Consider the following 43,997-nt stretch of genomic DNA (forward strand, 5'->3'; position numbering starts at 1 on the left):
CTTTCAAATGGTTCAATTCATCTATTATAGAACTTATTCATTATCCCTAAAGAGTTTATTACTATTATATTTCCATCCTGATCTCGAAACGTATCTGAAATTGTAGTGTATATTCCAACAATTGTTACATTCCTTGATAAGCGGTCAATTTTTTGATTGTCATCTATTAACTTACAATCACTAAGTATATACGTATTTGTACAAGAAATGGAATGTTCTTCAAGTAAGTAACCAATTGATGTACTTCTTTTCACCTGGAATGGTGACATTAGAGACTATAACCACAAAAACAAATACAATAATACCTATCAAGATTATCTTTTTTTTCATAATTCCCCTTTCTTTACAGCAGCTATTCGTTGTTTATTATCAGCCCCTGAACAGCTCTGTGTAACTAATGATGCTAATACTAGAGCAACTAATAAATAATACCCTTTCACTTCGTCACTTCACTTTCCACGCTTAGCTTTTTAGAAATAGTTTATCTTTATAAAGAAGCCGAGTGCGACAAACACTCGGCTAATCGATTATCTCCAATCTTTTTCTTATCATTCTAATTTGACCCCTATGATTAATTTCATCTTCGAAAACGTGAAACCACATGAAGTAATAATTTGCTTGTTTTTTATACCAGAACTCTTCCTGATTATATAGCCAATCATCATTAACCGATTTAAATAATTCGAAAGTTCGATTTCTGACTTCATTTAATTTATCCATATAATATTTCAGATCATTTCCTCTAATTTCTTTTCGTCCTTTTTCACCAAGCTCCAAAGCTGCACCCCAAATGGATATTTCTTCATCATTTAACTCTCTTAATTCAAAGGTTTGCAGCTGATATGCATATTCTACCGCCGCAAAATGCAGCAGCAAAGCGCCAATGGAATTACTCTCTTCATCTAGTAAAAAATCCAGTTGATCTATAGTTAAATTTTTAACGGCTTCTAATGTTGTAAACCTTGCATAATTCATCATCGACAGCAACCGGCTAATTTGAGGAGAATAACCAGGTATGTCGGAAATGAGATAGATATTATTCATGTTTAACATGTTTTCCCTCCAGTCTCCTATAAACTTGTATACGATCGAAAGTCAAATATTATGTTTCTGTTATTACTTTAACTTCCAGAAAATTTACCCCTCGAAATGTCTGGTCAATTGTTATTTCCCTCTTTTAATAACAAATGCATTATCGGCCTGAGTAAATCCAACCTTCGGATAATAGTTGATTGCTCCTGGGGCGGACAATAAGACTAAAGAGCACTCTTCCCCTATTTTTCCCCTGACTCTCAGTATGAGTTGCTCCCCAATACCACATTTTTGATATTGCTTATCAACAGCCAAATCCGATAAATAACAACAGTATGCGTAATCAGTTACCGCACGTGCTATTCCAATTAATTTTTCATCTTCCCATGCTGTAATTATGATGTCAGCATTGTTAATCATTCGTTGTAATCGTTCTAGATCCTCATAAGGTCTCTTAATCCCTGAAGCCAGAAATACTTTTGAAAGATCCTCGGCTTTAATGTCCATACTGTCCTTGTAGGTTATCCTCATCTTTAAGCTCTCCTTGTTACAATTTCAAATTCAGCAGTTCTTCTCTTGCCTTTATCAACCATGGATGAACTAATTTCATCTTATCTCTCTGTTCCCAAATATGATTTAAGTATGTCAAGATTCCCTCATCAAGTTTATGATCGTTGACCTTTTCTCTGATATCTATCAGATATTGATGATCACCCTGCAGTTCCCACGATATCTTATCCGAGATAAATAGCACTTTATCAAGCAGACTTGATTTCGGTTTTAACGTTGTATGACATTCGATAGCGTCTAATATTTCCTCGTCATGAATTTTAAATATTTCCACAGCCATTGCTTTTGATAATTTCTGATGTACTATTCGTCCGTATTTGTACTCATCATCCAATAATTCAATTGAAAGTTGTTTAGCAACTGCTAACATTTCACTAGCAGGAATGACATTGCTAACATCATGCAGTAAACCAGCCTGTTTAGCCTTGTGTGGGTCTGCACCGTATAGCCTGGCTACACGCTCAGCCTCATTTGCCACTGTAATTGTATGATTGAGGGTTTCGAGGTCATTATGGGATAAAAAGAATAATCGGATATTATTCTCCAATTCACCTGAAAGTTGTAAATCTTTTACGTAAGGCTCTAGAATGTATTTCATTATTAGCCTCCTTATCTATATCCGCCGGATAGGACAACAGCTATTTACTACCAATTCTATTAAATTTCCCTTAAAAATGGAAGAGCTGTTCCATATATCATCTTAATGACATACGAAACAGCCCTATCTCCTTTATTTTGCACTCACCCTATTCGTTTTCTTCAATAAATAAAGCAAGTATGGAGCGCCGATCAAAGAAACGATAATACCTGCCGGAATCTCCTTCGGCGCTAAGATTACCCGCCCAAAGAAATCTGCACTAATTAATAAAATTCCTCCTACACAAAGCGTTAGCGGCAGCAGTCGCAGCATTTTGGGACCAACCAGCTGTCTGGCAATATGAGGAGCGAGCAGACCAATAAACCCGATTGCTCCAACTACGGAGACGCTGATAGCTGACAATGCAACAACTAAAATAATAATGAGCAGCCGCGACTTTCGCGTATTGACACCAACGCCTGTGGACACTTCATCTCCAAAGGATAAAACATCGATTGCTCTAGCAAAGTAGAGCACTATGGGAAGAATAAGAAGGAACGTACAAATTACGATCCACATATGATGCCAGCTTGTGCCGTAAGTGCTGCCTGCCAGCCAAGTCAGCGCTTGAGAAGCGTGCAAGTTGGATTTCACAATGAAAATCTGAATAAGCGCGGCACCAACTGCCGAAAAGGCTATACCCATTAACAACAAAATCATCGGTTGAAATCCGCTTTTTGCACTAATACTCAGCACAATGATCATCGTCACAAATGCACCAATTAATGCGCCAATCGGTACAAATATAAACGGAGCTTGCGGAAATACAAGCAAAAACAGCATCGCCATCACATTCGCGCCCGACGTAATACCAAGCACAGAAGAGTCTGCCAGCGGATTGCGCAATACATTTTGCAGGATCAATCCACTCATCGCCATCATCATGCCAATAATAAAGCTGACTATTACACGCGGTACCCGGAAATCCCATACATAACGGTTATGCATCAATTGCTGCGGCAAGTCAGCTAAAGATGTAAAACGCGTTCCTCCAAACGACAAGCTTACAATGACTAATAAAAGAACAAACAATATAACAACAGGATAAAAACGAGTTAATGATCGGATGCGTACTTGGCCATCCAGCGATCCTGCTTTTGTACGTGTTGAAACGCCCATTTTAAAAGCCAAGTAAACAAGCCATGGACCTCCGATAATTGCCGTCATTGCTCCAACCGGAAGCTCGGATGTTGTGGAAACGATACGTACCAAAATATCAGCACCAATTAACAAAGCTGCCCCTACAACGATATTTCCAATAATCATGGTGCGATGCATCCGGAACCCCATCAGCCTGACCAGATGCGGTGCAATGATTCCTACAAATCCAATCGGTCCTACTGCGGACACGGTTACGGCTGCAAGCAAAATCGCAATAAGCCATCCTAGAGACTTGCTAAGTGTGACATTTTGCCCTAGCCCGGATGCTACCTCATCACCAAGCAGCAGTATATCAAAACGCCGGCTGACTAACAAAGCAAACAACAGAGCTCCCGTAATCCAAGGCCATGCAAATTGTACCCCGCTCCAATCCAGCTGAAGCAAAGTACCCGAGCCCCAGAGAAACAATCCGGAAACTTCATTCTCGAACAACAATTGCAACGCACTGGTAAAGGATGAAAATAACATCGTGACAATCATCCCTGTAAGCGCAATGCGGACAGGATCCAGTGATTTGCCAACTAGAAAGCTTACGATTAAGGCAGCTGCAATTCCGCCTGACATTGTGATCAGAATCGGAAATTTACCGCTTATCGAAGGCAAAAAAATCGTAAATAGCACTACGAAAAAATAAGCCCCTGCATGAATCCCCAGCGTACTCGCACTTGCGAGCGGATTTCTAGTCATGGATTGCAGCAGCATGCCAGCAACAGCAAGCGCGGCTCCCGCTAAACAGCCAATCACAAATCGCGGAAGCCTGCTGTACAGCAAAAAGTTCATTTGCTGCTCATCGTGCCAAACCTCTTGCCAAAAGGCGATTAAACCATGCGAGGCTTGCCCTTGGCTTACATGGATAGCTCCAAGTACTGCAAAAAGGACAATAAAACCTGCTAATAAAGATAAAGATTTTTTCATTGCACTCACTTCACTAGCGCTTGCTTAACATGTTCAACTAATGTTTCCATCGATAGCACGCTGCCAAACGTCCATACGCCAGCGCCTACATCATACATTTCATTTTCTTTTACGAAGTAAAGGCCTTTCCAAGCTGCATTATTTTCAAGGTTATTGAACAAAGGATCATCTTTTTGAACCGTATGAAGCAGCATCGCTTCTTGATATTTGGATAAGCCCTCAACGTTTGTTTCAATAAGGCCGCTTGCCGACTGTGCCTCATCTAGAATTTTATTGACCAGCCCTAAATTTTCAAGCACATGGCTAACAATTGAGTTTTTTGTAAAAATACGGAATGTGGGAGCCTGATTAACGGAAAACGCCTGAGTAAACACAAATTCATTTGTTGTTAATTTAGCGTCTTCAATTGCTTTTTTAGCTTCTGCATACTGGCCCTCCAGCCGCTGAATTGCTGCATCCGCTTCTTTCTCTTTGCCCACCAGCTTAGCTGTCTGTTTTAACGTTTTCATCATATGAGCGTACAGATCAGCTTGCGCTTCTGCTGTTGCATTGTCATACATAATGACAGGAGCGATTTTCTCGAGCTCGGCTTTTATTTTTTCATGACGCCCTTTTATCCCGATAATCACATCAGGGTTCAATTGCGAAATAACTTCCAAATTCGGTTCAATCCGGCCGCCTACATCAACGACATCTTTGGATAGCTCTGCGTCAATCGTTACCCATTTATTGAAGTTTTCTATGTCTGCGACGCCAACAGGCTGAACGCCTGTAATAAGCATTTCCTCCGTGACGCTCCATTCTAGCGTAACCACCCGAGACTTAACACCATCAAAGGTTTGTGTACCATAGCCATCTTCGATTTCAATGGTTTGATTTCCAGAAGAATTATCATTATTGTTTTGTTCCTTTGGCGAATTATCTGTTTTCTCCATACACCCCGTTAAAATAAACGCAAATACGATAACGACTGCCATATATTTTTTTAACATTTTCTCCATGTGCCCCCTATGTACTTATCAACTTAACTGATAATGATTATCATTATTATATTCGATTTGAGAACTATTCGCAATAGGTTTACTAAAAAAAACACACCGCACCTCATAAATGGGTACAGTGTTTTTCATGTTCCTTTATTATATGAGGCTATGCTGACAAGCTCGCGGCCGCTTTCTTTTTCACTGATAATAAAGTGACCATCATAATAAACACAACAGCTGCTACAAAAAGAATTGGAAGATGCTTATCCCGTTGATAAAGACTTGTGCTTAAAATGGGAGCGATTACGGCAGAAATGCCCTGCACCGAAGCCACAAGACCGGCCACGCCTCCTTGCTGCTCACGAGCAACAGAAAGGGAGGAGCCTGCCATAAAGCCAGGCATCATGAGGCCCGCTCCAATACCGAACATGAAGAAAGCAGCATAAAAAGCAACTAAGTTAACTACTAATAAAAAAAGCGCCATACTGATCATCACAAGTAAAGATCCTGCTACAATGACAGACTTTGGCTGCCAATGCTTTTTCATTTGTACCCCTTGTGTAACAATCATCGCCACTCCACTGAACATTAGCCCTAGAGAAATCATTCGTGCAGTTTCCTTCGTAGTTAAAGCCAGCTGGTCTTGAAAATAAAAACCTCCTATTACTTGCAAAGAAACAATACTAAGCATGGTTGCGAATCCTGCAAACAAGTAAAGGCGCAGCCCTTTTTGAAACGGGTTTACCTTCGGCGGCTTTTCGTGAATAACTGGCTTTTGATTGGGAATGAGCATTAGCACAACGACAAATGCAACAAGAGGTAATATTGCACCGATATAAAGCGGCCAGATAAGTCCGATAAGTGCAAATCCACCGGCAATCGCAGGACCAAGCACAAGCCCCATTCCATTAGCCGCACCAATTAATGCCATTCCTGCTGATCTGCCTTTTTCATCTGTAACGTCAGCCATATATGCCTGGGCCGAAGCTGGAACGGCTGGAATGCACAAACCGACCAAACTGCGAGCAGCAATTAACAATACAAGCAGTAGTCCGCCACTAATAAGCTTCGATAATCCAGCATACATCGTAAGAGTGAAAAGAACATAACTGACAAACATTCCTAAGAATCCTATTAAAACAATAAACTTTCTTCCTTTTAAATCACTCCATCTCCCCCACACTGGAGCCATTATGGCCATCGCAACAGAGCCCAAAGAAATAATTAAGCCAGAATGAGTTTCACTTAGCCCCAATTCACGTATTAGTGGAGGCATAACAGGAGCGATAATCATCAAGCCAACCATTGCAACAAATACACTAAAAAAAATGCCGAATCTTACTCGTACCATCCTTGCATCTATCTCCTTTCGCAGCATTGACCTTTTTGATCGTAATCCCTAATTTCTCAGCCCGAGATTACTCTGGCGAGATTTCAAGAGATTACCATTCATTATCAACGAATACGAAAAGATTATCTGCCAACAAACGGATTATCCTTAACGCTTAACGGATTATTTGATTTTTCAAATTAACTTACTTGTGAAAATAACCCTTTTCAACCTCGCTTGGATTATAGCCATAAGTTTTACGAAATAAATTAGCAAAATGGCTTAAATTGTGATAGCCAACTATGCTGGCGACTTCGCTCACATTGCCTTCTCCTTGCTCTAGCATTTTTCGAGCTTCATGCATTCTCAAGCCCCGTACATAGCCAAAGACAGTCGTGCCGAACAATTCCTTGAACCCAAGCTTGAGCTTGTAGTCGTTCAGGCCAACCATTCTGGCAAGCTCGAGCAGACTAGGAGGCTGCTGCCACATATGAGACAGAAAATTTTTGGCTTCATGCAGACTTTGAATATCGCCGGCTTTTAGCTTTGATATTGCCTCGGCTTTTAACTTTTCCCTCGCCGCTCCATCCAAATGATAAGCTAGCAGTTCAAACGCTTTTCCTTCCAAATAGAGCTTCTGAAGAACACCGCTGTATGGACATTCTTTCATTTGCTCCACAATTAAAGAAATATGAGGAGACCCTGCTACTTGTCTGCAGAAGAACGTTTCATTCGACATGCGCGCCAATTCAGGAAGCAGCTCATTCAAATGCCTAATATCGATTCGAAGCTCCATATGAAGCATTCGCTCATAAGGGGAAAGCTCTGCATGAACGTTTTCATTGCGAACGTAGAGCAGCGTAGAAATACCCGTGGACAAATCATAGCTTCTTGCTTGGCCAGCCTTCTTCCAGTTGCCTTGCCCTCTTAGCGTATAGGAGATTTCCAAATGTGGATATTGAACACCTACATCTAATTTAATCGTTTCATCAAACTTCGCGTCAAACCAATTCATTTCCATCCCATTGCGCAAACGAATTCGTTGTACATGCCCTTTCCCGCTTTGCAGCGGAAGCGAATATTTCTGATGATATTGCTCAAGTTGAGGTGATGACAACGAAACATGATCTAGTTTATTAAATAAACATCCTAGGTTATGGGTATTCATTTGCAGCTTCAAATCGTTTCCCTCCTTTGTCTATAAATTAACACTCTTTTATTGACATTGATTATTATTATCATTATGAGTATAGACAAATCCCTCTATTTATTCAAATGATCAGCTCTTAATCTCTTCAATTATTGAATGCCCTCTAGAATGGTCTTTACATGTCCATTGCCATTGTTCATGCATTCTGATAAGGCCATCCTCTAATCTCTCTGGAGTTATCTCTTATTATTATCACATAAAAGTAACTATAGGTTTTAAATTCAATATCCCCAAGTCAACGGATGTCTCTATATAACCAACTATCTGATCGAATATAAACATTGTTCATCCTATGAATATCTATCCTTTATTATTTTTTTGAATACATGAATAGGTTTTTCATAATTAATTGGTTTATAAATTTTCATATTTAACCAAGCACTTAAATCAAAATTATGATGAAACTCAATATTATTACAATAAAGTGACATTTCATTCAACGTCCCCAAAACACTCTTATCGTTTGTCTTACCTATACTTATTTCCCCTGCTTCCAAAAAATATTGTTCCACTACACTGTTTCTCAATCCCTCGAACAATAAATATTGTTTAAGATCTGTTTTGAATTTTTCTTGTAATTTATCCAACTGAGAAGTCCTAATACCATCAAGTATTAAACATAATCGACTCGAATCATTAACAAATATTATGTATTTCCTTTTTAATTGCAGTATATTAGCATGCCAACTAAATAAAGGATCTGCCGAATCCAATTCAACAGGTGTTGCTTTCATATCTTTTAACAATTTTTGAGTAAAGTTAAGAGCTAGCAATATATTCACTCCTCTGTATTATTTGCCGAGGTAGGTTTTTTCAATACTAAATTCCCTTTCCCGCAATTTTACCATGGTATTCCACACACTGAAATCTTTTTCTAGCCTTGAATATCTACAATTTTTTATAAAATACTAAATCATCATCTTGGACATATTGAGACCGTGAATAGGTCTTTATTGCTTCGTGATTATCACCGCCTGTTAAAACTTTAATGTCTCTTACTCCACGATTATGAAGCTCTTTCTCAACGAAGGAAATTAACTTAGCAGCAATTCCTCTCCCCCGGTAAGCTTCTCTAACATATAGTTCCGTTATTTCCCCTTGAAAATTGCAATAACAAAACGACTTAAAATACTGGGCACAAATAAATCCAACATAAACCTCATTCATTAATGCTACTGCGATTACTTCATTCGAAGTCTTTATGCTTTCTTGTATTTCATCTACAGATGTTAATTCTGGTCCATTAAATTCACAATTCAGTTTTTGTAATTGTTCTGCATCAAATTCTACTGCCAATCGAATGGTTATACTTGGTGTCTTCATAAGGTCCTCCAATATTACTAGATTCTCATCAATTTCTCATAGTATGAAAATATTCTTCCCTCAAAAGACCGTAATACAAAAGATCTTCGTGTTGTCCCCATTTTGTAACATGCTGCCTTAACAGACCTTCGTATTGCATACCTATTTTCTTCATGACCTTTCCCGAAGCAGGGTTCTTCCCTAGATGTCGTGAAAATATACGGTTTAACTTCATTTCCTCAAATACATATTTTACAATTCCTTTAGCAGCCTCAGTACAATAACCATTATTCATGTACTTTTTACCGACCCAATAAGCAAGCTCCCCATGATTATAATTTTTATTAATTCCTATACTTATTGCGCCAATTAAATAGTTATCCTCTTTATGCACGATTGCTAATTCAAGTAATCGGTCTTCATTAAAGTTTTTGTTATGTGTTTCTATCCATTTCTCTGCAACGCCATCCTCATATGGGTGAGGAATATTTAGTGTCATTTCAGCAATGTACCTATCTCCCGCTAATTGCTGAACTACTTTGGCATCTTCCAATCTAAAGGGACGCAATAATAATCTATCCAGATGTAATGTAGGCAGTTTTTTCATTTGGTTATTTCCAGCTATATTCTTATCTATAATTTCAATATGAAACTTCCCGAGCTTATACCATTTAAAAATTCTTAATGAGCCTATCACCCATATAACACTGAATACAATCCAAAAAAATAACCATCGTCCCAATTCATTGATTTCCCTAAGGCCTTCCATGTTAACAGATATAAATATAAGAACACGAATGTTTAAAAATAGTAAAAATACTTGTAGAATGATCCAAGCCGTTAATAATCCTTTTCTTAGCTTCATGGAGTTATCCCCCTACAATAGCTATTCTTGCGTATTTTCAAAAAATACTTCTTTCGTTATTTCAATTATTTTGTCCGTTGCTTCTTGACTAGAAGGATCCTGCACCAGTAAATGGAATATATCTCTTAGTTCGTCTACTCGTAATAAAACTAAATCTTTAGACTTCTCTTCTCTCAATGAAATATACAAATAATTTAAACTAATATCTAAATTGTCATTAATCCTCCCGTATGAAGTCAGCTCCGACATTGCAGATACATTTGACACTGTGGATATCATTGATCTATACGTATAATCATTTACTTCCATACTAAAACTTCCAAGGACACCTCCTAATTGTTGCCTAAATGAATTATCAATTGTGCTTTGAAGCTCTTTTCTTGCACTTTGGGATTCTATATATTTAAAACCGATTACTATTAAACCAAGTGATAAAAAAATTATTATAACGCTGTTTAAATTCTTCTTCATTACTTTACCTTCACTTGTTTTTGTGACTTTATATATATTTCTACCACCATTTCACGAGAAGACTTTGCCATCTGCAGCACTCCTTTAATTTATAATGACTCCAATACGAGTAGCCTTCCAAATACCAACTCCACATTATTATCCTGATGATATATCTTTTTCAATATAATTCTTCAATGTTCTTTCATTAATTCCACTCTGTACAAACTGGAATCTTTCTCCTGTAACTCTCTGAGCCCTATCTACAACTTGCCCTAAGTGATATCCGGTATGCTCAACTAAGTGGTAAATATTATACATATCAATGGCTTCAGCTTTGCTGATAGCGTATTCGAATTCTAAAAATGTTTGTTTAAGATCAGCTTGTAATGACTTCTTATCATTTTTCAAATCTGTAAACGTATTTTCAATTCCAAATTTATAGGTGATCCCTGGTTCCATGATTCTTTGAGTATTTCTTTGGATGTGTTCAATAATATGTACAATTATGCCGCCTATACTATTCGAATCATCCGATTCTTTAAACCAAATTTGATCGTTATTCAATGATTCTAAACATCTTTCAATTTCAAATAATAATGACTAACCATCCTATGTTTCGAAATGACCTTAAATTCAAATAATGAATCCATCATTCCTACATCACCCTAATTAATTTTTATTCTAGCCCGAATTATCTGGCATTAATTAGCCTTTAGTCCACTTTCTCAAATAGTATTTCCATATTATTATTCGAAATAGTTAACTTATTTTTACTAATTTCTACTTTGTACACTTTCTTATTAATTACTATTTCGGCTTTTGAATCCCACGTATATTCATATTTCTTCCTGTTTTCATTATTAAACTTTTTCGTCTCTATTCCATTCTCTTTCGTTAAATAATAATTTGAAAATGAAATTTCTTTGTCCCTAACTTCCCAGTAGTTATAATGTGATAATTCTTCGTTTGCTCCTTCTTTTTGTGACGCTTGAAGAGCTGACCAGTTGCCAATAAATAATTCCTTTGTCGATGAACAACCAGAAATCATTAGTATAGTAATGAAAAATACTGAGATGTACCCTACTTTTCTCAAATTCACGATCTCCTTTCTTCTCTCGAGTATTTCACCTTTCCTTATAGCATTTCTCGTTTATCGTCGTTCTTTCATCCTTCAATTTCTATATATCTGATTGCCCGGCTTGCCATCCAATTTCCTGAGACCAATGATGGGCCTTTTGAATAATATCCCATATAATCGGTTCTTTACCTTCTACATATCTTGATCTTTCTTGCTTATAAAGGTTCATTAATCTGTGTTTTTCTTCTACATATCTTATACAGTCTTCAGGATGAGTTCTTAAGTAGTCCCTAAATAGTAGTGATAGTTGTTCTGAATAACTGCCTGCTTGCCTTACATGTATATGTGTTCTTCTAGTGCCAGGTACTTCCCTAAAATAACCTTTAGTTTTATCAGGATTTTCTTCCCTAAAAACAAATCCAACTGCTTCAATTTTAGATCGATATTCTTGCAAATTATTTATACTAGATACTGAAATTTGTATATCAATAATCGGTTTTGCTGCTAACCTATTAACTGAAGTTGAACCAATATGATCAATTCTTAAGGCGATTTCTTTTAACGAATTCCTTAATCTTTTTCCAACTTCCTCAAACAATAAGGGCCAAGAAGGATCATATTCAGAAATTCTCCATTGATCTTCCATAATAGTATCCCACTTTCTTTTTTCGGGTCTTTTCTCCAAAACCCCCTTCTATGCAAGCTTTATCCAAAATCTGTTTATAATGTTTCCGTCTTCCTCAATAAAGTCTTTGTCCTGCACCCCACCATTGTTTATTATGGTTTTTCTAGATGCAACATTAACATAATCACACACTACAAGAGCGTTACTGATTCCTATCTCTTTACTTTTTTCAAGTGCCATTGCCAATAATTTAGTTGCGTATCCTTTTTTTCTTTCGGAAGGGCGTATTCCATATCCAATATGTCCGCCACTATTGAAGAGTTTCTCAGTTAATGCATGCCTTATATTGACGGCGCCTACGACTTTTCGATCTTCATTCACTAACCAAAATGTACTGCTCGGTACCCATCCATCTGCAATATATTGCTTATCTTCATTCTTAAAGAGAAATTCAAGCATGTCCTCATAATTTGTTGGATCTTTAGAAATCACCCAAGGTACCATATCTTCACCAGACTCTTGCCAATCTTGAAAAAACTCCATATATTCTTCTCTTAATTCTACCGTCGGTCTAACTAGAAATATTTGAGCCATTGACTCTCTATACTTTGAATCTTCCATATTATATACCTCGTTTTGTTATTGAATTCAGTCTGTCAAATATCGTATTTACAACACAACCCAGCCCTAGATAGCTCCTATCTTAGGCCGGGTCGTGTGTTGTTTGAGCTACTTCCATAATTAAACTCCTTAAAACCAAGGAGGGATATCCCGCTCCATGATCATCAACGATTAATTCCAAAAAATATCGTTACTTAGTTTCTTCAAGCACTAATACTTCAAGCTTGTCTATGGCATCAGTTCCTTTACAACTATTTGCCTCTAAAATTCTTCTCCCCTTACCTTCATCAGTTTTTTCATTTACTATTGCAATTTCTTTGCACGTAAACTCATGATTTTTACGATCTGAATAAAAATCCCTTGATGAATCAATCCTTATCTTTATTTCTTTACCATCTGTAAACAAGTCATAAATCCAGTAACCGCCATCAATTATTGGAGGGACTACAAGTAGGTAATCTGCTTTGCCATCATTAAAGCTGGAAACAAAATATTCAATCCTTTTGAAATCCTCTTCATTATAATTAACTATAATATCATTTGTCACGTTCATAGCATATGGTTTTTCATTTTTACTGCATGCACTTATTATACAAAATAATACAGCTACTATTATCGACCTATTTACAACATTAATCTTGTACATTCATTTCACTCTCACTTATAATTCACCTTGAAATCAACCAGTTACCTTTACTCGATTCATTAATTCTTTCACTTGTTTTCTTGTCTCTACAATTATAATTTCTTTTTGACCCTTAACTGATTCCAACATTTTTATAACTCTCATTCTACTTCTTTTCTTATAGTTCCAAACCCAAATAAAAAATGCCCAGTCAAGTTTTTCAGGACATTCTTCATTCAAATCCGGTCTTGTTTTTCCGTGATATCTAATCCTTCGTTTAATAATTCGGTATATACATAACAATCTAGGCATATCTAAAAAAATAATTACATCTGCCCGTTTTATTCGCGAATCCAATGTTCTTGAGTAATTGCCATCCATAATCCACTGTTCCTGGCTGGTTGCATCTGCAATAAATTGATCCCATTCCTCATCCGGGGTTGCAATCCAGTTTGGTTTCCAATAGTACTTATCCAAATGTATGATTGGGAGTTGTAATCGCTCACTAAGCTGTTGAGATAGCGTAGACTTTCCAGATCCGGCAGATCCTATTACTAAAATGCGATTCATTTAATCCCCCTTTTGTTAAACATGAATTCTTCTAACACTCTGTCAGTAAGCAAGCTTCTCTCAGTCTTATTGAGTTGGCTCACTAGGGAACCTTAATATTAAACTTTTCCTCTCATTATCTTCAATCCAATCTAATGTAAAACTCGATTTTTCTATAAACTCATTCAGGCTTTCCATATTTTTGAATATGTAATACCCGGTAATTTCATAATTATCTTTTCGTAATAATTCACCCTTATTTATTCCTTGATTCAAAGAACCACTAAGATACGTCAAAGGAATGGCTTCATTAAATACAGCTTGAAAATCTTTAGCGGTATTTTCTCCTCTATTTTCAAGTCTAAAATAAAAATGCAGCATAAAAGAATTGGCCGTTGCTTCAGGTTCAATTAACGTTATAGAGCTCATGTCAGTAATAATTTCATATTGTAAAGAATGCCAAATATCCACTTTATCTGTTGGCTTCAGTCGGTCTGAATGCAAGTCACTTTTTTCATTTGAAGAACATCCTATTAAAGAAACTAAAATAAGAAAGGCACATACGATCTTTATATTTACTTTCATGGATTCTCCTTTTGCTTCTATTTATACTTCATTTTATATTCTTCTGTAATTCGCAGCTTTAATTGGTAATTCCGATGCTCGAAACAAATTTCTATTGGTGCTTTAATAAGCACTTCCGTTTCAACTGTAACCAAACGCATATCACCCCGTTTATAGATTAATATACAAGCTCTGCTATAAAGTCGGATGTATAACGCGACCCAGCCTGAGATAACTCTTATCCTAGGCTGGGTCATTTGTTGCTCTGAGCTTATCGGTATTATTTGATTTTTTATAATTATTCAAATTCTCGTACATCTTCTTTACAAAAAAGACCAGAAAATATTATTACCATCTACTTCCTTTAATTGCTTTTCAAATTGTTCATCTGGTTGAATGTCCTCTACAAAATGCCATTTTTTTCTACTATCTTGCCAATACACCTTCCAAAGAGTATCTTCTAATCTTAATTGTGCAATAGGATACTCATAACGCTCTTCCATATACCCTGGTCTTTCCAGGAATAATGTGACTGTATTCCCCCGAGCTTTATAATACATTTTTATTTCATTTTTAAGATGTTCGGGAACCTTTTGTTCAAAATAGTTATCCAGTATTTTGGTTATTCTCTTTTTTGTAAAGTCATCTAGCAATATTATCACTCCGTTTTGATGGATTTGTAACATTTGAGCTCCTTCCATGATTATATATCCTAACAGGCATAGGATGCCAGTACCGCAGTATGAGTCAGGCATTGGGTTACCTCATATGCAAATAACCTCCACCCATACCAAAAGGCACGTCGGTCTTGCCATGTTGTACTAATCCGTTCAACTCAATCTGAGGATCATTAAAATCTAATAATTTGGAGTCACCAAATACCTCTTTTATTGGTACAAAAAAAGTATAATTAATTGATTTCCCTGGTTTAAGTATTACGGGATGACTAATATCTGTTTTTCCTTCAATTTTAAATGGGTTTCCCTTAGATCCATTCGGCATAATAATTGGATAATATAAATAAAAATGCAAGTACTTAATCTCCAGTTCCCCTGAATTTTTAACCTCTATTGAATATTTTCTGTAATTTTCATTTATTTCTTGGTTTATTAAGCTGATCTCAATATCATTATCATCGAATCGAATATCTGTAGCGGCGGTACAAGCAGTCAAAACAAATATGAATATTATCAGGAACGCCAGTATTGAATGCTTCATTAATTCCTAGCTCCTATCCACTTACGTTTTCTTTTAATAATGTTTACAGTTATACATTTCTAACATCGCTTATTGCATTTCTCCATCTTCTTTTTGTTTTGCGATAAATTCCTCTTTCGTTAACCCAAACAAAATAAAGTCTAAATATTTCCCGTTTGTATATACTACCTGGCGCCTCCATATATATTTTTATATTTCCGTACTACTTAATTCGCTTCTTCGAAGGCTTAATTAAAAGAATTGATAGAGTCCGTTTTCGAAATACTCAAATTCTTCATATGAAATACTTCTTAAGCCATATGCTTCAAAAAACCATTGCTTATCAGTTTCTTCCTTAAATGCATTTTGTTTTGGTCTAATAGCCAAGGCCAAATCGTATCTAGGGTCCCCAAATGCGGCTCCTCCCCAATCGATCACACCTACAATTTTATTGTCATTCACCATCACATTATCAATGGTAAAGTCACCATGAATTAAAGTATTCGGTATTTCTTTGGGAGTAGACGATTTTAATTTATGTAATAATTCCTTCGTTCCATCCACTTTATAGTTCCTAAGATTATATTCCGCCTCTTCTAGCTTTGACATTAACCACGACTCACGGGTCGTGATCAATGGCTCCGGACACAAAGTCGAATGGATCTCCCTTAAAATTTCTCCAAAATGACTAATGACCTTTTTTCTTTTCGCTACATCATGTTCGAAGTAAAAATTCCCGCATGCGAATTCCATGAAACTGACTCATTAATAACCAGCAATGTTTCTCCTCTTCCACAAGCAAATACGCTTTGGGGATCGGTAACAAACGATTCTCAAGTTGCGTTAATATTTCAAATTCCTGCTTTAGCCAGGCACTGTATAACGGTTCGGTTGTTTTCTTTAAAATAAAATTCCCGCTCATTGTAGTCAAGCTTACAACCACAGAAGTATGTCCTTGCGCAGGGAAATGAATTTGTTGGATTTCACCTATAAAATTTAAGATAGAATTTGGAATTTCCCTTGTGTTCATTGTTTCGCTCCTTGAGATCGCTCATATTTATTTGGATATTTTTGACTAAACGACCGACGAAATCCTTGATATCACAGTATCTCCTCACATATCTGCTCAGCGATTAAATTAACCGGTAATGAACCATCAATAATGAAATTTGAATTTGGTTTTACTGTGTCCAACATATTTAGATATGCCATTCTCCCCCTGGACAAATATAAAGAAAGTTCATTTATTACTTTTTCAATAGAAGAAGAGTCCTCGAAATCTCTTATCAATCTCCTAGCCATTGCAATATCAAGAGGGGTGTCGATAAAAACACTAAAATCAATATATTCTGCCAACTCCTTATGTAAATATGCAAATGGATAGTCTAGAATAATAAAATCAATTTCACTGGCCCTGTTATTAATAACATATTTCAAATCTGACACCAAAGGCATCAAGTTCCATTCTTGATAATCTGCCCCTCTCTCTACCCAATCACAAATATCATTAGGACCATCAAAATCATATTCATCAAATGATAATATAAATGATTTAGGTAATCTCACAGATAAATGCTTTGATAGAGTAGTTTTTCCACCGCCTGAAACTGCTGATATTGAAATGACATAAGGTTTCTGATTCAAATTAATCCTCCAGATTATATTGTTTTAAATCCCCTTCAATTCCTGCCCAGACCGGGGGAACCAATGCCCCGATATGAAAATGGTGTTCACCGAACTACCTTTGATTTACCCGCAAAGTCTCTCCAAAATCATTGCCACTCCGTCATTATTATTAGTTTCTGTAATCTCTTTAGATCTCAATTTCAATTCATCTATCGCATTTCCCATTGCCACAGGCCAACCACAAGTATTAAATAATCCTATATCATTAGAATCATCACCAAATACCATAACGTTTTCGAGAGAAACGTTCATCTCCTTACACAAAGCTGCTACTGCACTTACTTTAGAAGCCTTCAGTGATGAAACTTGAACAAGATTTCCATTGTCTGTTATCAAAATGTTTAGTTTCATTTTAAATTTCTCCTGGAATGAAATCATATCCATTTTTCCTGTAAACAAGATTTTTGATGCCTCAAGACATTTAAGTTCTTCCAACGGCCTTACAATAGGAGTGTCTTTAACTTGTATGACAGTTGAGTAGTCATATTCTCTTAAAGTCACCCATTCATCTTTCACTTCTAAACTTAAGTCAAGATCCGGGTTACATTTGAGACAATAATCTAAAAGTTCTGCTGTAACTTCAGCTTCAATGGATATATGTTTGTTCATTCCTGTATGTTTGCAATCAATGTAGGCTCCATTGTAATAAATAAATGAACCCAATTTAAGCATTTCCTCGTTCATAAACGACCTCACAGCCCTTGGAGGGCGTGCTGTTGCAAAAATAAATTTCATCCCCCTATTCGAGCAATCCATAATAGCCTTATAGTTCCGATTCGATATTTCTTTTTTGGAATTCAGGAGTGTACCATCTAAATCTAAAACTATTATTGGAAATTTCATTGAGATCTCCTTTCTGGCTGAACAATTGGCTTGGACGGCTAATCACTTCCATGTTAAAGGTACAAAAACCCACCTTTGGTGCTAACCTTGAGGTGGGTTCTTTATCTTTTACTATTTTACCATGATATACCAACAAAATGGAACGACATTGTTACCAAATATCCGTGGAACTAGGGGATCCACTGCCATAATAATATTTCGTGCTGTTCTTATCACTGTGAAAAGAAAAAAAGGAATATGCCAGTTCTTGTCGAATGATAGCATGGAACTATATTCCAAAGTCTTGACCCAGGACTAAAGACATATCCGATAGACGGAAAGGAAGGAACATTTATTGATTACATTTAAAAAGAGATTTGCTGTTTTACTCACGTCGGTAATACTCGCTGCAAACGTGAATGCGGCAGCAGTTCATGCGGCGGATGCCGGCAACATTACATTTCCCGACGCTAATTTGAAAAAGGCACTGATTGCCAACGGCGTCGATTTGAACAAAGACGGTCAAATCTCGCGTGAGGAGATGGCCAGCCGTGCTGATATCGGCGGTATGGGCAACGGCCTTTCGCATCTTGATTTGCGCGGTTACGGTATTACGAATCTCTCCGGTATTGAACATGCCGTTCATATTAAATCTATATCTCTGAACCAGAATCCATTATCCGACATCGGTCCATTGAAGTCGTTGACCTCTTTGGATTCGCTTATGCTCACCCAAACCCAAGTAACGGATCTTTCGCCGCTTGCTGGAATGGAAAACATTCGTATGCTCGGGATCGCGGACTCAAAAGTTCGTAATCTGGGCCCTGTCGCAACGCTGACCGGATTATCCATGCTGGATATCACCCACAATCAAATTACAGATATTTCGCCGCTGGCGTCATTGAGCGATTTGACGGTCTTTTATGGGGCGCTTAATCAGATTCGTGATATTAGTGCCTTGTCCTCTCTCAAATATTTGCGTCATGTCGACCTGAGCGTCAATCAAATCAAGGATATTTCGCCGCTATCCGCATCTGTCAGCTTGGAGCGTCTACTTGCGAATTATAATCAAATTTCCGATATCAGTGGACTTGCTCCCTTAAAAGCCTTAAAATCACTGTATTTGTCAAATAACCAAATATCGGATCTATCGCCGCTGTCCGATAAGAAAGACCTGCAAATTCTGGATGCCGCTGCTAATCGGATCATAAATCTGTCTTCATTATCTCAGCTCAAAAGCCTTAAATTATTGGATTTGTCTTTTAATCAAATTCAAGATCTCGGGCCGCTCCAAGGATTGAACCATTTGAAATTGCTAGGTCTAGGGAGCAATGACATTGAAAAAGTAGATGCGCTCTCTGGCCTGCATGCCTTGACCCAATTGATTTTGGCTGATAATCAGATTACGGATATTAGCCCGCTTTCGTCGCTGACTCAACTTGATACGCTCCTTTTGTCCAATAATCGGATCAGTAATGTGGAGGCGCTGGCGCGAATGACCGGCATGAAAGAGCTGCATTTGGAAAACAACTCCATCTCTAATATAGCTGCGCTGTCGAATATGACAAAATTATCCGGATTGATTATAAGAGGCAATCCAATCAAGGATCTAAGCCCTCTGCAATCATTGACCGGCCTGCAAAATTTAATTGTCGAGCTTGAACTGCGAAAGCAGCTTAAACTGCCGGTGGAGGGTATCGTTTCCGGGGGCTCTTACCAAAACCCGGTCACCATTACCTTTCAAGAAGGATCAGGCAAACTGAACGGAAAAAGTGTACCAAGCGGAATCGTCGTCAGCGAGGAAGGCAACCATACCTTTAACTTGAGCGGCGTCGGCGGCGCTACGACACAGGTTTATTTTGCAATCGACCGTACGGCGCCGATTGTTACCGGAGTTGCGGATGGCGGACTTTATCACGAAGCTGTAACGATTCTATTTAACGAAGGGGAAGCGTTCGTGAACGGCCAATCGGCAGCAACCGATTATTGGTACGACCAGTCCGAAAGAACAGACAACTACCGGGTAAGAATCAAAGAGCAGGGTGTGCATTCGCTCTTGGTGAGGGACGCGGCGGGCAATGAAACGGCCATGCAGTTTACTATTCAGCCTCGCGCCACAGTCATTCATGGCGTATCCAATCAAAGCGTTTATAACACAGAACGAACGATTACTTTCAACGATGCGACAGCTTTGCTTAACGGTGAACCTTTTAAAAGCGGCCAAAAAGTGAGCCAAGCAGGGAAATACCAGCTTGAAGTAAGAGGCGACAACGGAACGGTAACGTCCGTAAAGTTTACCATTACTGCGGAGGGTGCCAATACCGGAGCTTCACTGGCAGGCGTATCGGCATGGGCCGCGGTGGATATCTCGTACGCGCAGTTTATTGGGCTGACCCATCCTGTCGCCCAATTGCATTTCGGCACGATTATTACACGCGAGAAGTTCAGCGAGGTTGCCGTCAAGCTATACGAAGCTATAACCGGGACCACTACATCCGTAACAGTCTCCAATCCGTTTAAGGACACTGCGAACGCTGAAATTATAAAAGCTTATCAACTGGGCATCGTAACCGGAACATCAAAGGATCGTTTTTCACCTAATTCTTTAATTACGCGCGAGCAACTGGCAGCCATGCTGATGCGCGTGATCAAATTAGCCAATGTAGACATCCCGGCGGGGACGAGCAAAATGTTTCAGGATCGCAGCCAGTTTTCCCCTTACGCGGTGGAAGCAATCGGTTATTTGTCATCCATCGACGTTGTAAAGGGATTGGACGACAAGCATTTCGGGCCAAGGAAAAACGCCAGCATTGAACAAGCTGTCGTTATGGCCAAACGCATTTATGAGCTGGCACAACAGGGAGCCAAGAAAGGCGACTCAGACTCAACCGAAACCAATGATGGTCTGTTTGGCCGCGGCGATATGTTTGCCGCCTATGTGAAAAAGCCAGCGGCAAATGCCATTTCCGCTGAATATGCGCTTACGAATGAGCGAGGTTTCACTTTGCCCGCTTACAGCGCTATTTATGTTCATTCCATGATCAATCAGACTCCAGATGAAAACTCAACTTTCGGTACGTTGGTGATCGCCAACAATACGGATAAGCCGAAGCAAATTCCGGCGCGGAGCGTTGATTTGTCACTCGATGACATTTACCGCGACAAATGGGGTGAGATGATCTCTCCTGATGGAACAACGGTCGCTATGAAGTCCACGGGACCGTTTATTCGTCTCGTCGTATTTGACGGCACATTCGACCCTCAAAAGCCATATTCCGAATATGTCGCCTCCAACAATGTCATTGATCTCGGAAGCTGGAACATGGTGCGGCATACCAAATCTTAATCATACTCTTGAAAGGCTGCCCGATCCGCGCTACGGCGGAGGATGGGCAGCCTTTCCGTTTCCTTTTCATCTGTAACGTACAGTAATGTGCTTTTAAGGATTAAGAATACTCTGGATAAGCTCATCAGTAAGAATGATGTTATAGTGCTGTTCATAATAAGTCTTCATGCGGGAGAGGAAAACCGATTCGTTTATAGTATCTGGGTAGCTAGTCATGACCAGCCATTCCAATGTAAGTGGCGAATCACTGGAAGGAGTCCCCCAATTTATAATTCCTACAGGCATATCGTATATGGTTTTGTTTTCAAATGCTTTTGTCTTAGACCAATCCTGTCCACTTATTGAGTTAGAAAGATACGCCTCATTATCTAAATTGCCTTGAAAGAGATAAATAATATCTGGATTCCACTCGTAAATCTGTTCCATTGTAACCTGATTATAATCGCCGCCTGTCAAGGTTTCTGCCGCATTTTTAAGCCCGCTCTTCTGAAGCCAGTCATCGCCGTGTGTACCTCCGCCACGAACGGTGATTGTATCACCTGTATTGTTCATTATCATGATCGCCGTTTTCTTTTTACTCTCATCGATCTTTGTAAGCGCGGCAGAAACAATCTCATTTGTAATATTCCATTCATCCTGTAGTGTTTTCCCGGAATCCATTTGGAAAATATCACGCATTAGCCTATCGATATTGACGCTCCATTCCTCATTTTCATGACTTGGTTGATAAAAGTCTACAATGGGAATTTTAATATTTTCTAACCCTTCTTTTTGAGCAGCTCCCCAGACAAGTATAATGTTAGGATCGAGCTTAAGTAATTCCTCTGCATTTGAAGAAAAACCCGTTAGAAATGTTGTGTTGATTTGTTGCCAATTCGGAAGAAGTTTACTTAAAACCTGTTCATTAGCAAGAACAAATGCCATCTGATGTGTACCAACAAGTTTTCCGTTATCATGTACTATACTTAAATAAGTTGACACTATTGGAGGAGCAATAATGACTACTTTTTCAATGTTTTTTGCAACAGGTATTGTAACTTCAGCTCCGGTAAGATCTGTAATAGTACGGATTTCCTCCTTGACTGGCTGTGCTTGTGGAGAAGATGTATTTGCAGGGGGTCCCTCGTTCTTCTTGTCACTTGAGCCAGAACAGCCCGAAAGTATGAGGAGCCCCGCGAAAACAGCGGCTATGCAGAGTAGAATAAGCGGCTTATGGTAATTTTGACTCATTTCGTTTTCTCCCTTTTATAGTTAAATAAATACAAATGCTTTTTTGTCAATATTCCTATCACTTAAGTCAATAATTCGCGAATCAATGTGAAAAAATCGTCTTACATTATCCTCGCTCATTATAGTTGACGTCTTTCCGAAAACGTACTCTTTCTGCCCTAGAATGAGGGTAAGATCAGAAAACTCAAGAGCAGATTCGGGATGATGGGTATTAATTATGCAGGAAATTTCGCCGCTTTGGGCCAATTCTGCTATGAGGCACATAATATGTCGTTGATTCTTAAAATCAAGATGCGCCTCGGGCTCGTCCAGCAGCAAAAGCTTTGGTTTTGATGCCAAGGCTCGTGCAATGTACACAAGCTGGAGTTGACCGCCGCTTAGTTCAGTACACAGCCGATTTTCAAGTCCTTTTAGACCAAGCCGCTCCAAGCACTGCATAGAAATATCCCAATCTTTGTCCGAGGGCATAGAGTAGAAATGAAGCATCTTAGTACGCCCCATACAAACTATATCCAACACTGTAAATGGAAATGCGTTTCCTTTCGCTTGAGGAACATAGGCAATATCTTTGAACTGCAATTTGCCCGAAGCCACCTTACCGTCTATACGAATTTGACCGCTGCTCCATGGAAGAATTCCAGTCAAGCATTTCAACAGGGTAGTTTTGCCGATTCCGTTTTGTCCTAAAATAGATAAAACCTGCCCCTTGCCAAGAGCGAAATTGATTTCCTTAAAAACCATCTTGTTTTTAGTGTAAGAAAAAGAACCATTTTCAACCTCTAATTTCATCTGGCAGCTCCCTCTTTCGACTTTTGATAAACGATTAGAAACAGAGGCGCACCAACTAACGCAATTAATATACCTATCGGAATTTCTGCTGGAGTAACTGTTCGTGCAATAATATCTACGATCAAAATAAAATTTGCGCCATAAATACAGGTAAGCGGTATGAGATAACGATTATTTGCCCCGATAAGTGATCGAAAAATGTTCGGTATAATCAATCCAACCCAGCCAATCATTCCCGTTACCGAAACACAGGCTGCCGTAACCAGCGTACATGCTGCAATAATGACTAGCCGCATTTTTTGAGGACGAATTCCTTGCGCTATCGCTTCTTCATCCCCAAGGGAAAGAATATTAATTTGCCAGCGAAGCACAAAAAGAACAATAGTCCCAATACCAATCGGTATTGCTGCCAAAAAGACATCTGACATCGTAGTATTCGAAAAACTCCCCATAAGCCAGTATGTAATTGCAGGCAAAATGGAGTCTGTATCGGCGACTAGTTTTATAAGAGACAGGAGAGCATTAAAGATGGAGCCCACAATGATTCCGGAAAGCACCAATGTCAAAACAGAGTGATCTTTTTTTAAGCGAAAAAAAGAGTAAGTAATACATATGCTCAAGATCCCGCCTAAAAACGAGAACGGAACAATGAAACCAGTACTTCCCCCTGAAATAAGTAATGCAAGAGCCGCTCCAAATCCAGCCCCGTTGCTCACACCCAAAATCTCCGGACTAACAAGGCGGTTTTGAAAGATTCCTTGAAACGCTGTTCCTGCTGCAGCAAGAGCGCTGCCAACCAAAATGTTTAATAATACACGAGACAAACGTATATCAATGACAACAGTAGTTCCCGTAGTATCAAGCCCCAAATAAAACTTGTCGTAGAATGCCGTGATAACCTGTGTTGGGGACAATATATAGCGTCCCAGAAACAAAGCGAGAAAGGAAAAAAACAGAAGGCCGATGATTCCAATCATCATCGCCAGATTTGCCTTACGCCTTTCCGGGAAGAACTTATCACTTGCCATGATTATTCCTTTCCGAAAAGATAGTAGGATGCATCTTCTTGATTACATACGTGTTTAATAAACCCTGCCTTTTCTATGGCAGTTAAAATTTGATTGTTCGTTTTTAAAATATTAAGTCCGTCCATATGTGTAGCCAAAAATCCGATGATACTTTGACTAGGGGCAGTAAAAGAATCATTGATACGATGAGTATCTACATAGAGATACCCTCCAGCATTCATAGCGTTGTAAATTTTTCCTAGCATTTGATCAAGGTCTCCGCAGAAATCCAAAATTCCCGAAGCAATGACCAAGTCGTAATGACTTCCAAAATCGTCCTTGATAAAGTTGCCTGCTCTGGTTTCAACTTGCTGTTCCAGATGGTTTTCTTTTATCCCATCGTTTGCAATGGGAATGACCTTGGGTTGATCAAATATAATTGATTTCGAAGCAGGAAAAAGTTTAGCAAGCTCAATGGCCAAGACACCTGAACCGCCGCCAAGATCAATCGCACGTATAGGTGCGTCTTTTTCAAAAATCTCCTGCATTGCTGTAATAAATGTTTGCGCTCTGCCGGTGTACATATGAATCTTGGAAACCTCCCCCATTTTTTGAAAATCATATGAATCAGAACCAAGAGGGTCATGAAATGAACGGTGCGTCGGGCCGAAACATACGAGCTCTTCTACACGTGATAGATCCTTAACTTTATACCAATATAGAAGGTATTCACCCAGGTAGAGTTCACTAGATTTATTCAAATATAATTCCGTATCGGGACAATTCGAAAAATGCTCATCTTCTTTAGTAATAAAGCTTGTCGAAGCTAATGCATTTAATAAAAGTTCGGAATTTCTTTTGTGATATCCAGTTTCATTAGAAAATTCTAAAGCAGTCTTCGGGGAAGTAAGATGGGAAAACACATCCAAACGGATTGCTGAATAAATGAGTTGTGCTTGCAAAAGTTGATGAGTTACTCCCAACACACGAGAAGCACTGTAATCAGGCATTTTTGTTGCGTCTTTCAATATAGTAGCCCCCATTTCTCTAAATTTCTTTTCTCTATCCAAAATAAATATCTCCTTTCGTGTATAATACAATTAAGAATCATTCTCAATTATAAAGATTTATCCATATAGCGGTATCCCATAAACGAGGGGGAAAGGATTTAATGAAATCTAAAGGGATGGATTATTGGAGATTACGGTCAGATGAACTCAGAAGTAAATCTAACGATTCTTATACGTACCGGAAAAATATGCTTTTACTTCTAAAAGAACAAATTCCATTCGATGCTTATTGCTGCACTCTAGTTGATCCGGTCACTTTATGTTCTATTGGAGCTGTAACAGAGCATTCTATTGAAGCTATTCATCACCAAATACTAAAAATTGAATATGACGAAACCGATGTTTATAGTTTTGAAAGTTTGTTGAAAGATGGGGTGTATATTGGAAGGTTAAGTGACAGCTTGGGAATACAAAGAAGCCGCCGCTATGAGGAAGTGTTAAAACCGAATCATTTTTCTGATGAAATAAGGTGTGTGCTCGTCTTTCAGGGACGTTGCTATGGTTTTTTGACATTATTTAAAAAGCAGCAGGCTACTAATCCGTTCTTTTCAAATGAAGATATTGATCGACTAAAGATAATCGGTCCGATTATGGCTGAGGCGCTGCAAGCCTATTATCTCTCTATAATTGAGGTGCAAACTTTTGAAGGAGAATTGGAACAAGGCGTTATCATTTTAGATACTCAGCTAAATATTATATCGCTTAATTCGAAGGCTTCAAAAACTTTAGATTCGTTGCGGAAAATGGAAGACATTGCTGCACCTTACCTGCCCAAACCATTGCAAGTTATGTGTACCCGATTATTGGCACGTCATCAACCGTCTGCACCCTTGTTGATCCCTGTGCATGAACAAGGATATATTGTCGCACAAGTCTCCATCCTTCGATCGACTCAAGAAAACAACTTTCAGATTGCTGTTTCATTAAATAATGCAACACCCAAGGATATGCTCTCCTATTTGATGAAGGCTTATCATCTCACCTTACGCGAGCAGGAGGTTGTTCTGGAAATTATTAAAGGGAGCTCAACAAAAGAACTTGCCCAACATTTAATGATTTCCTACCATACGGCGCAAGACCATTTGAAGGCTGTCTTCCAAAAAGTACAGGTATCTAACAGAAACGAGTTGGTGTGGAAACTTTTTTCTAAATATCAAATGGAACCGTGATCAAACTAGTAAAATAAGGGTTCGTGAACCTGCAAATGTTGTCTTCTATTCACAAACCCGATAGGCTTAAGCAGCCTAATAAAAGTCGTAAGAACCCACCTGGGCGGTAACCTTAGGGTGGGTTCTTACTTTTTCTTGTTTTTATTGCTGATGAAATATCCCCCCGGCTAACGTTCTGGTATTCGCGACCCCACTCCCCTTTAGTGGTTTTGGAGGTCACATTACTGACGGTATTAAAATCAATGCGATTGCAATGATTATAAGACTTCTTGTTGTAAATCTGTCCAATTTTTCACTTTTACTTGATTTATACCATCCTTTAAATTGAAGATAATTTCGATATAAAACAAAAAATAATATAAAGTTCCCAATTAACATTAACCAATGGTATATGGGTTCACCAAATATGAACTGATAAATGTAACGTTCAATTCCACCAAATATTAGCATGGTGAAAGCTAGTAATAAAATGATTCTTATTAACTCAAAAATAAAAGAAAACAATTTTAGCACTGATTATTTGTTCCTTTCTTTATTTGTATGGAATACGGACCAAGATCCAACGGCCGTGGTTATGCCTCATACACGTATATATTCATCATCCTGTAACGTTAGATTCATTAGGGGAATTGATGTCCGGACCGTGAGCTTCACTCTTCTTAGACATACTTACAATTTTATCTGTTTGTAATTAACCAATTTACTGCATCTAAAATATCTTCTGCAATATAATCTGGTTCAGTTTCTATCCATTTATCCCTGAATTTTGTTAGAGAGTCCTTCCCCCAACCGGTTTTAACTAATATTTTTATGGCTCCTACAGCATGTGCTGCCAACATATCTGTACTACCAACATCACCTATAACGACACATCTACTTAAATCCAAATTATGTTCATTCGCGGCTTCTATTAACATTCCAGGTTTTGGCTTTCTACACTCGCAATCTTGTTCGTGTGGACAAATATATGAATGGTTAAACCCAAAAATCCTAAACTGATTTTCAAACTCTTCAATCGTTGCCTCTCCACGAGAAATTCTATACTGATTTGTGAATGCAAATACTTTTAGACCACTTTCTTTCAGAAGATTAATGGCAACTTGAGCATGCTCAAATAACTTGAAATTGTTAGGGGGGATAAAATGTCCAGTTCCACCGATAGTTCCATCTCGGTCTATAAACACTGCTTGAAGATTTATAGTTCCTTCCATGGTTTCTGTCCCTTTCTTAGTGAATTTCACATAACGTTCCTCCCATTCACGAACTCCCATAGGGAGCCGTCGCAGCTATTACTTCTTCAAATCTGTGGTCAAGACCCAGAGCGTTAGCCCGATGCGTGGATAGATTGTTATCTGAAGTCCCTTTACATTTTTATCCACCCTCGAAAATCTTTATCATTTCCCTTAATTCTCTTATCGTGTAATGTGGCTGAGATCCCACGACGTCCCACTCTCTGAATCCTTCTAGCCAAATTGTTCTTAGTCCAGCCTCTCTTGCTCCTTTAATATCATTAAGCGGATGATCGCCTATATAAAATGACGTTTCCGGTTTTACCCCTAATCGCTCAAGAGTAATTTCAAATATTCTTTTATCAGGCTTCTTCACCTGTACCTCATCTGAAACCACGATTGTATCAAAGAACCCCCGTATCCCAGCATAATCAATTTTTGAATTTTGTGAATGCACAGAACCATTTGTGATCAAACCTAATTTCAGTCCCTGACTTCTCAGAAATTGAATTACATCCATTGCACCGTTCATTAATACGGTACATTTGAAAAACTCAGAAAACCAATATTCCAGTAATTTTTCGAGTGTTGTTTCTTTCTTCCACTTCAAATTGTTAAGAAGTTCTTGATATAATTCTTTCTTGCTTCTGTATCCGTCATTATCTGCTTCAATAATATACTGGGCGATTTCATTTTTTTCAGAAGAGTCTAAATATATTATGTAATTTTCAATAAGTCTATTTGAAAATTGTTTAAAAGCAAGTTTTCGATTTATTAACGTGTTGTCTAAATCAAAAATAACTGCATTTATGTTCATCTGGAATTGATCACCCTTCAAAGTTCCTGGTATCATTGAATAATCCCTAAATCGAACTTAAAATTGTTTTATCTCTTGACACTGTACTTTCAATAAACTCTTGTTTTATATCTTCTTTCAGTACTTTTTTTATTCTTTCTCTACCGATTTCATCAAATCTTTTTTGGACTCTTTTTACATGTTCTTCATCCTGTTTTATTTTTGATTCAATTTCCTCATACTTTTGGAAGCTATCGTATTCCCAGAGGGCAAACACTTCTGTATTCTCTTCATTCTTGTTTATCATCCATCGTCCTATCAACCGAGCGCCGTACTTAAGCTGTGACGGGAGTAAAATCTTATTAAACAAAGCATTGAATTCTTCAATGAAAGATGGTTCTATTATGTATGTCTTTCTTCTATAAATCATTTCACCTGTCACCTCTGTTTTAAGGATATTCTGTGATTTCTGATAACGTGCGAAAATTTTAGTTATCTGATTCGCAACTCCTCTTCGATATACTGTCAATATTCTTTCACTTAATTATTCTCTTTCCTAGTTCATGACCCAATAGTACAATTGGTATTATCAAAAATCCAACTGGTATACTTAATAAAATCAACTCCCATGTTATTAATTCTTCCCTTATTAATCTTGTAAACAAATATAACGTATAAGGGAGAACAAGGATCACGGCACTAACTACTCCTGGTGTATACATCCTTAAATAAATAGACTGGCCTACATGTGTTAGTACATGCAATAGAAATAAGGAATTAATTGAAATGAACATAAAAAATTCCCCGTGCTCTGCCGCTATAAACGTAATTGGAATAAATATTATAAATTCAAGTAAAACAGCAACAGCAAATTGACCACTAGTGATATTAAGCATCTTGTTCAGTTGATTCTTTATTCCTGTAGGAACCTTGTTAACTACTTGTTTTCTGTTCTTCTTAGTCCATGATTCAACCCATATTATCTCTTCCAAATCATGAAGTACAAAGATTACTATGAATAACCATATAAGTGATTGTATTGAAATATCTTGTATTAAATACATAGACCAGCCACCTCTAGGTTAAGATTTTGAAAAGTATCTTGCCGCATTGCAGATAACGTTCATATATTTATGACGTCTATTCCCCTTAAATTCTTGAATTAGCTTCTGCGGGTCGTGATTCAATAAAATTGATGAGTAAATATGTATTAACTGAAGTCTTCTCTTCTATGGTTGTGCATCCCATTGCTTTCGAATTTCAAATTGCATTTCCCATATTTCTTTAACATTGACTGCATTCTTTGAGGTATGAGGTATTCTCAATGTCTTTTCCTTCTAATGACCATAAATATGGATAAATTAAAAAAGCTTGATCCCCTTAAATTCTTTGAGCGTCTTGTATCCAATTATTCCATCTATATCCCTGATAAAATGAGTTTAAATCACCATTCAGTACCCAATTAATAAATCCGGAATAATTTATTTCAAGATCTTCCCAGCTTAATATGTATGGCGCAAAATATAAAATTGTTCCACGTACTTAATGCTAGAATCCGCCAATCAAATTATACGCAATTATCAAGTGATCTTCTATTGGTTTATTCCAAGAGATCAAAGAACCGAACATCTTCTGATTTCCTGCCCCTAATATCCTTAGCCAGCCATTATCGATAAGTAAACTGCCGATCTCTAAGGCTAAATAATTGTAATAATTCGTCCCAAGCATTTATCAGGACCAATTAATTCTCTTATTGTCTTCAATAGTTCGGCTCACTTTCTGTAAATAGTCTTATTGAAGTTAACACTTCCCGAACAACCTGCACAAATGTTTTAAGTGTTTCTTCATATGTTTTTGAATATTTTAATTTTTTTCATCAGTTCACTTCTTTTCCAATTATGTTATCATGTTTTTAAAAGAAGCCAAATCCTGAGACACTCGGCTAAACAATTGGCTTGAATGGGCTATCCCTTCTAAAGTCTAAAGCAGATAAGAACCCACCTTCGGCGGGCAACCTTGGGGTGGGTTCTTATTTTTTCTTATTGTTATTTTTTCTACTCGATAGCCAAATGCTTTCGCACCAGATAAGCCGCCCCGATAATCCCGGCGTCATTGCCAAGTTGTGCGTATTCAATCTGAGTGATCTCGCCGATTCTGGCTAATGAATGCTTAATAAAGGCAGCCCGAATATCGGTTAAAAACCAACTGCCGGCCTGAGATAGTCCTCCACCGATCAAAATTTTGGATGGATTAATAATAGCGGCTGCATTAGCCAGAGCAATACCGAGCATGTCTGTTATACGAGCGATTACACGTATACATGACTGATCTCCCTCTTCAGCCAGTTTAAAGACATCTTTGGTGCTGAGAGATCCTTGCTCGGCGTAGAGAACTGCTAATTTCCCAGTTGGGTGATGCGCCAGCTCCTCCAGGGCTTGTCGCACAATGCCGGTGGCCGATGCTACCGTATCCAGACAGCCCGTCCGCCCGCAATTGCACGCATACCCTTGTGGATCGATCACGATGTGGCCAATCTCACCAGCAGTGCCATTATCTCCTTGCAGAATCTCGCCATTCGCAATGATCCCCCCGCCAACGCCTGTTCCCAATGTGACGACAATCAAATCATTCGCTTGATTGCCTGCTCCTCGCCAATTTTCACCAAGCGCCGCAATATTGGCGTCATTTTCTACGTAAACGGGGAGTTTGCACTTTTCCCGTAGTATTTCACCCAGTTCGAAATCTTTCCAACCGATATTGACGGCTTCATATACGTTGCCGGTTTGCGCATCAACAAATCCGGGAGCGCCGACACCAATGCCCAGTATCGATCCAGGATCTGTTAATAAACGATGATGCAAAATAGATGACCAAACTTCCTCTATAATATAAGCGCCGTTATCATTCAGGTCCGTATCAATTTCCCACTTGTCCAGGATCTCTCCCTCGATACTTAACACACCGAACTTAACCTTCGTACCGCCGATATCGATACCGACAATGTATTTGCTCACATCGTTTCACCCTTATCACCTTTAGCGTAATCACATTGCAATCTTTTATTTGGTTAGTAACGACCCTGCTGCCTCATCAATAATAAAGATCGCATTCGGATGAGCCCGCAAAATGGTTGCCGGACAGCGTTCGTCAATCGGTCCTTCAATCGTGTCTTTCACCGCCTGGGCTTTTCGTTCTCCAGAAGCAACCAGGAGGACTTGCTTGGACTCCATGATATCTGCCAGCCCTAACGTTAACATCTGTGTCGGCGCTTCTTCACGCATTAGATTCTGATAGAGCATCGTGCTTTGAATCGTTGACTCATCGCTATCGGCCAGAAAGACGCGCGACTGAAAGGATGTCCCGGGTTCATTCGCTGCAAGATGACCGTTCACTCCCAAACCGAGAATCTGCAAATCACGAGGATATTGCGCCAGGACTTGCCGGTATCGCTCTATCTCGGCTTGCAGCTGCTTGATGCTGCCGTCAAATAATTCAATTACTTTCGGCTTCTGTGAAATGAGATTATAAAATTTGGTATACATATACGTATAGATGGTGAACGACTGATTTCGTTCCGCGATATATTCGTCCAGATTCATAAATATGGCGTCTTTGATTGATAAAGCCCCTTCATTAATGGCTTTGATCATGATCTCAAACATTCCGTCATAGCTAGCGCCGATCGTTGTATTGATAACGGCGTCTTTTTTTTGCTCTAATACGTCCTTCAGAACCCCAAAAGCTTTTTGCGACATTTCAGCATAATCTTTTGTCTTAATTACTTTCATGGTAAGCTATTCTCCTTTTGTTATGTTATATGAGTTCCACAGCAGCAGGCAGAGCAAGGTAATTCAACTCAGCAATCTTCAAATAAGACGCTCCGGGAGTCAGGGCTAGAACTTCTCCATATGCTACCTTGGTCAATGCATCGAATAGGTAACCTTGTTTTAGCACAATCACATCATAATCTGTAAATTGTAGACCCGCGCGAACAAAATGTTGAATGGATATAAATGAATCTCCGCGATTGGCAATGACTACATCCAGAGCGCCCATTTCTATAGTGCAAACTTGACCAACAATATCGTTCTCGGCATTTAAGTAGCCTAGCAAATCGCCTTTTGCCTTCAGCACACCTGTAAGCAGTACTTGCTCGCTGTAATCATCTGCGCCGCCGCCCACCCAAACAGAGACAGGATCACCGACTTTATGCTGGTTAAGCTCTGCAAAAGCATTTTTATCGAAAATCGATGCAACCACTGCTTTTTTTCCATTCAGGTCGCGCTGCATGAGTAACTTCAGCAATACTGTATTGTAGCCGGGTGCTCCCGCTGTCGTGTTGTCACCCGAATCGGAAACAAATACGGGTTTATCATCGATCTGCAGGGCATAATCCAATGCTTGTTCGGGAGCTAGCGCCTGCGCCGCATAATCAAATTGGTGTTTTCGCGCCATAATAAAATCCACTAAACGCTGACAAGCTTGCGACGCTGCCTCGGCATCCTGTAGAGTCCGCGGCACGACAAAAACAGAGGCTCCAGTATGAGCGCTATCGCTCCAAGCATGCCCTAAGAAGAATGAAGCTGTTGCAATTCCTTCTAGCTCCTCTACAGCTGCGAGTTCGGCAAAAATGGATTTCAGCGGTTCGCAGTTGCCAAGCGCTTTCTCGCCGCAGATGACGACTGGAAGTTTAACAAATGCTGGCGCAATGGTCTCCTTCATAGCGATCACGGTCGTTAAAGCTTCTGCTGTGATTCGTTCAGTTTCAGCCTGATCAATATGAGGCACCGTGCGATAGGCACGTACAATATTCACAAACTGACTGAGTTCTTCCGGGATGTTTCCATGGATATCCAATGTCAGGGAAATCGGGAGCTGCGAACCGACAAGCGCCCTTATTTGCTTGATCAACGCCAACTCTCCAGAACCAATACCTTCTACGACCATAGAGCCGTGCAGATGCAGCCAGATGCCATCGACCTCAGTTTCCTGCAAAATGTTCAGCAATTTATTGGTGAAAAACTCAAAAGTACTCTTCGTGACGATACCTGATGAAAGACCTGTGGCGTATATGCCCGGTATGACATCGACCTGTTGCTCGCGAAGCGCTGCGACACTATAAAGCCGATCAAGTACAGCATCGCCCTCCACAAACACAAAGTCCTCCTTATGAGTCCATATAGGATTGAACGTATTCGTCTCATGATAGAAACAGCCGACTAAAACTTTCATGATTCTGCTCCCCTCCGAGATTTACTCGATCTCCGCAGCTGTGAATACATTGCGAAAAGCTTTTCCAGAACGTTCAGCTAATTGTTCTGCCGTGTCCTGAGGTTCAGTAATGGACAAGATTTCCTGCGTTACAATTCCCTTATAATGCTTAGCCTGCAAAGCTTTCAGAAAGCCGGTTAAGGGAATAACGCCTTCTCCCGGATACACACGATCGTTGTCCAGCACATCCTCTACCGGTATATCGCGAGCATCATTCAGATGGACGTACTTGATATAGGAAAGCTCAATGTCCGCAATAGTCTGAAGTGTTTCTCCGCTTGTATACCAATGGAAGCTATCGAGCACGATGCCGACATTTGCTTCACCGACCAGATCGAGCCATGCTATCGTATCTGCCGCAGTCCAAATAAAGGGATGCTTCCATTGATGGCGCAAATGATGCGGTCCGACGTACTCCAAAGCCAGATTCATCTCATATTGCGCCAGTAACTTGCCAAGCAGTCGAAGACGCTGCGACAATTGAATGAGATGCGATGTGATTTTGTTGTCTGTTGATGGCATAAAATAGGTGAAAAAGGTCTGGCAGCCGAGCTGCGAGGCCAGGTCGGCCTCAATCAGCAGATTCGGCAGCCCATTTCTAAAGGATGCATCGTCCTGCCGCCATTCCACAGGCAAAGTTACAGCTCCTAGCTGAATGTTATAACGCTTTAGGTATGTGCGTACCGCCGCTATGCCTTCGAGATCGACAAATGCCCGAAGATCTTTCCCAGTCGTCTCAACAGCAGAGAATCCATTGGATGCAGCCAGTTCAATTAAATGGGGCAGTCCATTTACTTTACCTAACCCCGCCGCACTTAAGCTCTTTATCATCGAACCACTCCTTATCGATTTGTACGCAGCTTATAAGCTCTTTATTGGATGCGAACGGCTTCTCCACTTGCTGCCGATTCATAAAGGGCCGTAATTATTTTTTGTAAAATGACAGCTTCTTCAGCCGTACCGATCGGCGGCTTGTTCTGTAGACAACAGTCGATAAAACGCTTGAATTGCACCTCATAATAGTTATTTTGCGGCAAGTAAGCGGGTGTCGTATCCAGAAGCGCTTCATGCTTTTCCTGATAGATTTTGACCGGGAAAACATCGGCGCCGCCCTGTTCGCCCATCAGGCTGACTTGCATGACTTCGTCTTTTTCCACATTAGCTGCGAATGCGGCATCTAAAGTAACGGAAGAACCATCTTTGAAAACGATCATTCCCCGCGCCATATCTTCAACGGAAAAGTTCTCCCAATCCCATTTTCCCATCAAGCCCACGCCTTCGCGATTGCCCAGCTTCTGATAGGTCGCGCCAAGAACCAGCTCGGGTTGCGGGTATCCCATTAAATACAAGGTGGTGTCGAGCATATGCACTCCAATATCGATGAGTGCGCCGCCGCCTTGCAGTTCCTTGTTGGTGAATACTCCCCATCCCGGAATCCCTCTTCGGCGCACCGCTTGCGATTTGGCTGCATAAATATGGCCGAATTCCCCGCTGTCTATATATCTTTTCAACAAATCAACTTCCGGTGCATGGCGGTAATGGAACCCGAAGGTCAAAAATTTATTTACCGCTTTAGCTGCTGCTGCCATGGCTTCAGCCTCAGCTACTGTAACTGCAGGCGGCTTCTCGCACAGAACATGACAGCCCGCCTGCAAAGCAGCGATCGCCATCTCTGCATGAAACTTATTCGGTGTGCATACGCTGACGGCATCAAGCTGATGATGTTGCAGCATCTCTCGAAAGTCTGAGTAAGCGTGGGGAATCCCCCACTGCTCAGCAACCGTTTGTGCTCGTCCATCACTTGCATCACACACAGCCAGAATCTCGACAAGTTCGTTATGCTTCATATAATTGGGAATATGCACTTTTTGTGCAATTCCACCGCAGCCGATGATACCGACTTTCAGCTTTCTCATTTGCGTCACCTTCCTCGTTGTTTAGGCAAAGCCCGTATCCATTAGCCTTCTACTTGCCTTTCACTAGCCTTTAACAGAACCTGCTAAAAGCCCTTGAATGAAATAACGTCCTGCAAATACGTACACGATCATCGTAGGAATAGCAGCCAGTAAGGCTCCCGCCATCTGAACGTTCCACTCTATAATTTGACTGCCGGCTAAATTTTGCAACGCCACCATAACAGGCTGCTTGGCATGCCCTGTAATTGTGATGGCAAACAAAAACTCATTCCATATGTTTGTAAACTGCCATAAGCCAACAACGACAAATCCCGTTATCGATAACGGCATCATGATATAGCCGTACGTTCTGAAAAATCCGCTGCCGTCAATTTGCGCTGCCTCGATCATAGTTTGAGGGATGCTGGCATAAAAGTTTCTGAACATCAGCGTTGTCATCGGCAAGCCATAAACGACGTGAACGAGCACTAATCCCGTAATGGTGTTGTATAAATTCAAATTGCGAATGACCGTAATGAGCGGAATCAAAATACTTTGAAAAGGAATAAACATACCGAGAAGCAGTAAAGTGAATAACACTTCCGAACCAGGGAATTTCCATTTTGATAGGGCATATCCGTTCAGGGAACCCAAAAAAGCGGAAATCAGACTTGCCGGAATAACCATCAGAAAGCTGTTTAACAAGTTCGGGAACAGTTCTTGATAAGCTTTGGAGAAGCTTGAAAATTCTAGGTGGCTTGGCAGCTTCCACATCGTTATGAATGATACTTCATCGAATGGCTTTAAACTGGTGACGATCAGGATATAGAAAGGAATGAGAAAAAGGATACCTAACCCTGTCAACACGACGTACAACAATGTTTTGGATAGGAGTTTTGACATCACATTTCTTCCTTTCGACTAAAGATATACGGAACAACAAAGATCATCACCATGAGCAACATAATGGTGGCAATTGAAGCCCCTTCCGAGTAAAAATTGCTCTTAAAGGTAGTTTCATACATATAAACTGCCGGCATGTCTGTAACAAAGTTGGGACCGGACCCTGTCATGGTGTAGACAAGATCGAAGATCTTCAACGATATTTGCAGCATAATGAGCACTACACCGTATGTGATAGGTTTCAATTGAGGAAGGATTACTTTGTAATACATCTTCCATGTTCCCGCGCCGTCAATCATCGCGGCTTCCTTCAACTCTTCCGGCACATTACCAAGACCAGCTAAATACATGGCCAAGGAAAAGCCTGTCATCTGCCAGATGGCCGCAATCAGTACGGCAATCAATGCTAGCGGCAGTCCGAATTCAATTTTGAAAATACGCCAGCCGGGGAATATGGTGACATCCGTATACCAAGCTGGAGATAAACCGATTTTTTGCAATAGAAGATTGACTCCTGAATCTGGATTCAAAATCCATCGCCACGCAACGCCTGTTACTACAAAAGACATCGCCATCGGAAATAGAAAAATGTTGCGGTATATCCATTTGCCTGAGAGTTTTTGCACCAGGAAAATAGCGAGCAACTGCCCCAAAACTACAACTCCGATAATGAAAAATATCGAGAAAAAAATCATATTTCGTAACGATGATTGAAAACGAAAGGAGTCAAACAACTGTACATAATTCTTTAATCCGACAAATGTAAAATCCGGCTTGAGTGAATTCCAGCTTACAAAAGAAACAACTGTCGTCCACCCGATAAACAAATAAACAAATACAAACACTAGCAATACAGACGGTATAACAACAAATAACGGCAACCATTTTTCGAGTGATCGTCTTTTTCTTCCTTGGATTTTCATGTACCCCATCCCCCAGCGATCCGTCTATTCAAAGGATCGTGTTAGCGAACTGTTCGGGCCGCAGAACTGCGAGAACCCGAACACCTATTCCGAAGCGCCTGCGTCCTTACCGTGATTACGGATTGAGAAGTGATTTGGCCTGATTTAACGATTTAATGAAATTGTCAATATTGCGCTGTGTGACAAACTCTTTCACAGTATCATCGACTTTATTAATGAAACCGGCCGGGGTAGCTGAACCGCCTGCCAAACTGATGTTGATCTTGGCTTCTTTAAAATCTTTAGCTGCTCCCTGGCTGTAAGGGTTGAAGCTGGAGAGATCCACATCGGTACGCGCAGGAACAGATCCTTTTAATGTATTGAAATCTTTTTGTGCTTGCTCTGAACCCAGGTACGTGATAAATTTCTTCGCTTCCTCTACATTCACCACCCCTTTAGGCATTCCCAGCGAGTCGTTGACGATACTGAACACTTTCTCCGAATTCGGAGCCTGTACCCAGCCGTAATCCACATCTAACTTAAAATTTTTGCTTTCAAAAAAACCAGTTTCCCAGTCGCCCATAATATGCATGGCAGCCTGTCCGCTAATGACAAGTTCAGCAGCGTCTTGCCAGTCAAGCGCACTATGGTTTTCGTTTGTAAAGTCCAGAATCTTAGAGAAAGTTTCCAGCGTGCTTCTCATCTGCGGACTATCAAAATCAACATTTCCAGTCCATAGATCAGCAGCTCCATCCACGCCGAATTCATCAAGCAGAGCCATTTCGAATACGAGTGTTGCCCAGCGAGATGTTTTATCTCCCAAAGCCAAAGGCACAATACCGTTAGACTTCAATTTTTCTGCAATAGCAAAGAAATCTTCGAACGTTGCCGGCGGTTCAATGCTATGATCGGCAAACACTTTTTTGTTGTACCAAATCACGTTATTGCGGTGCACATTGATGGGCAAACCATAAATCTGGCCTTCTTTGGAGTTCATCTCAATAAGCGCTGGCGGGAATACTTCGTTCCAGCCATTGACCTCATACAAGTCATTTAACGGCTGCAAGTAACCGGCATCTTGCCAACGCAATAAATCCGGTCCTCCCTGTGCCTGGAATACGGCTGGCGGATCTCCGCCCTGCAGACGGGTAGACAATACAGCTTGAGAGTTCGCTCCGGCACCGCCTGCAATCGCTGCATTCTCCACTTTAATCAGCGGATTCTGCTCTGTGAATCCTTTCAAGACAGCATTGAGCGCTTCTGCTTCGCCACCGGCCGTCCACCAACTTAAAATATCAAGTTTAACTGAAACATCCGCGACCGACCCCTTATCTTGACCCGTACCATTGGATGATGGATTTTTCCCGCTACAAGCAGCCATCATCACGACTAACAAAGAAATGATTGTTAATAATAAATACTTTTTTTTCACTTTCATCCCCCCTGTTTATAAATAATTAACAGAAAATAAAAGCTTGGATCTTCCTGTCGCTGCAGTTTTGTACAGTTGCTTCACAATTAGCTCTCGGGCGGTCGATATATTAAACCTAGTTGATGAATCGAATAAACTAAGTTTAATATATATAGGCTTTATTCTTCTGTTAAAGTCGATAATAATGAATGTAAGCGTTTTTGTCAATCTACTTTTCTTTATATATTAAATTAAGTGTAATATATTAGTGTTTTGTCGCTTGTTTTTATTAGGGATTATGTATTATTATTAATAATAGTTTATTAATGGGCGGCCAATTGCCGGGAAGGTGGTGCTTCATTGTCTGTGAAACAAAAATTCGATCAGCAAAACGTACGTAAGTATCACTACTTTTTGCTGTTAAGCCTGATTCAAAAACATAAACAAATATCTCGTTCACAATTAGCAGAATTGACAGCCATGAGCAATACAACAGTCGGGAAAATTGTTAAAGAGCTGTTGCAAGACGGATTCATTCACGAAGTAGGCCATGTAGAGGGGGATCTTGGCAGGCGTGCAAACATTCTCGAGTTGAATCCATACGGGGCTTTAATCGTCGGAGTAGAGATCGATTTAACTTCCGTGCAAATTGCGATCATCACACTAGACGGGAATGTGATGGATAAACGCCAGTTTTCATTTGATATTAAGGGGCAGCCGATTGTCATCTTGAATAAAGTTGCAGATGGGATTATGAATTTATTGCAGCATCTGGAGCCGGATAATCGTGAGAAAGTCATTGCCATCGGAGTTAGTATGCCGGGGCTGGTATCTTGGCCTGAGGGCAAAGTCTCGATGGTTCCACAATTTCGTTGGAATGACGTACAAGTGAAAAGCTACCTGGAAGAGAAGCTGCCTCTGCAGGTTTATGTTGATAATCATGTTCGCTCCATCTTATTGGCCGAACGATTATTTGGCACGCTCAATAATACTCGTCATGCTGCCTGTATTTATGTCGGCAGCGGAGTTGGTGGAGCTGTCATGACTAATGGCGATATCGTACGCGGTGTCAGTAATACATTGGGAGAGATCGGTCATTTGACGATGGATCCAAACGGTCCGTTATGTGATTGCGGCAGATTGGGTTGTCTGCAAACATTTATCAGCATATCTGAGCTGGAGAAGCAGGCGCAAATGCCTATTGAGCAGATTTTCGCTGCTTATGAGCGTGGAGAAGCTTGGAGCATGAAGCTGCTGGATCGAGCTAAACAGTATTTAGGTATTGCGATTGCAAATATTATTTGTATGTACAATCCCCAAGTGGTGTTGCTCGCCGGCCCCATGATTGAGGACTTTCCCTTGATAACAAGCGATATTAAACATATTACCGATCGCTACATTTGGAGTCCATTAGAGAAGAGCTTCGTACTTGCACACGCTACGTTTGGCAAAGCCAGCGGTGTCATCGGCGCAAGTGCGATTGTTTTAAATGAATTTTTGACACAGGCCATGAATGACTAACGTCCAAGGATTCTAAGCGAAGAGCTTTGTCCCGCAGCTTTAACAAATAAGTATCCCCCCGCCTCGTTCCTTCAAAGAAGGCCACTGAAAAAGTCCGATTTTTAATATTAAGCTTTGGAAATCACGATGAAGTCGAGATTTCCAAAGCTTTTTGTTTTATACTAAAGAAATCAACTTATGTTCATTTGCACCTATTGTCTGAATACCTTATCAAACATAAGTATAGTGACTAGCAGTTACTTTTCATTTGTTTTTTTGCTAAGTGAGCCGGATAAATTCTCCATGTTTGGAAAACAAATTAATTTCTTTTTTAACAGCTTCTTTCATCTTTTCTCCACACTTTTCACTACAAAGTGAAAAGATTCCATCTTCGCCTTCTTTCCTTGCTTCTGATCCTGTCCCAACAATGATAAGTGGTACGCTTGTATTTCTGGTTTTCATATAAATAGTACTTATTCGTCCGTCTTCTTCATTAATATCAAATCCCGGTGCAAATTTAACACCGAGTCCAAGACAAGGTTCATTTTCTTTGATTTTTTTCATACACCATGAGCATCTGAGCATCTTTTGATCTCCTTTATGACTTTTATTATTACGTCCATTTGGTATAACGTTCATATATTCACTACGTCCATTCCCCATAGATAGTGTTATCTTAGGAAAATGGATATGTCCCGATAATCGTTTCTTCACTTCAGCTTCCGAAGCAAGGGACCATTATGTCCCTCAGTATAAATACGATGCTAGACGACGATATTCGTGTCCTCCTCGTGATGCTTACGAAAAAGTATACTTCGCAAGCATTTCTCCCCATGGAGCCATGCCTTCTTCTTTGAATCCCGTTTTTGCATACAGCTTTTTCGCATGTTCATTGTCTGGTTTATAACCAAGCATCACAATACTGGTTCGATCATTGGCATTTCTAATCTCACTAATTACCAATTGCATTGCTTGATGACCATATCCTCGACCTTGAAATCGCTCGTCAATCATGAATCGGTAAATCCAATAGTTTCCATCATCCGGATCTAGGCCAAACATTGTAAAACCAATCATAATTTCACCGCAGTAGATCGCCTTGGTATTAAATCCTTCTAAAAATTGCGCTTCCGCAATCGAGTAAAGATTAGAAGCAATAAATCCTTTTTGATTTGAACTGGATTTAAGTTGAATACATTCCTCCCAATTACTCTTATCAATAGCTTTTAATAAAATCATTTCGGACTCCTCCTGATATTGTAGAGAAATCCGACATCTCGAACTCTCTACTTAATTAATAATCCTCTCCGACAATACAACTAATTGATGCTGGAACAATTTCATACCACATCACCTTTTTCCCTGAGTTCGTATTCACAATGTGTTGTAGTTCTTATGATCCTTAATTGATTCCTTAAAGAGATCTATTGGTTTCGCGTAATCAATTGGCTTATGAATTAATCTGTTCAGCCACTTCAATCGTTCAAAATTATCGTTAAAATCATCTTCTACGAAAAACGTAACTTCCTTCATCGTTCCTAGTACACTTCTACTGTTTGTCTTTGAAATAACTACTTCCGAACCATACTCTAAATATGTATTAATCAAATTCTCTTTAACTCCCTCTAAGTGCAAGTATTCCTGAAGACTCAGCAAGAATTTCTCTTTCAAACGCTCTAACTGTCCAGTTCTTATTCCATCAATGATTATAGCTAATCTTGTTAAATCGTTCACAAAGACGATATGTTTGCGTTTGTTCAAGTTATAAATATTTACATGCCAACTTAAAAACAACGGCACATTCATGTCTTGAACTGAAGTTATTTTCATGTCTTTCAATAAATCTTTTGTAAGTCTTAGATTAATCATTTTGTTTTTTCCTTTCTCGCACTAGTTTTTTAACTAAAGTACTTATATTCTTGAACCCTAAAAGTTTAAAGTGACGAAGTCACCCAGGTAGCCTGGCCACATAACCTCGCAGGGTTGTCCGCCTGTCCATCTCCTAGAATTACACCTACCTTCTATAGAACTTTAACATAATTCCAATTGACTTAACGACATATAAATTTCCTTCCTGATCTTTAAAATTATCCCTTGTTGTAATGTATATTCCAGTGTTTCGAACATATCTTGATTTCCAATCAATAGGTTTATTCTCATTCATTAGCGTACAATCATTCATAATATTTGTACTAGTACATGAAATACCATGTTCACTAAGTAACCAATCAATGTATTTTTGATCGTTCGGTATACTTATATTTAGTATAAAGATCAAAACTAAAGTTACACATAATCCTATTAAAAGTGTTTTTTTCAAGTTATACTCCTTATATATTATTTATTCTGTAAGACGTAATAATATTTGAATTTGTGGCGTTTCAGCTAACGTTCAGATCCACGACGTCTATTCCCCACAAATAGCTGCTCTTACCTTAGGGGAATGGATGTGTCCGCAGCTTATAGCTTCCCGAAATCGCTTCTGTGCACCGGGATCCAAAAGGATCGATGCGTGAATATGATGTTAGGCGGAGTTAACTCTTCTTGACCAACCAGCATAACTGTTCTTAATGCTTCACTATATTCTTTAATTCAATACTCATACTGTTCACTTCTATTTCCAATTGTGTTATCATATCTTTAAAGAAGCCGAGTGCGGCTAACACTCGGCTTAACAATCGACTTGTATGGGGTTATCCCTTCTAGAGTTTAAAAGGTAAAAGAACCCACCTTCGGCGTGTAACCTTGGGGTGGGTTCTTACTTTCTCTTGTAGTTATCTGCAATATATGCTAAAAGTGCAATGACAAATGTAGCGAAAAGAATCATGATAGTTATTGCATCCTCTATATTCATGGCATCACCTCCTACAAAGTTTCCGAAGGAAACTTACTTCGAAAGCATATGCTTGAAGGGATACTACGCCCACCCAAGATTCAATTGTCTTTACTATTCTACCATGTTATACCAATAAAATAAAGAACGGTTGTTCGGGTTTGATAAATCATTGTTGCTCTTAAACTTCGTTAATTTCGCATAACGTCCCTCATATTCACGAACCCGAGAACCTTAATCCCCAACAGGGCGGCTACGACGCGGTTAGGTTCGTAGGGTTGTCCGCTGAGTTGACTTCAATAATATTGCATCGCGCGGAATGAGCAGCCACCAGGCTTCGACGTGTGAATACGGTGTTAGACGAAGTTTCTACACCTCTTTGAGCTCGCTAAATCAACTCAAAATTCTGATCGAATCTCGC

47 protein-coding genes and 1 pseudogene are annotated in these 43,997 nt (G+C 39.5%); 3 read left to right on the forward strand and 45 right to left on the reverse strand.

Annotation, left to right across the window (positions count from 1 at the left end; all coding sequences use genetic code 11):
- Nucleotides 1-519: 519 nt before the first annotated feature.
- The 24 genes from ACRRU2_RS25225 to ACRRU2_RS25340 form a co-directional block, all read right to left on the reverse strand.
- Nucleotides 520-1,053, reverse strand: coding sequence for a DinB family protein (locus ACRRU2_RS25225; RefSeq protein WP_432505897.1), 534 nt, complete (start codon nt 1,051-1,053; stop codon nt 520-522).
- Nucleotides 1,054-1,164: 111 nt separating this feature from the next.
- Complete coding sequence (locus tag ACRRU2_RS25230; protein WP_432505899.1) at nt 1,165-1,563, reverse strand: GNAT family N-acetyltransferase; 399 nt, start codon at nt 1,561-1,563, stop codon at nt 1,165-1,167.
- Nucleotides 1,564-1,579: 16 nt separating this feature from the next.
- The gene (gene yqeK / locus ACRRU2_RS25235) at nt 1,580-2,200 is read right to left on the reverse strand and encodes a bis(5'-nucleosyl)-tetraphosphatase (symmetrical) YqeK (protein ID WP_331701922.1); all 621 of its coding nucleotides are present in this window, start codon (nt 2,198-2,200) and stop codon (nt 1,580-1,582) included.
- A gap of 132 nt (nt 2,201-2,332) precedes the next feature.
- Nucleotides 2,333-4,315, reverse strand: coding sequence for an iron ABC transporter permease (locus ACRRU2_RS25240; protein ID WP_432505901.1), 1,983 nt, complete (start codon nt 4,313-4,315; stop codon nt 2,333-2,335).
- 5 nt (nt 4,316-4,320) lie between these two features.
- Nucleotides 4,321-5,307 carry an ABC transporter substrate-binding protein gene (locus tag ACRRU2_RS25245; RefSeq protein ID WP_331701920.1) on the reverse strand — a complete coding sequence of 329 codons (987 nt, stop codon included), beginning with the start codon at nt 5,305-5,307 and terminating at the stop codon, nt 4,321-4,323.
- A 157-nt stretch (nt 5,308-5,464) separates the two neighbouring features.
- A complete protein-coding gene (locus ACRRU2_RS25250) occupies nt 5,465-6,649 on the reverse strand; it encodes an MFS transporter (protein ID WP_331701919.1) in 1,185 nt (394 codons plus the stop codon).
- Nucleotides 6,650-6,833: 184 nt separating this feature from the next.
- Complete coding sequence (locus ACRRU2_RS25255; protein ID WP_331701918.1) at nt 6,834-7,808, reverse strand: helix-turn-helix transcriptional regulator; 975 nt, start codon at nt 7,806-7,808, stop codon at nt 6,834-6,836.
- Nucleotides 7,809-8,128: 320 nt separating this feature from the next.
- A complete protein-coding gene (locus ACRRU2_RS25260; RefSeq protein ID WP_432505904.1) occupies nt 8,129-8,611 on the reverse strand; it encodes a DUF6933 domain-containing protein in 483 nt (160 codons plus the stop codon).
- A 115-nt stretch (nt 8,612-8,726) separates the two neighbouring features.
- Nucleotides 8,727-9,161 (reverse strand): GNAT family N-acetyltransferase, encoded by a 435-nt coding sequence (locus ACRRU2_RS25265; RefSeq protein WP_432505906.1) that lies wholly within the window; start codon nt 9,159-9,161, stop codon nt 8,727-8,729.
- Nucleotides 9,162-9,189: 28 nt separating this feature from the next.
- Complete coding sequence (locus ACRRU2_RS25270; protein ID WP_432505908.1) at nt 9,190-10,005, reverse strand: GNAT family N-acetyltransferase; 816 nt, start codon at nt 10,003-10,005, stop codon at nt 9,190-9,192.
- A gap of 21 nt (nt 10,006-10,026) precedes the next feature.
- Nucleotides 10,027-10,476, reverse strand: coding sequence for a hypothetical protein (locus ACRRU2_RS25275; RefSeq protein WP_432505910.1), 450 nt, complete (start codon nt 10,474-10,476; stop codon nt 10,027-10,029).
- Nucleotides 10,477-10,614: 138 nt separating this feature from the next.
- Nucleotides 10,615-11,022 carry a DinB family protein gene (locus tag ACRRU2_RS25280; RefSeq protein ID WP_432505912.1) on the reverse strand — a complete coding sequence of 136 codons (408 nt, stop codon included), beginning with the start codon at nt 11,020-11,022 and terminating at the stop codon, nt 10,615-10,617.
- A 148-nt stretch (nt 11,023-11,170) separates the two neighbouring features.
- Nucleotides 11,171-11,551 carry a hypothetical protein gene (locus tag ACRRU2_RS25285; RefSeq protein WP_432505914.1) on the reverse strand — a complete coding sequence of 127 codons (381 nt, stop codon included), beginning with the start codon at nt 11,549-11,551 and terminating at the stop codon, nt 11,171-11,173.
- Nucleotides 11,552-11,636: 85 nt separating this feature from the next.
- Nucleotides 11,637-12,182, reverse strand: a complete 546-nt coding sequence (locus tag ACRRU2_RS25290) for a GrpB family protein (RefSeq protein ID WP_432505916.1) — start codon at nt 12,180-12,182, stop codon at nt 11,637-11,639.
- A gap of 48 nt (nt 12,183-12,230) precedes the next feature.
- Complete coding sequence (locus ACRRU2_RS25295) at nt 12,231-12,782, reverse strand: GNAT family N-acetyltransferase (RefSeq protein ID WP_432505918.1); 552 nt, start codon at nt 12,780-12,782, stop codon at nt 12,231-12,233.
- Nucleotides 12,783-12,972: 190 nt separating this feature from the next.
- Entirely contained in the window at nt 12,973-13,428 is a 456-nt protein-coding gene (locus tag ACRRU2_RS25300) for a hypothetical protein (RefSeq protein WP_432505920.1), read from the reverse strand.
- A 33-nt stretch (nt 13,429-13,461) separates the two neighbouring features.
- A complete protein-coding gene (locus tag ACRRU2_RS25305) occupies nt 13,462-13,977 on the reverse strand; it encodes a DNA topology modulation protein (RefSeq protein ID WP_432505922.1) in 516 nt (171 codons plus the stop codon).
- Between the two features lie 66 nt (nt 13,978-14,043).
- Nucleotides 14,044-14,541 (reverse strand): hypothetical protein, encoded by a 498-nt coding sequence (locus tag ACRRU2_RS25310; protein ID WP_432505924.1) that lies wholly within the window; start codon nt 14,539-14,541, stop codon nt 14,044-14,046.
- A gap of 302 nt (nt 14,542-14,843) precedes the next feature.
- On the reverse strand, nt 14,844-15,221 hold the full coding sequence (locus ACRRU2_RS25315) for a DUF3024 domain-containing protein (protein WP_432505926.1): 378 nt from the start codon (nt 15,219-15,221) through the stop codon (nt 14,844-14,846).
- A gap of 58 nt (nt 15,222-15,279) precedes the next feature.
- The gene (locus tag ACRRU2_RS25320; protein WP_432505928.1) at nt 15,280-15,738 is read right to left on the reverse strand and encodes a hypothetical protein; all 459 of its coding nucleotides are present in this window, start codon (nt 15,736-15,738) and stop codon (nt 15,280-15,282) included.
- 231 nt (nt 15,739-15,969) lie between these two features.
- Nucleotides 15,970-16,470, reverse strand: coding sequence for a phosphotransferase family protein (locus ACRRU2_RS25325; RefSeq protein ID WP_432505930.1), 501 nt, complete (start codon nt 16,468-16,470; stop codon nt 15,970-15,972).
- Nucleotides 16,433-16,747, reverse strand: coding sequence for a phosphotransferase (locus tag ACRRU2_RS25330; protein ID WP_432505932.1), 315 nt, complete (start codon nt 16,745-16,747; stop codon nt 16,433-16,435). Before ACRRU2_RS25330 ends, ACRRU2_RS25325 begins: the two co-directional genes overlap by 38 nt.
- Before the next feature lie 71 nt (nt 16,748-16,818).
- Nucleotides 16,819-17,361, reverse strand: coding sequence for a hypothetical protein (locus ACRRU2_RS25335; RefSeq protein ID WP_432505934.1), 543 nt, complete (start codon nt 17,359-17,361; stop codon nt 16,819-16,821).
- A 105-nt stretch (nt 17,362-17,466) separates the two neighbouring features.
- Nucleotides 17,467-18,246: a Cof-type HAD-IIB family hydrolase gene (locus ACRRU2_RS25340; protein WP_432505936.1), complete on the reverse strand. Its 780-nt coding sequence runs from the start codon at nt 18,244-18,246 to the stop codon at nt 17,467-17,469.
- A gap of 334 nt (nt 18,247-18,580) precedes the next feature.
- Here ACRRU2_RS25340 and ACRRU2_RS25345 point away from each other — a divergent pair, with 334 nt between their 5' ends.
- Nucleotides 18,581-21,571, forward strand: a complete 2,991-nt coding sequence (locus ACRRU2_RS25345; RefSeq protein ID WP_432505938.1) for a leucine-rich repeat domain-containing protein — start codon at nt 18,581-18,583, stop codon at nt 21,569-21,571.
- 93 nt (nt 21,572-21,664) lie between these two features.
- Here the strand turns inward: ACRRU2_RS25345 and ACRRU2_RS25350 are convergent, their stop codons facing one another.
- From ACRRU2_RS25350 to ACRRU2_RS25365, 4 genes are read right to left on the reverse strand one after another with little or no spacing between them, the layout of a single operon-like run.
- A complete protein-coding gene (locus tag ACRRU2_RS25350; RefSeq protein ID WP_432505940.1) occupies nt 21,665-22,801 on the reverse strand; it encodes an ABC transporter substrate-binding protein in 1,137 nt (378 codons plus the stop codon).
- A gap of 21 nt (nt 22,802-22,822) precedes the next feature.
- On the reverse strand, nt 22,823-23,590 hold the full coding sequence (locus ACRRU2_RS25355; protein WP_432505942.1) for an ABC transporter ATP-binding protein: 768 nt from the start codon (nt 23,588-23,590) through the stop codon (nt 22,823-22,825).
- A complete protein-coding gene (locus tag ACRRU2_RS25360; RefSeq protein WP_432505944.1) occupies nt 23,587-24,618 on the reverse strand; it encodes a FecCD family ABC transporter permease in 1,032 nt (343 codons plus the stop codon). Before ACRRU2_RS25360 ends, ACRRU2_RS25355 begins: the two co-directional genes overlap by 4 nt.
- A gap of 2 nt (nt 24,619-24,620) precedes the next feature.
- A complete protein-coding gene (locus tag ACRRU2_RS25365; RefSeq protein WP_331701895.1) occupies nt 24,621-25,667 on the reverse strand; it encodes a methyltransferase in 1,047 nt (348 codons plus the stop codon).
- Nucleotides 25,668-25,768: 101 nt separating this feature from the next.
- Between ACRRU2_RS25365 and ACRRU2_RS25370 the strand changes: the two genes are divergently transcribed.
- A complete protein-coding gene (locus ACRRU2_RS25370; protein WP_432505946.1) occupies nt 25,769-26,836 on the forward strand; it encodes a helix-turn-helix transcriptional regulator in 1,068 nt (355 codons plus the stop codon).
- A 677-nt stretch (nt 26,837-27,513) separates the two neighbouring features.
- Here the strand turns inward: ACRRU2_RS25370 and ACRRU2_RS25375 are convergent.
- From ACRRU2_RS25375 to ACRRU2_RS25435, 13 genes and pseudogenes are all read right to left on the reverse strand, one after another.
- Nucleotides 27,514-28,107: an HAD-IIIA family hydrolase gene (locus tag ACRRU2_RS25375; RefSeq protein WP_432505948.1), complete on the reverse strand. Its 594-nt coding sequence runs from the start codon at nt 28,105-28,107 to the stop codon at nt 27,514-27,516.
- A 100-nt stretch (nt 28,108-28,207) separates the two neighbouring features.
- Nucleotides 28,208-28,918, reverse strand: a complete 711-nt coding sequence (locus ACRRU2_RS25380) for an HAD family hydrolase (protein ID WP_432505950.1) — start codon at nt 28,916-28,918, stop codon at nt 28,208-28,210.
- A 10-nt stretch (nt 28,919-28,928) separates the two neighbouring features.
- Nucleotides 28,929-29,291, reverse strand: a complete 363-nt coding sequence (locus tag ACRRU2_RS25385; RefSeq protein WP_432505952.1) for an NIPSNAP family protein — start codon at nt 29,289-29,291, stop codon at nt 28,929-28,931.
- Nucleotides 29,292-29,397: 106 nt separating this feature from the next.
- Nucleotides 29,398-29,925 (reverse strand): HXXEE domain-containing protein, encoded by a 528-nt coding sequence (locus ACRRU2_RS25390; protein ID WP_432505954.1) that lies wholly within the window; start codon nt 29,923-29,925, stop codon nt 29,398-29,400.
- A gap of 316 nt (nt 29,926-30,241) precedes the next feature.
- Nucleotides 30,242-30,589 (reverse strand): annotated as a pseudogene (locus ACRRU2_RS25395) (DUF2625 family protein).
- 326 nt (nt 30,590-30,915) lie between these two features.
- Nucleotides 30,916-31,875, reverse strand: a complete 960-nt coding sequence (locus ACRRU2_RS25400) for an ROK family glucokinase (RefSeq protein ID WP_432505956.1) — start codon at nt 31,873-31,875, stop codon at nt 30,916-30,918.
- Between the two features lie 45 nt (nt 31,876-31,920).
- On the reverse strand, nt 31,921-32,649 hold the full coding sequence (locus ACRRU2_RS25405; RefSeq protein ID WP_432505958.1) for a glucosamine-6-phosphate deaminase: 729 nt from the start codon (nt 32,647-32,649) through the stop codon (nt 31,921-31,923).
- Between the two features lie 25 nt (nt 32,650-32,674).
- Nucleotides 32,675-34,093 (reverse strand): M81 family metallopeptidase, encoded by a 1,419-nt coding sequence (locus tag ACRRU2_RS25410; RefSeq protein ID WP_432505960.1) that lies wholly within the window; start codon nt 34,091-34,093, stop codon nt 32,675-32,677.
- A 21-nt stretch (nt 34,094-34,114) separates the two neighbouring features.
- Nucleotides 34,115-34,963: a sugar phosphate isomerase/epimerase family protein gene (locus tag ACRRU2_RS25415; protein ID WP_432505962.1), complete on the reverse strand. Its 849-nt coding sequence runs from the start codon at nt 34,961-34,963 to the stop codon at nt 34,115-34,117.
- A gap of 41 nt (nt 34,964-35,004) precedes the next feature.
- A complete protein-coding gene (locus ACRRU2_RS25420) occupies nt 35,005-36,048 on the reverse strand; it encodes a Gfo/Idh/MocA family protein (protein ID WP_432505964.1) in 1,044 nt (347 codons plus the stop codon).
- 63 nt (nt 36,049-36,111) lie between these two features.
- Nucleotides 36,112-36,933: a carbohydrate ABC transporter permease gene (locus ACRRU2_RS25425; RefSeq protein ID WP_432505966.1), complete on the reverse strand. Its 822-nt coding sequence runs from the start codon at nt 36,931-36,933 to the stop codon at nt 36,112-36,114.
- Nucleotides 36,930-37,853, reverse strand: coding sequence for a carbohydrate ABC transporter permease (locus tag ACRRU2_RS25430; protein ID WP_432505968.1), 924 nt, complete (start codon nt 37,851-37,853; stop codon nt 36,930-36,932). The genes ACRRU2_RS25425 and ACRRU2_RS25430 overlap by 4 nt, the downstream gene beginning before the upstream one ends.
- Nucleotides 37,854-37,968: 115 nt before the next feature.
- Nucleotides 37,969-39,264, reverse strand: coding sequence for an extracellular solute-binding protein (locus ACRRU2_RS25435; protein WP_432505970.1), 1,296 nt, complete (start codon nt 39,262-39,264; stop codon nt 37,969-37,971).
- A 345-nt stretch (nt 39,265-39,609) separates the two neighbouring features.
- Between ACRRU2_RS25435 and ACRRU2_RS25440 the strand changes: the two genes are divergently transcribed.
- Nucleotides 39,610-40,764, forward strand: coding sequence for an ROK family transcriptional regulator (locus tag ACRRU2_RS25440; protein ID WP_432505980.1), 1,155 nt, complete (start codon nt 39,610-39,612; stop codon nt 40,762-40,764).
- 258 nt (nt 40,765-41,022) lie between these two features.
- On the opposite strand, the gene ACRRU2_RS25445 is transcribed toward ACRRU2_RS25440, so the two are convergent.
- The 4 genes from ACRRU2_RS25445 to ACRRU2_RS25460 form a co-directional block, all read right to left on the reverse strand.
- Entirely contained in the window at nt 41,023-41,457 is a 435-nt protein-coding gene (locus ACRRU2_RS25445) for a hypothetical protein (RefSeq protein ID WP_432505972.1), read from the reverse strand.
- A gap of 84 nt (nt 41,458-41,541) precedes the next feature.
- Nucleotides 41,542-41,982: a GNAT family N-acetyltransferase gene (locus ACRRU2_RS25450; protein WP_432505974.1), complete on the reverse strand. Its 441-nt coding sequence runs from the start codon at nt 41,980-41,982 to the stop codon at nt 41,542-41,544.
- Between the two features lie 135 nt (nt 41,983-42,117).
- Nucleotides 42,118-42,612: a DUF6933 domain-containing protein gene (locus ACRRU2_RS25455; RefSeq protein WP_432505976.1), complete on the reverse strand. Its 495-nt coding sequence runs from the start codon at nt 42,610-42,612 to the stop codon at nt 42,118-42,120.
- Between the two features lie 889 nt (nt 42,613-43,501).
- Nucleotides 43,502-43,597 carry a putative holin-like toxin gene (locus ACRRU2_RS25460; RefSeq protein ID WP_432505978.1) on the reverse strand — a complete coding sequence of 32 codons (96 nt, stop codon included), beginning with the start codon at nt 43,595-43,597 and terminating at the stop codon, nt 43,502-43,504.
- Nucleotides 43,598-43,997 lie beyond the last annotated feature (400 nt).

The organism is Paenibacillus sp. GXUN7292 (assembly GCF_050864975.1).
GTDB lineage: Bacteria > Bacillota > Bacilli > Paenibacillales > Paenibacillaceae > Pristimantibacillus.

Coding starts and splice junctions, on each gene's coding strand:
- ACRRU2_RS25460 (WP_432505978.1), bottom strand. CDS start 43,597: ATGAATATAGAGGATGCAATAACTATCATGATTCTTTTCGCTACATTT.
- ACRRU2_RS25405 (WP_432505958.1), bottom strand. CDS start 32,649: ATGAAAGTAATTAAGACAAAAGATTATGCTGAAATGTCGCAAAAAGCT.
- ACRRU2_RS25325 (WP_432505930.1), bottom strand. CDS start 16,470: ATGGAATTCGCATGCGGGAATTTTTACTTCGAACATGATGTAGCGAAA.
- ACRRU2_RS25275 (WP_432505910.1), bottom strand. CDS start 10,476: ATGAAGAAGAATTTAAACAGCGTTATAATAATTTTTTTATCACTTGGT.
- ACRRU2_RS25340 (WP_432505936.1), bottom strand. CDS start 18,246: ATGAAATTTCCAATAATAGTTTTAGATTTAGATGGTACACTCCTGAAT.
- ACRRU2_RS25375 (WP_432505948.1), bottom strand. CDS start 28,107: ATGGGAGTTCGTGAATGGGAGGAACGTTATGTGAAATTCACTAAGAAA.
- ACRRU2_RS25225 (WP_432505897.1), bottom strand. CDS start 1,053: ATGTTAAACATGAATAATATCTATCTCATTTCCGACATACCTGGTTAT.
- ACRRU2_RS25385 (WP_432505952.1), bottom strand. CDS start 29,291: ATGATTTATAGAAGAAAGACATACATAATAGAACCATCTTTCATTGAA.
- ACRRU2_RS25420 (WP_432505964.1), bottom strand. CDS start 36,048: ATGAGAAAGCTGAAAGTCGGTATCATCGGCTGCGGTGGAATTGCACAA.
- ACRRU2_RS25290 (WP_432505916.1), bottom strand. CDS start 12,182: ATGGAAGATCAATGGAGAATTTCTGAATATGATCCTTCTTGGCCCTTA.
- ACRRU2_RS25320 (WP_432505928.1), bottom strand. CDS start 15,738: ATGAAGCATTCAATACTGGCGTTCCTGATAATATTCATATTTGTTTTG.
- ACRRU2_RS25250 (WP_331701919.1), bottom strand. CDS start 6,649: ATGGTACGAGTAAGATTCGGCATTTTTTTTAGTGTATTTGTTGCAATG.
- yqeK (WP_331701922.1), bottom strand. CDS start 2,200: ATGAAATACATTCTAGAGCCTTACGTAAAAGATTTACAACTTTCAGGT.
- ACRRU2_RS25355 (WP_432505942.1), bottom strand. CDS start 23,590: ATGAAATTAGAGGTTGAAAATGGTTCTTTTTCTTACACTAAAAACAAG.
- ACRRU2_RS25380 (WP_432505950.1), bottom strand. CDS start 28,918: ATGATACCAGGAACTTTGAAGGGTGATCAATTCCAGATGAACATAAAT.
- ACRRU2_RS25430 (WP_432505968.1), bottom strand. CDS start 37,853: ATGAAAATCCAAGGAAGAAAAAGACGATCACTCGAAAAATGGTTGCCG.
- ACRRU2_RS25450 (WP_432505974.1), bottom strand. CDS start 41,982: ATGATTTTATTAAAAGCTATTGATAAGAGTAATTGGGAGGAATGTATT.
- ACRRU2_RS25455 (WP_432505976.1), bottom strand. CDS start 42,612: ATGATTAATCTAAGACTTACAAAAGATTTATTGAAAGACATGAAAATA.
- ACRRU2_RS25415 (WP_432505962.1), bottom strand. CDS start 34,963: ATGATAAAGAGCTTAAGTGCGGCGGGGTTAGGTAAAGTAAATGGACTG.
- ACRRU2_RS25240 (WP_432505901.1), bottom strand. CDS start 4,315: ATGAAAAAATCTTTATCTTTATTAGCAGGTTTTATTGTCCTTTTTGCA.
- ACRRU2_RS25265 (WP_432505906.1), bottom strand. CDS start 9,161: ATGAAGACACCAAGTATAACCATTCGATTGGCAGTAGAATTTGATGCA.
- ACRRU2_RS25230 (WP_432505899.1), bottom strand. CDS start 1,563: ATGAGGATAACCTACAAGGACAGTATGGACATTAAAGCCGAGGATCTT.
- ACRRU2_RS25245 (WP_331701920.1), bottom strand. CDS start 5,307: ATGTTAAAAAAATATATGGCAGTCGTTATCGTATTTGCGTTTATTTTA.
- ACRRU2_RS25305 (WP_432505922.1), bottom strand. CDS start 13,977: ATGAATCGCATTTTAGTAATAGGATCTGCCGGATCTGGAAAGTCTACG.
- ACRRU2_RS25310 (WP_432505924.1), bottom strand. CDS start 14,541: ATGAAAGTAAATATAAAGATCGTATGTGCCTTTCTTATTTTAGTTTCT.
- ACRRU2_RS25270 (WP_432505908.1), bottom strand. CDS start 10,005: ATGAAGCTAAGAAAAGGATTATTAACGGCTTGGATCATTCTACAAGTA.
- ACRRU2_RS25315 (WP_432505926.1), bottom strand. CDS start 15,221: ATGGAAGGAGCTCAAATGTTACAAATCCATCAAAACGGAGTGATAATA.
- ACRRU2_RS25390 (WP_432505954.1), bottom strand. CDS start 29,925: ATGTATTTAATACAAGATATTTCAATACAATCACTTATATGGTTATTC.
- ACRRU2_RS25410 (WP_432505960.1), bottom strand. CDS start 34,093: ATGAAAGTTTTAGTCGGCTGTTTCTATCATGAGACGAATACGTTCAAT.
- ACRRU2_RS25370 (WP_432505946.1), top strand. CDS start 25,769: ATGAAATCTAAAGGGATGGATTATTGGAGATTACGGTCAGATGAACTC.
- ACRRU2_RS25350 (WP_432505940.1), bottom strand. CDS start 22,801: ATGAGTCAAAATTACCATAAGCCGCTTATTCTACTCTGCATAGCCGCT.
- ACRRU2_RS25360 (WP_432505944.1), bottom strand. CDS start 24,618: ATGGCAAGTGATAAGTTCTTCCCGGAAAGGCGTAAGGCAAATCTGGCG.
- ACRRU2_RS25300 (WP_432505920.1), bottom strand. CDS start 13,428: ATGTACAAGATTAATGTTGTAAATAGGTCGATAATAGTAGCTGTATTA.
- ACRRU2_RS25330 (WP_432505932.1), bottom strand. CDS start 16,747: ATGAACACAAGGGAAATTCCAAATTCTATCTTAAATTTTATAGGTGAA.
- ACRRU2_RS25295 (WP_432505918.1), bottom strand. CDS start 12,782: ATGGAAGATTCAAAGTATAGAGAGTCAATGGCTCAAATATTTCTAGTT.